Annotated in this window: 57 protein-coding genes (1 of these 57 only partly in view); 43 read left to right on the top strand and 14 right to left on the bottom strand. The window is 68.6% G+C overall.

The window, feature by feature from the left end:
* Positions 1-478, top strand: the 3' portion of a protein-coding gene (gene ccsB / locus UK23_RS02465) for a c-type cytochrome biogenesis protein CcsB (protein WP_045309688.1). It extends 458 nt beyond the left edge of the window; the window shows 478 of its 936 coding nt (coding positions 459-936); its start codon lies off the left edge, out of view; its stop codon occupies positions 476-478.
* A 103-nt stretch (positions 479-581) separates the two neighbouring features.
* Positions 582-1928, top strand: a complete 1347-nt coding sequence (locus tag UK23_RS02470; protein ID WP_156212682.1) for a MinD/ParA family ATP-binding protein — start codon at positions 582-584, stop codon at positions 1926-1928.
* Positions 1929-1984: 56 nt separating this feature from the next.
* On the opposite strand, the gene UK23_RS52475 is transcribed toward UK23_RS02470, so the two are convergent.
* Positions 1985-2152 carry a hypothetical protein gene (locus UK23_RS52475; protein WP_086667950.1) on the bottom strand — a complete coding sequence of 56 codons (168 nt, stop codon included), beginning with the start codon at positions 2150-2152 and terminating at the stop codon, positions 1985-1987.
* A 57-nt stretch (positions 2153-2209) separates the two neighbouring features.
* The gene (locus UK23_RS02480; protein WP_030473853.1) at positions 2210-2416 is read right to left on the bottom strand and encodes a BldC family transcriptional regulator; all 207 of its coding nucleotides are present in this window, start codon (positions 2414-2416) and stop codon (positions 2210-2212) included.
* A gap of 198 nt (positions 2417-2614) precedes the next feature.
* On the opposite strand from UK23_RS02480, the gene UK23_RS02485 reads away from it, so the two are divergent.
* The 9 genes from UK23_RS02485 to UK23_RS02525 are packed head-to-tail and all read left to right on the top strand — an operon-like array spanning position 2615 to position 10632.
* The gene (locus UK23_RS02485; protein ID WP_045309690.1) at positions 2615-3079 is read left to right on the top strand and encodes an Lrp/AsnC family transcriptional regulator; all 465 of its coding nucleotides are present in this window, start codon (positions 2615-2617) and stop codon (positions 3077-3079) included.
* Positions 3080-3083: 4 nt separating this feature from the next.
* Positions 3084-3353 carry a DUF4229 domain-containing protein gene (locus UK23_RS02490; RefSeq protein WP_045309691.1) on the top strand — a complete coding sequence of 90 codons (270 nt, stop codon included), beginning with the start codon at positions 3084-3086 and terminating at the stop codon, positions 3351-3353.
* A gap of 26 nt (positions 3354-3379) precedes the next feature.
* Positions 3380-4468 (top strand): PLP-dependent cysteine synthase family protein, encoded by a 1089-nt coding sequence (locus UK23_RS02495; protein WP_045309692.1) that lies wholly within the window; start codon positions 3380-3382, stop codon positions 4466-4468.
* A 55-nt stretch (positions 4469-4523) separates the two neighbouring features.
* Complete coding sequence (locus UK23_RS02500) at positions 4524-4829, top strand: hypothetical protein (protein ID WP_045309693.1); 306 nt, start codon at positions 4524-4526, stop codon at positions 4827-4829.
* Complete coding sequence (locus UK23_RS51210) at positions 4826-8419, top strand: hypothetical protein (protein WP_045309694.1); 3594 nt, start codon at positions 4826-4828, stop codon at positions 8417-8419. The genes UK23_RS02500 and UK23_RS51210 overlap by 4 nt, the downstream gene beginning before the upstream one ends.
* Positions 8395-8814, top strand: a complete 420-nt coding sequence (locus tag UK23_RS51215) for a hypothetical protein (protein ID WP_156212684.1) — start codon at positions 8395-8397, stop codon at positions 8812-8814. Before UK23_RS51210 ends, UK23_RS51215 begins: the two co-directional genes overlap by 25 nt.
* Positions 8811-9782: a hypothetical protein gene (locus tag UK23_RS02515; protein WP_045309696.1), complete on the top strand. Its 972-nt coding sequence runs from the start codon at positions 8811-8813 to the stop codon at positions 9780-9782. Before UK23_RS51215 ends, UK23_RS02515 begins: the two co-directional genes overlap by 4 nt.
* On the top strand, positions 9782-10231 hold the full coding sequence (locus UK23_RS02520; RefSeq protein ID WP_052684308.1) for a hypothetical protein: 450 nt from the start codon (positions 9782-9784) through the stop codon (positions 10229-10231). Before UK23_RS02515 ends, UK23_RS02520 begins: the two co-directional genes overlap by 1 nt.
* Positions 10231-10632, top strand: coding sequence for a hypothetical protein (locus UK23_RS02525; protein ID WP_045309784.1), 402 nt, complete (start codon positions 10231-10233; stop codon positions 10630-10632). The genes UK23_RS02520 and UK23_RS02525 overlap by 1 nt, the downstream gene beginning before the upstream one ends.
* A gap of 7 nt (positions 10633-10639) precedes the next feature.
* Here UK23_RS02525 and UK23_RS02530 read toward each other — a convergent pair whose 3' ends face one another.
* Both UK23_RS02530 and UK23_RS02535 read right to left on the bottom strand, forming a co-directional pair.
* Complete coding sequence (locus UK23_RS02530) at positions 10640-11512, bottom strand: 1,4-dihydroxy-2-naphthoate polyprenyltransferase (protein WP_045309697.1); 873 nt, start codon at positions 11510-11512, stop codon at positions 10640-10642.
* A gap of 46 nt (positions 11513-11558) precedes the next feature.
* Positions 11559-12647: a hypothetical protein gene (locus UK23_RS02535; protein WP_045309698.1), complete on the bottom strand. Its 1089-nt coding sequence runs from the start codon at positions 12645-12647 to the stop codon at positions 11559-11561.
* 120 nt (positions 12648-12767) lie between these two features.
* Here UK23_RS02535 and UK23_RS02540 point away from each other — a divergent pair, with 120 nt between their 5' ends.
* Positions 12768-13952, top strand: coding sequence for an RNA-guided endonuclease InsQ/TnpB family protein (locus tag UK23_RS02540; protein ID WP_045309699.1), 1185 nt, complete (start codon positions 12768-12770; stop codon positions 13950-13952).
* A gap of 63 nt (positions 13953-14015) precedes the next feature.
* Here the strand turns inward: UK23_RS02540 and menE are convergent, their stop codons facing one another.
* From menE to UK23_RS02555, 3 genes are read right to left on the bottom strand one after another with little or no spacing between them, the layout of a single operon-like run.
* Positions 14016-15062 carry an o-succinylbenzoate--CoA ligase gene (gene menE / locus UK23_RS02545; RefSeq protein WP_045309700.1) on the bottom strand — a complete coding sequence of 349 codons (1047 nt, stop codon included), beginning with the start codon at positions 15060-15062 and terminating at the stop codon, positions 14016-14018.
* Between the two features lie 10 nt (positions 15063-15072).
* A complete protein-coding gene (locus UK23_RS02550) occupies positions 15073-15975 on the bottom strand; it encodes a 1,4-dihydroxy-2-naphthoyl-CoA synthase (RefSeq protein ID WP_045309701.1) in 903 nt (300 codons plus the stop codon).
* Positions 15976-15986: 11 nt separating this feature from the next.
* The gene (locus UK23_RS02555; RefSeq protein WP_045309702.1) at positions 15987-16892 is read right to left on the bottom strand and encodes a hypothetical protein; all 906 of its coding nucleotides are present in this window, start codon (positions 16890-16892) and stop codon (positions 15987-15989) included.
* 54 nt (positions 16893-16946) lie between these two features.
* Here UK23_RS02555 and menD point away from each other — a divergent pair, with 54 nt between their 5' ends.
* The 3 genes from menD (at position 16947) to UK23_RS02570 (ending at position 21012) form a co-directional block, all read left to right on the top strand.
* Positions 16947-18518 (top strand): 2-succinyl-5-enolpyruvyl-6-hydroxy-3-cyclohexene-1-carboxylic-acid synthase, encoded by a 1572-nt coding sequence (menD, locus tag UK23_RS02560; RefSeq protein ID WP_045309703.1) that lies wholly within the window; start codon positions 16947-16949, stop codon positions 18516-18518.
* A gap of 54 nt (positions 18519-18572) precedes the next feature.
* The gene (locus UK23_RS02565) at positions 18573-20093 is read left to right on the top strand and encodes a M1 family metallopeptidase (protein ID WP_045309704.1); all 1521 of its coding nucleotides are present in this window, start codon (positions 18573-18575) and stop codon (positions 20091-20093) included.
* Positions 20094-20475: 382 nt separating this feature from the next.
* Complete coding sequence (locus tag UK23_RS02570) at positions 20476-21012, top strand: GrpB family protein (RefSeq protein WP_045309785.1); 537 nt, start codon at positions 20476-20478, stop codon at positions 21010-21012.
* Here the strand turns inward: UK23_RS02570 and UK23_RS02575 are convergent.
* Complete coding sequence (locus UK23_RS02575) at positions 20998-22230, bottom strand: isochorismate synthase (RefSeq protein WP_052684309.1); 1233 nt, start codon at positions 22228-22230, stop codon at positions 20998-21000. The genes UK23_RS02570 and UK23_RS02575 overlap by 15 nt on opposite strands.
* 126 nt (positions 22231-22356) lie before the next feature.
* On the opposite strand from UK23_RS02575, the gene UK23_RS02580 reads away from it, so the two are divergent.
* Genes UK23_RS02580 through UK23_RS02610 form a run of 7 tightly spaced genes read left to right on the top strand, consistent with a single transcriptional unit; the run spans position 22357 to position 27045 of the window.
* Positions 22357-22740 carry a DUF3592 domain-containing protein gene (locus tag UK23_RS02580; protein WP_330769813.1) on the top strand — a complete coding sequence of 128 codons (384 nt, stop codon included), beginning with the start codon at positions 22357-22359 and terminating at the stop codon, positions 22738-22740.
* Between the two features lie 9 nt (positions 22741-22749).
* A complete protein-coding gene (paaA, locus tag UK23_RS02585; RefSeq protein ID WP_045309705.1) occupies positions 22750-23691 on the top strand; it encodes a 1,2-phenylacetyl-CoA epoxidase subunit PaaA in 942 nt (313 codons plus the stop codon).
* Positions 23688-23972, top strand: coding sequence for a 1,2-phenylacetyl-CoA epoxidase subunit PaaB (gene paaB, locus UK23_RS02590; protein ID WP_045309706.1), 285 nt, complete (start codon positions 23688-23690; stop codon positions 23970-23972). The genes paaA and paaB overlap by 4 nt, the downstream gene beginning before the upstream one ends.
* Positions 23969-24853: a 1,2-phenylacetyl-CoA epoxidase subunit PaaC gene (gene paaC, locus UK23_RS02595; protein ID WP_045309707.1), complete on the top strand. Its 885-nt coding sequence runs from the start codon at positions 23969-23971 to the stop codon at positions 24851-24853. Before paaB ends, paaC begins: the two co-directional genes overlap by 4 nt.
* Positions 24850-25341 carry a 1,2-phenylacetyl-CoA epoxidase subunit PaaD gene (gene paaD, locus UK23_RS02600; protein ID WP_045309708.1) on the top strand — a complete coding sequence of 164 codons (492 nt, stop codon included), beginning with the start codon at positions 24850-24852 and terminating at the stop codon, positions 25339-25341. Before paaC ends, paaD begins: the two co-directional genes overlap by 4 nt.
* Positions 25342-26385 (top strand): 1,2-phenylacetyl-CoA epoxidase subunit PaaE, encoded by a 1044-nt coding sequence (paaE, locus tag UK23_RS02605; protein ID WP_045309709.1) that lies wholly within the window; start codon positions 25342-25344, stop codon positions 26383-26385.
* 42 nt (positions 26386-26427) lie between these two features.
* A complete protein-coding gene (locus UK23_RS02610; protein ID WP_045309710.1) occupies positions 26428-27045 on the top strand; it encodes a hypothetical protein in 618 nt (205 codons plus the stop codon).
* Here the strand turns inward: UK23_RS02610 and UK23_RS02615 are convergent.
* Positions 27030-27863: an inositol monophosphatase family protein gene (locus UK23_RS02615; RefSeq protein ID WP_045309711.1), complete on the bottom strand. Its 834-nt coding sequence runs from the start codon at positions 27861-27863 to the stop codon at positions 27030-27032. The two genes, UK23_RS02610 and UK23_RS02615, sit on opposite strands and share 16 nt — an antisense overlap.
* A gap of 145 nt (positions 27864-28008) precedes the next feature.
* On the opposite strand from UK23_RS02615, the gene UK23_RS02620 reads away from it, so the two are divergent.
* From UK23_RS02620 to UK23_RS02710, 19 genes are all read left to right on the top strand, one after another.
* Positions 28009-29082: a glycosyltransferase family 4 protein gene (locus tag UK23_RS02620; RefSeq protein WP_196777587.1), complete on the top strand. Its 1074-nt coding sequence runs from the start codon at positions 28009-28011 to the stop codon at positions 29080-29082.
* Entirely contained in the window at positions 29079-30176 is a 1098-nt protein-coding gene (locus UK23_RS02625; protein WP_045309713.1) for a glycosyltransferase, read from the top strand. Before UK23_RS02620 ends, UK23_RS02625 begins: the two co-directional genes overlap by 4 nt.
* A gap of 36 nt (positions 30177-30212) precedes the next feature.
* On the top strand, positions 30213-30932 hold the full coding sequence (locus tag UK23_RS02630) for a demethylmenaquinone methyltransferase (protein ID WP_045309714.1): 720 nt from the start codon (positions 30213-30215) through the stop codon (positions 30930-30932).
* Between the two features lie 64 nt (positions 30933-30996).
* Positions 30997-32262, top strand: coding sequence for a geranylgeranyl reductase family protein (locus UK23_RS02635; protein WP_045309715.1), 1266 nt, complete (start codon positions 30997-30999; stop codon positions 32260-32262).
* A gap of 267 nt (positions 32263-32529) precedes the next feature.
* On the top strand, positions 32530-32895 hold the full coding sequence (locus UK23_RS02640; protein ID WP_045309716.1) for an NADH-quinone oxidoreductase subunit A: 366 nt from the start codon (positions 32530-32532) through the stop codon (positions 32893-32895).
* Positions 32896-32902: 7 nt separating this feature from the next.
* Positions 32903-33454: a NuoB/complex I 20 kDa subunit family protein gene (locus UK23_RS02645; protein WP_045309717.1), complete on the top strand. Its 552-nt coding sequence runs from the start codon at positions 32903-32905 to the stop codon at positions 33452-33454.
* On the top strand, positions 33451-34191 hold the full coding sequence (locus tag UK23_RS02650; RefSeq protein ID WP_045309718.1) for an NADH-quinone oxidoreductase subunit C: 741 nt from the start codon (positions 33451-33453) through the stop codon (positions 34189-34191). Before UK23_RS02645 ends, UK23_RS02650 begins: the two co-directional genes overlap by 4 nt.
* Positions 34188-35585 (top strand): NADH-quinone oxidoreductase subunit D, encoded by a 1398-nt coding sequence (locus UK23_RS02655; RefSeq protein WP_045309719.1) that lies wholly within the window; start codon positions 34188-34190, stop codon positions 35583-35585. Before UK23_RS02650 ends, UK23_RS02655 begins: the two co-directional genes overlap by 4 nt.
* Complete coding sequence (gene nuoE, locus UK23_RS02660; protein ID WP_045309720.1) at positions 35582-36298, top strand: NADH-quinone oxidoreductase subunit NuoE; 717 nt, start codon at positions 35582-35584, stop codon at positions 36296-36298. Before UK23_RS02655 ends, nuoE begins: the two co-directional genes overlap by 4 nt.
* 9 nt (positions 36299-36307) lie before the next feature.
* Complete coding sequence (gene nuoF, locus UK23_RS02665; protein ID WP_045309721.1) at positions 36308-37588, top strand: NADH-quinone oxidoreductase subunit NuoF; 1281 nt, start codon at positions 36308-36310, stop codon at positions 37586-37588.
* Positions 37585-40035 carry an NADH-quinone oxidoreductase subunit G gene (locus tag UK23_RS02670; protein WP_045309722.1) on the top strand — a complete coding sequence of 817 codons (2451 nt, stop codon included), beginning with the start codon at positions 37585-37587 and terminating at the stop codon, positions 40033-40035. The genes nuoF and UK23_RS02670 overlap by 4 nt, the downstream gene beginning before the upstream one ends.
* The gene (nuoH, locus tag UK23_RS02675; protein WP_045309723.1) at positions 40032-41357 is read left to right on the top strand and encodes an NADH-quinone oxidoreductase subunit NuoH; all 1326 of its coding nucleotides are present in this window, start codon (positions 40032-40034) and stop codon (positions 41355-41357) included. The genes UK23_RS02670 and nuoH overlap by 4 nt, the downstream gene beginning before the upstream one ends.
* Positions 41358-41359: 2 nt before the next feature.
* Positions 41360-41875, top strand: coding sequence for an NADH-quinone oxidoreductase subunit NuoI (nuoI, locus tag UK23_RS02680; RefSeq protein ID WP_045309724.1), 516 nt, complete (start codon positions 41360-41362; stop codon positions 41873-41875).
* A complete protein-coding gene (locus UK23_RS02685) occupies positions 41872-42723 on the top strand; it encodes an NADH-quinone oxidoreductase subunit J (protein ID WP_082114361.1) in 852 nt (283 codons plus the stop codon). The genes nuoI and UK23_RS02685 overlap by 4 nt, the downstream gene beginning before the upstream one ends.
* Positions 42720-43019, top strand: a complete 300-nt coding sequence (gene nuoK / locus UK23_RS02690) for an NADH-quinone oxidoreductase subunit NuoK (protein ID WP_030473209.1) — start codon at positions 42720-42722, stop codon at positions 43017-43019. The genes UK23_RS02685 and nuoK overlap by 4 nt, the downstream gene beginning before the upstream one ends.
* A gap of 37 nt (positions 43020-43056) precedes the next feature.
* Positions 43057-44967, top strand: a complete 1911-nt coding sequence (gene nuoL, locus UK23_RS02695; protein WP_045309789.1) for an NADH-quinone oxidoreductase subunit L — start codon at positions 43057-43059, stop codon at positions 44965-44967.
* Complete coding sequence (locus tag UK23_RS02700) at positions 44964-46532, top strand: NADH-quinone oxidoreductase subunit M (RefSeq protein ID WP_045309725.1); 1569 nt, start codon at positions 44964-44966, stop codon at positions 46530-46532. Before nuoL ends, UK23_RS02700 begins: the two co-directional genes overlap by 4 nt.
* Before the next feature lies 1 nt (position 46533).
* The gene (gene nuoN, locus UK23_RS02705) at positions 46534-48111 is read left to right on the top strand and encodes an NADH-quinone oxidoreductase subunit NuoN (protein WP_045309726.1); all 1578 of its coding nucleotides are present in this window, start codon (positions 46534-46536) and stop codon (positions 48109-48111) included.
* 55 nt (positions 48112-48166) lie between these two features.
* Positions 48167-49132 carry a polyprenyl synthetase family protein gene (locus tag UK23_RS02710; RefSeq protein WP_045309727.1) on the top strand — a complete coding sequence of 322 codons (966 nt, stop codon included), beginning with the start codon at positions 48167-48169 and terminating at the stop codon, positions 49130-49132.
* A gap of 5 nt (positions 49133-49137) precedes the next feature.
* Here the strand turns inward: UK23_RS02710 and rarD are convergent, their stop codons facing one another.
* Positions 49138-50061 (bottom strand): EamA family transporter RarD, encoded by a 924-nt coding sequence (rarD, locus tag UK23_RS02715; protein WP_052684310.1) that lies wholly within the window; start codon positions 50059-50061, stop codon positions 49138-49140.
* Between the two features lie 145 nt (positions 50062-50206).
* On the opposite strand from rarD, the gene UK23_RS02720 reads away from it, so the two are divergent.
* Together UK23_RS02720 and UK23_RS02725 are read left to right on the top strand one after the other, a co-directional pair.
* Positions 50207-52315 (top strand): hypothetical protein, encoded by a 2109-nt coding sequence (locus UK23_RS02720; protein WP_045309728.1) that lies wholly within the window; start codon positions 50207-50209, stop codon positions 52313-52315.
* Positions 52316-52390: 75 nt separating this feature from the next.
* On the top strand, positions 52391-53314 hold the full coding sequence (locus UK23_RS02725; RefSeq protein ID WP_045309729.1) for a catalase family peroxidase: 924 nt from the start codon (positions 52391-52393) through the stop codon (positions 53312-53314).
* 52 nt (positions 53315-53366) lie between these two features.
* On the opposite strand, the gene UK23_RS02730 is transcribed toward UK23_RS02725, so the two are convergent.
* The 4 genes from UK23_RS02730 to UK23_RS02745 all read right to left on the bottom strand — a co-directional run bounded on the left by UK23_RS02730 (position 53367) and on the right by UK23_RS02745 (position 57654).
* Positions 53367-54416, bottom strand: a complete 1050-nt coding sequence (locus UK23_RS02730; RefSeq protein ID WP_045309730.1) for a 2-oxoacid:ferredoxin oxidoreductase subunit beta — start codon at positions 54414-54416, stop codon at positions 53367-53369.
* Entirely contained in the window at positions 54413-56251 is a 1839-nt protein-coding gene (locus tag UK23_RS02735) for a 2-oxoacid:acceptor oxidoreductase subunit alpha (RefSeq protein WP_045309731.1), read from the bottom strand. Before UK23_RS02735 ends, UK23_RS02730 begins: the two co-directional genes overlap by 4 nt.
* 211 nt (positions 56252-56462) lie before the next feature.
* Complete coding sequence (locus UK23_RS02740; protein WP_045309732.1) at positions 56463-57203, bottom strand: enoyl-CoA hydratase; 741 nt, start codon at positions 57201-57203, stop codon at positions 56463-56465.
* A gap of 10 nt (positions 57204-57213) precedes the next feature.
* A complete protein-coding gene (locus UK23_RS02745) occupies positions 57214-57654 on the bottom strand; it encodes an Lrp/AsnC family transcriptional regulator (protein ID WP_035913697.1) in 441 nt (146 codons plus the stop codon).
* Between the last annotated feature and the right edge of the window lie 17 nt (positions 57655-57671).

Genomic DNA, 57671 nt, shown 5'->3' on the forward strand with positions numbered 1-57671 from the left:
CCTCTACGCCGAGTCGGCGCCGGTCCAGCCGGCGCTGCGGTCGTACTGGCTGGTGATCCACGTCTCGGTGATCTCGATCTCGTCCGGCGTGCTGCTCGTGCCCGGCGTGACGTCGATCCTCTACCTGCTCAAGGACACCAACGGCGAGCGCTTCCCCAAGCTGCCGTCCGCCGACGTGCTGGACCGGATGTCGTACCGGACGACGGTGCTGGCGTTCCCGCTGTTCACCGCGGGCATCATCTGCGGCGCGATCTGGGCTGAGGCCGCGTGGGGCCGGTTCTGGGGCTGGGACCCCAAGGAGACCGTGGCGTTCGTCTGCTGGGTGGTCTACGCGGCGTACTTGCACGCGCGCGCGACGGCCGGCTGGCGTGGCCGTGGGGCCGCCTGGATCAACATCGCGGGTTTCGCGCTGAACGTGTTCAACCTGTTCTTCATCAACTTGGTCACCAGCGGGTTGCATTCTTACGCGGGTCTCTAACGAGTTAAGCCCCCAGGTCGATGGAACCGGCGTTGGTTGCGTACCGTCGCAACCTGGGGGTCGGGGAAGTCCTGGTCCCTCTTGCTCAGGGAGGGCCACAGCGGTGAATTGGCAACCACCGGGTGAGGAACAGGGCTCCGGCCCGCAGTACGTCGACCCGCAGACGGCCTACCTCGACCCGCAGCAGTCCGGTCCGCAGCACGTCAGCGGCGGTCAATCAGGCCCGTACAACGTGGGTGGTCCCCAGGCGGACCAGTACCAGCCCGATCTGTACCAGGTGCCCGGCCACGCGTCCGGCTCCTACCAGGTTCCCGGCAACGCGAGCGGCCCGTACCCGGTGCCGGGCACGCAGTCCGGCGCGTACTCGGTGGACGGCTCCGGGGCGTACCAGGTGGGCGGCGGCCAGTCGGGTGCTCATTCGGTCAGCGGCGGTCCGTCGGGACCTCACAACATGCCCCCGAACACGGCCCAGTACGGGCAGTTCGCCGGCTCGCAGTACCCGAACAACTTCCCGAACCAGCAGTACCGCTCGCAGGCGCAGGAAGTGTCGTCGCAGCAGCTGATCAAGCAGGAGAAGCGGCCGCCGGCCTCCGGCTGGCGCAAGTCCCTGCACTCGATGACCGGTGGCGCGGTCAACCTCGGTGAGAGCGCTGCCGACATCCGCCGCCGCGAGCTGATCGCGCGGATCAACCAGCCGCTGCGCGGGTGCTACAAGATCGCGATGCTGTCGCTCAAGGGCGGCGTCGGCAAGACCACGACGACCACGACGCTGGGCTCGACGTTCTCGTCGCTGCGCGGGGACAGGGTGATCGCGGTCGACGCGAACCCGGACCGCGGCACGCTCGCGTTGAAGATCCCGCGGGAGACCACGGCGACCGTGCGGCACCTGCTGCGCGACGCCCCGCGGATCACGAAGTACAGCGACGTGCGTGCGTACACCTCGCAGTCGCCCGCCCGCCTCGAGGTGCTGGCGTCCGAGCAGGACCCTGCCGTGTCGGAGGCGTTCAGCGAGGACGACTACCGCCGCACCGTGGCGTTGCTGGAGCACTTCTACAACATCGTGCTCACGGACTGCGGCACCGGCTTGATGCACTCCGCGATGAAGGGCGTGCTCGACGAGGCGGACCAGCTGGTGCTGGTGTCGTCCGGCTCGGTCGACGGCGCGCAGACGTCCGCGGCGACGCTCGACTGGCTGGAGGCGCACGGCTACCGCGACCTGGTCGCGAAGTCCGTCTGCGTGATCAACTCGGTGCGCCCGAAGTCCGGCAAGGTCGACCTCGACAAGCTCGCCGCGCACTTCCAGCAGCGGTGCCGCGCGGTCGTCCGGCTGCCGTTCGACGAGCACCTCGAAGAAGGCGCGGAGATCGCGCTGGACCGGCTCGCACCGGAGACCCGCCTGGCGTTGCTGGAGCTCGGCGCCGTCGTGGCGGACGACTTCCCGAACACCTGATCAGGCGGTTTCACGACGCGGCGAAAGGGGCCCTGAGCACAGGGCCCCTTTTCCGGTCACTCGTCGCGTTTGCGCTGCTCGTCGAGCTTGCGCAGGAACTCCGGGTCGTCGTCAGGCGCGATCACCTTGCGGCCCGGGGTGTACTCCGAATGCTGTGGGGCGAAGGCTCGCCACACCAGCACAGCCACGGTGAGCGCACCGATCACCGCCAGCAGGTAGATCATCTGGTCGCCACCTCCCTTTGCCACGAGATTACCCGCGGCCCAGGGATAACTACGGTTTCAGTGGCGGACGGGTTCAGTCGCCTCGGTGGTGAGCTCCGAAAGCAGAGCCTTCACCTCGGTCTCACGGAACCTGCGATGTCCTCCAGGCGTGCGAATCGAGCCGATGCGACCAGCGGTGGCCCATCGGGTCACGGTCTTCGGGTCGACCCGGAACAGATTGGCGACTTCCCCAGGCGTCAAGAGCCGCTCGGTGGCTGCAGTCACTCGTCCTCCTCAGATCAGACGTTCCGGTCTGATCGTGGCATCTGACCCATCAGGTACTCGAACGCTTGTTTTTTGGTAAAGAGGTAGTAAGGGACGACCGGGCCAAACCGGACATGCTTCGTGCCACGCGGGGCGCTTTCGTTTGGCAGGAGCGCACGGGAGGCCCCCGCGTGACGGACAGGGCATAGGGTTACGCGGGTGGATGCTCTTGATCGACAGATCATCGCCGCACTGCGCGCCAACGGGCGGGCCACGTACGCCGAGCTCGGCAGGCAGGTCGGCCTGTCCGCCTCCGCCGTGCACGAGCGGGTCGGGAAGCTCGAGTCCAGCGGCGTGATCGTCGGGTATCACGCGGTCGTCGACCCCAGCGCGGTCGGCCTGGGCGTGACCGCGCTGATCGGCATCCACCCCACCGACATCGCGGACGACAACGAGGTCGCGGTCGCGTTGGGCGAGCTCATCGAGGTCGAGTCCTGCTACCGGGTGGCGGGCGACGAGTCGTTCATCGTGAAGGTCCGGGTGGCCACGGTGGACGACCTGGAGCGCGCTCTCGGGCGGCTGCGGCGCATCCCCGGCGTTGCCCGCACGCGCACGACCGTCGTGCTGTCCACGCGGTTCGAGGGCCGGCCGAACACCGGCGACGAAGAGGCCGACGTAACCTGAACGGGTGCTCGTTCGAGATGTGACGCTCTACGTCCTCGCTCGCCTCGGCGTCGTCGCGGTGGTGACGGGCGCACTCCTGCTGTTCAAGGTTCCTTTGCTCCCCGCGCTGGCCGTCGGCGTGGTCGTGGCGTTGCCGGCGTCGCTGTTCCTGTTCAAGGGGCTGCGGCAGCGGGTGGCCGTGGGGCTGAACGAGCGCCAGGCGGTGCGGCAGGCCGAGCGCGACAAGCTGCGCGCCGAGCTGCGTGGTGACGAAGGTCCTCTTACTCAGGGGTAGGTGTCACCTGCGGTTATCGTGCCTGCGTGAGTACCTCTGTTGACCGTGTTTGCAGCAGGACCAGGCACTGGGTGCGCGAAGCCGTCTCGATCATCGAGGCCGACGCGAACCGCAGCGCGGACACCCACCTGCTGCGCTACCCGCTGCCGCTCGACTGGGGCATCGACCTCTACCTGAAGGACGAGTCGACGCACCCGACCGGTTCGTTGAAGCACCGGCTCGCGCGGTCGTTGTTCCTCTACGCGATCTGCAACGGCTGGATCACCGGTGGCACGCCCGTGATCGAGGCGTCGTCCGGGTCGACGGCGGTCTCCGAGGCGTACTTCGCGCGGTTGCTGGGGCTGCCGTTCATCGCGGTGATGCCCCGTTCGACCTCCGCCGAGAAGGTCGTGCTGATCGAGCGGCAGGGCGGCAGGTGCCACTTCGTCGACGAGCCGTCGGCGATCTACGACGAGTCGCGGCGGCTGGCGTCCGAGCTGGGCGGCCACTTCATGGACCAGTTCACGCACGCCGAGCGCGCGACGGACTGGCGCGGCAACAACAACATCGCCGAGTCGATCTTCGAGCAGATGAGGCTCGAGCCCTCGCCGGAGCCGGACTGGATCGTCGTCGGGGCGGGCACTGGCGGTACGTCGGCCACGATCGGCCGGTACATCCACTACCAGAAGCTGAACACGCGGCTGGCTGTCGTCGACCCCGAGTTCTCGGTGTTCTTCGACGCGTGGCGGGACGGACAGCCCGAGCTCGTGGGCACGCGCGGCTCGCGGATCGAGGGGATCGGGCGGCCGCGGGTGGAGCCGTCGTTCATCAGCCAGGTGATCGACCGGATGATCAAGGTGCCGGACGTGGGGTCCGTGGCGACGGCTCGGTACGTGGAGGACCTGCTCGGGCGGCGCGTGGGCGGGTCGACCGGAACAAATCTCTGGGGTGCGTTCCAGATCGTGGCCGAGATGCGGCAGTCTCGCACGCGCGGAAGCGTGGTGACTTTGTTGTGCGACGGTGGCGAGCGTTACGCGAACACCTACTACGACGACTCATGGGTATCCGCACAGGACATGGATCTCGACCCGTGTCTTGAACGCCTGAACAACTTCCACCGCACGGGGAACTGGTGACGGGAGTCCTGCGTCACAGCGTGACCTGAGCACTTGAGTCCGCAGGGGGGACCCCGTGTCGTCGCTGTTCACCGACGCCGCCGAGTTGCGCGCGTACGCCGAGTATCTGCGCACCGAAGCGCAGGAGTTCGAGACGATCCGCAAGTACGTCCACGCCACGGCGTGCGACAAGGCGGGCTTCACCGGCCTGCTGACGTTGCTGCAGCCGGGCGTGGACGTCGTGCGCGCGCTGTTCGACGAGACGCTCGACTTCGGCAAGTCCAAGCTGGAGGGCACGGCGTCCGCGATGGAGGCGACGGCCTCGTCCTACGAGGCGGTCGAGCGGGCCCAGCTCGCGATCTTCAACGGAATCCTGAAGTGACCGCCACCTACCACGACCCACGCCCGGTCGTCGCGTCCCTGAAGCAGCCCGAGATCGACCGGGCCTCCCTGAACGACGTCCTCGCCGATCAGGGCTGGGGTGTGCAGGCGGTCAACTGGGTGTTCGAGGCCGTGACCGGCGAGTCGCTGGTCGCCACGATCATCACGCCGATCACCGGTGACTGGACGAAGATCCGGGCCGACGGCGACGCGTGGCGCATGGTCGGCAACGCGATGAACGACGTCTCGTACAACCTGACCGACGCGGTCGGCAAGGTTCGTTCTCACTGGGACGGCGACGCTGCTCGCGCCCACGAGAAGTACATCGCGCTCGGCTGGAAGGCCGCGCTGTTCGCGGAGATGGGCGTCACGCAGCTCATCGCGAAGGGCTTCGACACGGTCGCTTCCGGCGCCGAGGCCCTGGGCAAGCAGGCCGCGCGTCTGCTCGACTACTTGGTGAACAAGCTTTTGGAGGCGGCCGCCACCGTCTGGATCCCGCTGGCCGGTTGGATCAAGGCCGCGGAGATGGTCTGGAACGCCTACCAGATCTACCGCCGTGTCATGGACATCATCGACACGGTCCAGAAGCTCATCGCCGACGTGAAGTCCTTGTTCGACGCCGTGGGCCGCGTCTTCTCGGCGATCGGCAAGCTGAAGGACGCCGACTCGCTGGCCGAGGCCATGAACGCCACCCAGGAGGTGGCGGAGGCGGGCCGCGACGTGCGCAACGCGGTCAACGACATCCGCGACGACATGACGTCGATCAAGGACTCGGCCACCGAGATCGCGGACCGGGGCCACGACATCGGCTCGAAGGTGCGTGAGGTCACCGCGCCGCCGGGTTCTGATGGCACAAAGCCCGCAGCCGTGACATCCGTTGCTCCCGGTGGTGCCCCGGTCTCGGCGGCGCCGACCGTGCACGGCGGTCCGGACGCGCCCACCACACACGCTGCAGCCGCGGGCCCGTCGGTGTCCGCGCCGCCCACGTTGGGCTCGGGTGGTGCGGGTTCTGGCGGGCCTACAGGTGGCGGTTCTGGCGGCGTGCCCACGGGTGGCGGCTCGGGTGGCGGCCACGCCGGCGCTGGTGGTGTTCCTGCGGGCAGCCATGGTGGCTCCGGCGGCTCGCCGACCGGCAGCCACGGCGGTCCAGCAGCACCTCCGCGCCTCGACACGACCCACGCGGCCGGCGCAGCCCCCGCGGCCGCCCCACCGTCGCACCAGCAGACCCCGGTCGGCGGCGCCATGCCCATGGGCGCACCCCCGATGGGCGGCGCAGGTGGCGGTGGCGACTCGTCCCGCAGCTCGGGTTCGCGCCCAGGCTCCTCCGCGGGCTCGGCCTGGCCCACCACTCCTTCTGGCGCGCCTTCTGGCCAGCCCAAGCCGGCGGCCGGCCTGCCGACGCCTCCCGGCCACGGCTCAGGCCTCCCGACGGCGCCCGGCCAAGCGAACTCCGGCCCTCCGACTGCTCCCGGCTCGCGCCCAGGCGGCTCGGGCTCGGGTTCGGGTTCGGGTTCGCACCCGACGCCAGGTTCGGCGGGCACGCACCCGGCCCCGAACTCAGGCGGCCTGCCCACGGCCCCGAACTCGGGCACCCACCAGCCAGGCACAGGCGGCACCCACCCGACGCCGGGCGGTTCCGGCGGCCTGCCCAGCCACCCGACCGCCAGCAGCGGCACGGCAACGGCCCCAGCCCCCTCAGGCACCGGCAACGGCCACCCGACCCCGAACTCAGGCGGCGGCCTGCCCACACCTCCCGGCCACACAACGCCAAGCTCAGGCGGCGGCCTGCCGTCGCCCCCGAGTTCAGGTGGCGGCCTCCCGTCCCCTCCCGGACACGACAGCCCGAGCAGCGGCGGCGGCCTGCCCTCGCCTCCCGGACACCCGTCGCCGAGTGCTGGTGGCGGCTTGCCGTCCCCGCCCGGACACCCGTCTCCCAGCACGGGTGGCGGCCTTCCGTCGCCCCCTGGACACGACAGCCCGAGCAGCGGCGGCGGCCTGCCCTCGCCCCCTGGACACGCGTCGCCGAGTTCTGGTGGCGGTCTGCCTTCGCCTCCCGGACACCCGTCTCCCAGCACGGGCACGGACCACCCCACGCCCAACGGATCAGGCGGCACGACGCCGCACGACCCGTCCACGCCGCGTCCCCACGACACGACGCCCAGTGGCTCGGCAGACACCAAGCCCCACGACACGACCCCGCACGAGTCCGGCAGCAAGCCCCACGACTCGGACGGCAAGCCGCACGACAGCGAGCCGAAGCCCCACGACGCCGACAGCAAACCGCACGACGCCGACGGCAAGCCTCACGATGGCCAGCCCAAGCCGCATGACGCCGACGGCAAGCCTCACGATGGCCAGCCCAAGCCGCATGACGCCGACGGCAAGCCTCACGATGGCCAGCCCAAGCCGCATGACGCCGACGGCAAGCCTCACGATGGCCAGCCCAAGCCGCATGACGCCGACGGCAAACCGCACGACGGCCAGGACAAGCCCCACGACACCGACGGCAAGCCTCACGACGGCGAGCCCAAGCCGCACGACGACAAGGGCCACGACACCGGCACCAGCGACGCCGACGGCGCCAAGACCCACGACGACCACCACCCGGACGCCACCCCCGCCGACCACGACGCCGACCCAAAGCACGACACCGACGCGTCCAACGGTCACGGCAGCCACGACGGCCAGGACGGGACCGGGAGCGGCGACGGCGGGTCTGGCGACGACACGCCGCGGTCGCCGAAGGGGCACGACCTCACGCCCGCCTTCGACCACGCGGCCATGGCGGCGTCCGGTGACGGGTACAAGCACCAGCTCGAGCAGATCTACCCGGATCCGGCGGACCGCGAGCGCTACATCGACCTCAGCAAGAAGCTGTCCGCGGACCTGACCCCGGCCGAGGCCCACGAGGTCGCCAACGTCCGCAACCAGATCAAGGTCGAGTCCGGTGACCTCGTCACCAAGGTGCTGCACCCGAACGCGGTCGACGGGTACCTGAAGCACCACGACAACCCGTTGTCCACGGACGCGCAGCGGCAGGGCACGGTCGCCGGCAGCATCGCCAGGGCCGAGGACGTGCACGACATCAACAAGCCCATGGGGTTGCGCGAGGGTCTGGCCCTCGACGACAAGGGCGAGGGCTGGACGCCGATCAAGGACAAGGCCGAGTCCGCGATGCAGCTCCGCTACCACATGACGGACGACCAGGCGAAGACCGCGACCATTCCCTACGGTGGCCCCGAGAAGACCGATCGCGACTTCGGCGAGGAGGCGGAGGGCAGGCCGGGCCAGGAGCACCGGTACTACCAGGAGCCGGGCGAGAAGGAGCGCTGGGACAAGGCCGCCCAGACGATGGCCGACGCGGGTGGTGCCAGCGAGGTGAAGCGCGGGCGGGACCCGTTCACCGGTACCGGGTCGACCGGCGGCGGTGTGCCGGAGTGGGTTGCCAAGCCTGCCGCTCTGCCTGACCGGGCGGAGATCTGGGAGGTCAAGGACGGCCAGGAACGTCTGCACGCCGTGTACGAGCGAGGCCGCGGCTGGTACCAGCTCGGGGAGAGCGAGGCGTCGTGGTCCAGCACACCCGTGAAGTAGTCGAGTACAAGAGCGAGACCTACTTCGCCGGCGTCGAGTCGGGGGGCACGATCGAGATCGTCAAGATCCCCGGCGAGTCGTACGCGACGGACGAGGGTTTCGAGCACTACGAGGACCTGCGCGTCAAACGGGTGCCGGTCCGGGAGGTCGACGCCTGGTACCGCGACGAGTTCACCGGGAAGTGGCGTGGCCAGCCGTTCGTGCTGTACCCCAACCAGGACGGCACGATGGGCGCGGACTACGTCGGGCCGTCGCAGATCTGGGCGGAGGAGAACGGCCTCGAGGGCGACCAGTACAACGGCTTCCGCAAGACTTTCAACCAGGACGAGCTCGAGGACGTGCAGGTCAACCGCATCGACTACCTGGCGCGGTGGAAGGAGAAGAACCCCGCATGAGCACCCCACAGGCCGTGCAGAAGGCGGCCGGCATCGGGCCGGAGACGATCCTGCAGAAGATCGTGCACCCCGCGGTCGCGCAGCTCCACCTGGGCAACGTCGTGGTGCCCGGCCGGTTCGAGCCGCACCGCACCGCGGGGTTCGTGACGCGCGGTCAGGACTTCCCGCAGGGCACCGCGGACCAGTTCGCGGAGACGTTCGGCGTGGACAAGGTCGAGGGCTGGCCGCAGGGCAGCCAGTACGTGCTGCGGTTCCTCGCCCACACCACGCAGATCTTCGACACCAGCTTCGGCGGCCCCACGCTCGAAGGCGCGCAGAAGATGGGCACCACCCGCGTCTACCCCGTGCCGTTCACCGGCACCGGTTACACGCCCAGCGCGCAGCCGATCCCCGAGTACGTCATGGAGCTCACCGAACTGCCCGCGGGCACCGAGCTCTGGCGGTTCGAGCCCAACGGTGACGGCAAGGCGGTGGGCAAGTACATCAACCGCCAGATCGGCTGGTATCCGATCGGCGACGTCGGCTTCGGTCCCGGAAGGTATTGGCAGGCACCGGTTCCGCTGCGGCCGACCGTCCGTCGTGGACTGGTCGCGACCTTCCGCGGCCAGGGCTTCGACGTCGACTTCGGGCCGCGGCCCGGCATCCTGACGCTGCACCCGCTCGCCGGTCAGCCAGCACCGCCGGACTTCACCGAGGGCGTGCTGGAGATCCCGGACGCCGCGGTGGAGGAACTCGCCTACCTGCGCAAGCTCTGCACCTACAAGAACGCGGAGTTCGAGATCATCGGCATCCAGGCCGACCAGGCGGTGCTGCACTTCCTCGGCGAGAACTACGAAACCGCGCACCAGCTCGGACTGACCGAAGTGGACTTCCGGCAGTGGCGTGCGGTCGCCGGACGCGCCGAGCTGAGCGACGTCCGCGACGAGGTCCGGCCGATCCGGCGTGGTCTTTTCGGGAGCGAGAACTGATGACGACCCCCAACGACGGCTGGAAGTCCGCGGAGCTGCGGGCGGCAGAGGCCCAGGTCGACGCGCGCTTCAAGGAGGCGCAGGACCTCGCGGCCCGGCTCAAGGACACGCCGCTGCCGCCGGTCCCGCCGGTCGATTTCAAGGCGATCGCCCAGCAGGTCGAGCGCGCGGCGCAGGAGAAGGACGCGCCGCCGCAGCTGAAAGCGTTGAAGCGCAAGGTGGACGCGGGCGAGTTCAGCTGGGAGGACGTGGTCTCCGGCAAGGCCGCGCAGGATCCCGATGTGCAGGCCATGCAGCAGGAGAACGTCAAGAAGATGAAGCAGGCGTTCCAGATGCTGCAGGAGGGCATGACCGCCGACGAGATCATGAACGCGCAGGGCCCGCGCAGAGGCAGGGGTGACGACGGCGACGAGAACGACCCCGACATCTTCGCGGAGGACAAGTGGTGATGACGGCCTGGCGGACACCGGACATCGCCGCGGCGGAGGACTTCCTGACGGGTGCGGTCGCCGACGTGGACCGCGCCATGAGGACTGCGCAGCAGGGGCTCAAGGGCAAGGAACCGTCCACTGAGGACGTCCGCAGGGTGATGCAGTTCGCCAAGTCGAGCGAAGCGTCACCGGCGATGCGGCAGCTGGCCGACCGCATCGCCCGCGGCGCCGGGCTCAGCTGGCGTCAGGTCCTCACCGGCGAGGCGGGCCACGATCCCCTTGTGCGGGAAGCACTCGAGGCCGACCGGGCCACGCTCGACACGCTGATCAAGGGCGAGATGGTCCCGCCGCCGCAGCCGCGCAAGCCCGCGCGGGGAGACGACGACGAGCCGACCCAGTTCACCGAGGACGCCTGGTAGGGCGAAGTCAGTCGAGGAACAACCCGACGCTGACCAGCACGGCCCAGGCGAGCATCGCGATCCCGGTGAACTGCAGCACCGGGATCAGGTCGCGCCCACCACGCCCGGCCGCCACCCGGCGCACCGCGGGCAGCAGGATCGGCGCCGCGAGGAACCCGAGCAACGCGTACGGCACCCGCACGGTCATCCCGAGCGCGATCAGGAACGGCACCGCCACCAGCGCGAGGTAGAGCCTGCGGGTGTCCTTGTCGCCCAGCACCACGGCCAGGGTTCGCTTGCCCGACACGGCATCCGTCGGGATGTCACGCAGGTTGTTCGCCACCAGCACGGCCGCCGAGATCGACCCCATCGCGATGGACGCCCCGATGCCGATCCCGGTGATCTCGCCGGTCTGCACGTACAGCGTGCCCAGCACCGCGGCCGGCCCGAAGAACAGGAACACGGCGATCTCGCCGAGCCCCGCGTAGCCGTAGGGACGCTTGCCGCCGGTGTAGAACCACGCGCCGGCAACGCACACAGCGCCGAACGCGATCATCCACCAGTACCCGGACAGGGCCACCAAGGCGATTCCCGCGAGCGCGCCCACCCCGAGCGAGATGAACGCCGCCAGCCGCACCTTGGCCGGCTCGGCGGCACCGGAACCGGTGAGGCGGAACGGCCCCACCCGGTTGTCGTCGGTGCCGCGGATGCCGTCGGAGTAGTCGTTGGCGTAGTTCACGCCGATCTGCAGCGCGATCGAGACCACCAGCGCCAGCACCGTGTAGAGCGCGTTGAACTCGTCGATGTGGTGTGCCGCCGCCGCTCCCACGATCACGGGCGCGATCGAGTTCGGCAGGGTGCGCGGGCGGGTCCCCTGGATCCACTGGACGACTGAGGCCATGCCTCCATCCTCCGCTATGGCTACTGAGGACCCGCCAACGGGCCTATCAGCAGCTAGTCGCGCCGGACACGCCCGCCACGTACGCCTTGGCGACGTGCTTGCCGGAAGCGATGCGGTACCAGATGTTGGACGTGCCCTGCGTGCCGGTCACGGACTCGCCGGTCAGCTGGCAGGTGACCCGCACCTGGGCGTAGTTCGCGGCCAGACCGACCTGCGACGTCGAGGAGTTCGCGCCGCTGCGGACGTTCACCGTGCCGTTCGCCGCGGAGGTGCGGACCGTCCCGACAGGACCGGAGCCGGTCCACAGGTACGTCACCGTCACCCACGAGTTGGTGGTCAGCTTGAGGCCGTCCCAGAACACGCCGTCCGCCAGGTCGATGCCGGCCGGGTTCGCGACCTCACGGCCGTACTGGTCCTTGCCTCCGTTGTAGTTGTCCTCGTACGCGGCCTGCGCCTCGGGCTTGCCCTGCGGCAGGTTCTTCCACATCTCGCGCGTGGTGGACGGGTTCCAGTAGTCGTCCTTGGTGTTCCACGGGCCGACGTCCCACACCGGAGCCCATTCGCAACGGCCGTTCGAGGCGCACACCTGCACGCTGTAACTGCCGGAGTTGTTGGGCGCCAAGCCACGGCGTGACGGCAGCGCGACGAAGTGGTCGCGTGAACGGATCGTGTGACCGTTCGCCGTGTTGCCGCCGACGAGGCCCTCACGCGTCGCGTACACGCGGTACGCACGTCCAGCAGCGGCAATGGAAACGTCTTCCGCAGGAGCGGGCTTGTCCGAAGCCGTCAGCTGCACGCGTTCTGCCTTGCCACTGCTCAGAACCACGCGGGTCTGGACGGTGTTCGTGGCCACCGGCAACGTGGCCGGCGCCTCCAGCCACTCGGTCCACTGGCCGTCCGGCCGCAGACCGCGCACGTCGACCACGCCGTCGCCGGTCACCGCCGCCGTGACCGTGTTGGCTGGCTGGGCGAGTCTGTGCGGTTCCAGCTCGATCAGGCCCGTCCGCGGAGAACCGCCCCACGACACGAGCTTGTAGTTCAGGTCGGCGGACCACTCGTTGCCGGACGCCTGGGCAGGGGACGCCAGTCCGACGACCATGCAGGCGCCGACGACCAGCGGTAACAGGTAGCGCATGAGAAACCCCCATCGCTAGCGCACGCGGCTGGGTCCGCGCGCTTCGCGGGGGAGAGTTGTCCTCAGCGGTAAAGGTTCACCTAAATCTCCGGCGATGCGGAGCAATGCCATGCTGATCGCGTGAAGCAGGTGGTGCAGGTGCGTCTGTTGCCGACGCCTGAACAGTCGGCGGCACTGTTGACGACTCTGCATGTCTGCAATGCGGCCGGCTCATGGCTGTCCGAGCAAATGCACGCTGCCGGCGAGTTCCGGAAGTTCGACGTGCAGAAGCGCTTCTACGTCCAGTTGCGGGAACGGTTCGGTCTGGCGGCGCAGCCGACCATCCGAGTGATCAGCAAGACCGTGGACGCGTACACGACGTTGCGTGCCAACCTCACGGCTGGGAACTACGGGCGTCCGGAGTCGGACCGGCGTCGCAAGGTCGAGTCCCGCCCGATCGTGTTCCGCCCGGAGGCTGGGCAGCCCTTCGACGCGCGCTGCCTGTCATGGCGGCTGGCTGAGGCTGGTCGTGAAGGCACCGTGTCGATCTGGAGCACCGCAGGCCGGCTGCGTGGTGTGCGGATTATGGGGCACCCCGGCCATCTCGCCCTGCTCCGTTCCAGGTCGATTGGGGAAACCGATCTGGTCAACCGCGACGGGGTGTGGACGTTGCACGCTGTTGTCGATGGTTCGCAGGCACCCCATCGGGAGCCGGTGCACGGATTTCTCGGAATCGATATGGGGATCGTGAACCTCGCGACCACCTCCGACGGCGATCGAATGTCCGGGGCTCGCCTGAACCGCCATCGCAAGCGACAGCAGCGCCTCCGCAGGCGGTTGCAAGCCAAGAAGACGTCTTCTTCGCGACGGTTGCTGAAGAAGCGCCGCCGTAAGGAGAGGCGGTTCGCCGCCGATGTGAACCATCAGATCAGCAAGCGCATCGTGGCCGAGGCTGAACGCACCGGACGCGGCATCGCTGTCGAGCAGTTGACAGGGATCCGCGACCGGGTACGGCTTCGCAAGCCCCAACGGGCCACGCTGCACTCCTGGTCGTTTGCCCAACTCGGCCAGTTTCTCGCCTACAAGGCTGAGCGAGCAGGCATCGCTTTTGTACGGGTCGATCCCGCGTACACCTCGCAGCAATGCAGCAGCTGCGGTGAGATCGACAAGAAGAACCGGCGCTCGCAAGCGTCGTATGTCTGTGGCCGGTGCGGCTTCGTTGGGCACGCCGACCACAACGCGGCACGCAACATCGCAACACGTGGTGTGGCGTGCTGGGGCGAAGTCATGCGTCCACACGCAGCGCCCACCCTGGCAGCCAGCTAGGGCGGCAGCAGCAAGCCTATTGGCATCCCCGAACCGGAGAACCAGGCGACGAACGTCTGCACCTCAGGGACGAGGCCATGACCTAAAAGAGTCGAGAACTGCTGTTCTGTCGACTTTGCCCGGTCCGCGCAACGGCAGCTCGGACACGAACCGCACCAGCTTGGGCACGGCAGCGCGGCCCGCGCCGTCCAAGACAGCAGCCTTCAAGGCATCCAGCGACGGTTCGTCACCGCGCACGACCACAGCCGCCGCGACGACCATGCCCCACTCGTCGTCCGGCACCCCGACGACACACGCCTCCAGCACGCCCTCGACGGTCGCCAGAGCCCGCTCGACCAGGATCGGCGGCACCTTCTCGCCACCCGTGACGATCACGTCGTCCGCGCGGCCCAGCACCTCCAGCCGCCCGTCGCGCAGCCGGCCGAGATCCCCGGTGCGGAACCACTCGCCGAACGGTTCCGCGCTGCCCCGGTATCCCAGCGCCAGCACGGGTCCGCTGATCTCGATCACGTCGTCGGTGCGCACCGAGACGTCCCGCAGCGGCTCACCGTCGTACACACACCCACCGGCCGTCTCGCTCATGCCGTACGTGGTGACGACCTGCACTCCCAAAGCGCGCGCCTGCTGCAACAGCTTCGGAGGGGTGGCGGCCCCGCCGATCAGCACGCCGTCGAACTGCCGCAGCGCCTCGAGCCCCGGCCCCTCGGTCACGACCAGCCGGGACAGCTGCGTCGGCACCAGCGCGGTGTAGTGGCGGCCGGGCTGGGCCAGCACCGGCCGCGCGGCCTGCGCGAAACCCATGGCGCGGAAGCCCTTCGACATGTCCAGCACGCCGGGTGTGCTGCCCGCGACGATCGACCGCACGAGCACCTGGACCCCGGCGATGTGGCTGGTGGGCAACGCCAGCAGCCACGTCCCGGGCCCGCCGAGCCGCTCGTGCGTGGCTTCGGCCGAGGTCGTGAGGGCCGAGGCGTCGAGCAGCACGGTCTTCGGCTCGCCCGTCGACCCGGAGGTGGGCACGCCGAGCGCGGCCCGCTTCTCCCAGCCGTCGAGCGGGCCGTCCACCAGCGGCTCGCCACCGTCGAGCGCCGCGCGCAGTTCGTCGAGCATCAGATCCCGCTCAGAAGTAGTACGGGTAGTTCGACCAGTCGGGGTCGCGCTTCTCCAGGAACGCGTCGCGGCCTTCGACGGCCTCGTCGGTCATGTACGCGAGCCGGGTCGTCTCGCCGGCGAAGATCTGCTGTCCCACCAGACCGTCATCGATCAGGTTGAACGCGTACTTGAGCATCCGCTGGGCGGTCGGCGACTTGCCGTTGATCTCGCGGGCCCACTCCAGCGCCCTGGTCTCCAGTTCGGCGTGCGGCACGACCTCGTTGACGGCGCCCATCTTGTACATGTCCTCGGCGGAGTACGTGCGGCCGAGGAAGAAGATCTCGCGCGCGAACTTCTGGCCGACCTGCCGCGCCAGGTACGCCGAGCCGTAGCCGCCGTCGAACGAGCCGACGTCCGCGTCGGTCTGCTTGAACTTGGCGTGCTCCTCGCTCGCGAGAGTGAGGTCGCACACGACGTGCAGGCTGTGGCCACCGCCCGCGGCCCAGCCGGGCACGACCGCGATGACGACCTTCGGCATGAACCTGATCAGCCGCTGGCACTCCAGGATGTGCAGCCGCCCGGCCCGCGCCGGGTCCACCGTTTCGGCGGTCTCACCGGACGCGTACTGGTACCCGCTGCGCCCGCGAATCCGCTGGTCACCACCACTGCAGAAAGCCCAGACGCCGTCTTTCGGCGCCGGCCCGTTGCCGGTCAGCAGCACGCAGCCCACGTCGGACGACATCCGCGCGTGGTCGAGTGCCCGGTACAGCTCGTCCACGGTGTGCGGCCGGAACGCGTTGCGGACCTCCGGCCGGTTGAACGCGATGCGGACCGTGCCCTGGTCGAGCGCGCGGTGGTAGGTGATGTCGGTGAAGTCGAAGCCCTCAATCGGCTTCCACAGCGACGGGTCGAAGAGCTCCTGATCTGCCACGGTCCGAGACTCTAGGCGCCCGGCGCCCAGACCCGCTCCCGGATGCTCGACGACGCGAGCAGCATCGCGACGACTCCGATGGTCGGCAGGAACGACGAGAACACGTTGGACCCGGCCGGGAGGTGCACGTGCCACTGCGACATGACCACCCACGTGGTCGCGAGCTTCAGGAGCAGGCAGATCGACCAGCTGCGCAACGTGCGACCGGCGTTCACGGCGGAAGCGGTCAGCACCGCGTGCACCGGCACCACGATGATCACGAGTAGCAGCAGGGTGCCCGCTAGTGCGCCCAGCACCGAGGCGTCGACCTCGCTGCTCCAGAGCCCACGTACTTCTGGCAGAAACCACGTGACGAACGCGATGACTCCGACCACCGCGGCGATCACTCGTCGGCCGGTACGTGGCGCTTGCGGACGGCGCAACAGACAGATCAGCGCGGCGGCGGCCGAGATGAGGCAGAACCAGATCCACGGTGCCGGCGTGCCGAGCGCGAGGAAGATCGGGACGTACGACAGCCACAGGGCGATCTGGGCCGGGTGCCGATCGCGCCGGCGCACCTGCTTCCCGCGGGAGAACAGGTCCGACGCCGTCCACACCTGCCAGACCCCGAGCCAGCAGGCCGCGCCCCTGGCCGGTCCGGTCAGGCCGTCGCCGTCGAGGACGATGCCCACGCCGACCAGCCGAGGCGTCAACTCCCCGTTGGCGAGAGCGCTGCCGATCATGGCCAGGCCGCTGACGACGGCGAGCACACCCGCGAGCACGAGCCAGATGTCCAGCTCCAGCTCTTCGGGCTGAGCCGGCGCGTGTTCGGTGTTGTTCACCGTGTGGTTGAGGTCACCGTGCACGTGACCTATCTGCCACGCGTTTCCTGAGACCGGGCCGCTGACCTCGTTGCGCGGTTCAGGCTGTTCAGTCATGCCCCACCCCCTGGTTCTCAGCAGCGTAGCGACGGCCACTGAGACAATCGACGGATGAACGGGTCAAGTGCGCACGCGAGGGTGATCGTCGACGAGCTGGTGCGCAACGGCGTCCGGCACGTCGTGCTGTGCCCCGGTTCGCGCAACGCCCCGCTGTCGTTCGCGCTGCACCAGGCCGAGCAGAAGGGCCTGCTCACGGTGCACGTGCGGATCGACGAACGCAGCGGCGGGTTCCTGGCGCTGGGCCTCGCGAAGACTGGTCGGCCCGCGGTCGTGACCTGCACCAGCGGCACGGCGGTCGCGAACCTGCACCCCGCGGTCGTCGAGGCGCAGCTGACGAACGTCCCGTTGATCGCGCTGACCGCCGACCGCCCGGTCGACCTGTACCGCACCGGCGCCAGCCAGACGATCAACCAGCACGACCTGCTCGGCATCCCGACGCTGCACATGCCGGAGGGTGCGGACGAGCCGACTACGCGCTCGCTGGTCTGCCGCGCGATCGCGACTCCCGGTCCTGTGCACGTCAACGTGCCGTTCCGGCCGCCGCTGACCCCGGACGACTCCTCGTGGCCGTCGTCTGACCGGACTCCGTGGACCGCGACGGACCGCACGTTCACCGTCGAGACGAGGCCGTCGCAGTTGCCGCCCCGCACGCTGGTGCTGCTCGGCGACGACCGCCAGGAGCGGTTGCTCGCCGCTTCTCAGCTCGGCTGGCCGGTGATCGCCGAGCCGACCGCTCCCGGTGGCCTGCGGCACGGCTCGTTGCTGCTCAACGCGGGCCTGCCGGAGCACCTCCGGCCGGACGCGGTGCTCGTCGTGGGCCGGGTGACGTTGTCGCGCGGCCAGCAGGCGGTGCTGAAGCAGACGGCGGTTGTGCACGCCGTCGGTGACCAGGCGCAGTGGCCGGACACGCAGTTCACCGCATCGCGTGCCTCGACCTGGCTGCCCGAACCGGCGGAACACGACGGGGAGTGGCTGCAGGCGTGGCAGAGCGCGGTGAAGAGCGTCAGCGAGGCCGTTGATGATCTTTTGGACGATGTTGCGTGGCCGACCGGTCTGCACGTCGCGCGTGACCTCACCCAGGCGGTGCCTTCTGGCGCGTTGGTGTTCGTCGGCTCGTCGAACCCGATCCGCGACGTCGACCACGCGGGCGAACGCCGTTCGGACATCACGATCCACGCGAACCGGGGTGCGGCGGGCATCGACGGCAGCGTGTCCACGGCCATCGGGCTCGCCGTCGTTCACGACGGTCCGGCATATGCGCTGATGGGCGACCTGACGTTCCTGCACGACAGCAACGGCCTGCTGGCCGACCACCGGCCGGACCTCACGATCGTCGTGCTCAACGACGACGGCGGCGGGATCTTTTCATTGCTGGAACAAGGAGCCCCTGAACACAGCCGAAGTTTCGAAAGGATATTCGGCACCCCACATGGGACGGATTTGGCCGCTTTGTGCGCGGGCTACCGAATTCCGCACTCCACAGTGGACGGCCCGGAGGAGTTCCGTAGCGCACTTGCGCGGCCAAAAGGCCTCCAAGTGGTGGAAGTGCAGGCAAAAAGAGACGAACTGCGTGCGCTGCACCAACGTCTCAAGTCGACTGTGTCAAACATTTTCAGCAGGTAGGAAACCTACGTAAGTCGGTGGTTCGCACCTCGAGCTGTGGATAGCGTCCCGCGCATGTCGATCAGATCCAAGGCGACGGCCGCGGTGGCGTCCGCGGCCGCGATGACGCTCTTCGCGGGGACGGCGCTGGCGGCGTCTCCGGGTGCACCCGGTGCCGGCGACCCGTACTACCCGACGTACGGCAACGGCGGATACGACGTCTCCCACTACGACATCAGGCTCAACTACAACCCGACCGGCGACCAGCTGTCGGGCACCACGACGATCCTCGCCAAGGCCACCGAGGACCTCACGCAGTTCAACCTCGACTTCCTGCTCAAGGTCAAGTCGGTCCGCGTGAACAACCGGCCGACCTCGTTCGTGTCCGACGACGGCGAGCTGACCCTCACCCCGCCCGGCGGCGTGCGCAAGGGCCAGGACCTGACGATCGTCGTCACCTACGCGGACTCACCGTCCACGGTGAAGGACCGCAACGGCTTCACCGCGTGGACCAAGACTCCCGACGGCGCCCTGGCCATCGGTGAGCCGGAGATCGCCTCCTGGTGGTTCCCGTCCAACGACCACCCGACCGACAAGGCCACCTTCGACGTCAACGTCGCCGTGCCGAACGGCGTCGAGGCGATCTCGAACGGCACCTTCGTCGGCCAGACGCGCCAGATCAACGGCTACACGCGCTGGAACTGGCGCAGCACCAAGCCGCAGGCGACCTACCTGACGTTCCTGACGATCGGCCAGTTCGAGATCCGCCAGTCCACGGCACCGAACGGCCAGCCGGTGTACAACGCGTACTCCGAGCGCCTCGGCGAGAACGCCGACGCGGCCAAGGCGAGCATCGAGCGCACGCCAGAGGTCATCGAGTTCCTGGCGGAGAACGTCGGCCCGTACCCGTTCGAGGCACAGGGCGGCGTCGCCACCCCTGGCCTGGGCTACGCGCTGGAGAACCAGACGCGCCCGAACTACGACACGGCCTTCTTCCGCCGCGGCGCCAACACCTACGTCATCGCCCACGAGCTCGGCCACCAGTGGTTCGGCGACTCGACGTCGGTCCACCACTGGCGCGACATCTGGCTGAACGAGGGCTTCGCGTCCTACATGGAGTTCCTCTGGTCCGAGCACATCGGTGAGGGCACGGCCCAGGAGAACGCCGACTTCACCTACGACCTGTACCCGGCCGACGACCCGTTCTGGCAGGTCCTGCCCGGCGACCCCGGCGCCGACAAGGTGTTCGACGGCGCCGTGTACGACCGCGGTGCCCTGGCCGTGCACGCCCTGCGCGTGGCCGTGGGTGACGAGAAGTTCTTCGAGATCCTCAAGACGTGGACCGCGGAGAAGAAGTACTCCGACGCCACCATCGAGGAGTTCATCGCGCTGTCCGAGCGGGTGTCGGGCCAGCAGCTGGACCAGGTGTTCCAGACGTGGCTGTTCACCAAGGGCAAGCCGGCCCAGGCGCCCGGTCGCACCGCCGACGCGGCGACCCGGTCGCTGTCCGTGGCGTCTGCTCCGGCCAAGGCGGCTGAGCCCAAGTCGCGCGCCAAGATCCAGCTGACGCACGAGCTGCTGGACGCGCACAAGTAAGCCGCGCACAAGTAAGCCGAAACTGTCAGACCGGCTGAGTACGTTGAGTTCTACCGATCAGGTGACCTGGTCGTGACCGGGGCGGACGTGCGCAACACGTCCGCCCCGGTTGCTGATGGCGTCTGCAAGTACCACCAACTCATGATCGAATCGCTCGTAACCACGCCCAACCTGTTCGGTACACGTCGAACAGGTTGGGCGTAGTTACGAGCCTGTTGATGTTGGGTTGGTAGTACTTGCAGACGCCATAGTGGGCACCGGCGCGTGAGGCCTGGCCGAACGCCCGTGAGACTCGGAACCGGCTGAGTACGTTGTGACGCACGGTTCCCAGCAAGGGGGACCCCTGCGTCAGCGCGTTCCGGCCCGAAATCGGGTGGCTTCCATGAGCGAGCAAGCGCCCGCCTGGGCGTACGAACGAGCAGAAGTCCGCCCACACGACCCGAGCTGGACGGTTCGCGCGGAGGCGGAGCGCGAACAGCTGAAGAAGCTCCTCGCACCGTGGCTGGTCGACGGCATCGAGCACGTCGGCTCGACCGCGGTCCCAGGTCTCGCCGCGAAGCCGATCGTCGACCTCCAGGCCTCCGTGACCGACCTCGACACGATCGAGGCGACCGAACGCCTGACCGCCGCCGGCTGGGCCTACGTGCCACCGGAGCTGGACCAACGACCGTGGCGCCGCTTCTTCGTCAAGCCGGACGCGTCAGGACAGCGCAGAGAAGCCCACCTGCACCTCATCCAGGCCGGACACCACAGGTGGACCGACCAGATCCGCTTCCGCGACGCCCTCAGACAAGACGCGAAGCTCGTGCGGGCCTACGAAGACCTGAAGCGCCAACTCGCCCAAGAAAGCGGACACGACCGTGAGGCGTACACGGAAGGCAAGGCAGCCTTCGTCGCCAGCGTCCTAAAGCCCCTCTAGGGCTTCGCGCATCGGCCGCATCTTGGCGTGCGCCTCCTGCACCTCGATGTCCGGATCCGAGTCCGCCACCAGCCCGCACCCCGCGAACAACCGCGCCGTCGACCCGCTGATCTGCGCACACCGCAACGCGATCCCGAGCTCGCCGTCCCCGTTCCCGTCGATCCACCCGACGGGTCCCGCGTACCGGCCGCGGTCCATGCCCTCGAGCTGACCGATGAGAGTCGTCGCGTCCAGCCGAGGCGTCCCACCCACCGCGGCCGTCGGATGCACAGCCTCCCCGAGGTGCAGCAACGACACCGACGACTCGAGGGTGCCGATCACGTCAGAAGACAGGTGCGACACGTTGGGCAGCCGCAGAACCGAAGGTCCCTCGACTGACATCGTGGTGCAAAAGGGCCGCAACGTGTCCGCCAGCGACGTGATCGCGTAGTCGTGCTCCTCGAGGTTCTTCTCCGACGACATCAACGCGGCGGCGAGCTCCTCGTCCGAAACCCCGTCGTGCGGCCAGGTCGTCCCGGCCAGCACCCTCGAGTCCACGACCGAGCCGGTGCGGCGCAGCAACAGCTCGGGCGTCGCGCCCACCAGGCCGTCCACCGCGTACGCCCAGCACTCCGGATACCGCCGGGCCAGCCCCTGCAGCACGAACCGCTGGTCCAGGCGCCGATCGGTGGAAGCCACCAGGTCGTGTGCGAGCACCACCTTGTCCAGCTCACCGCCGCGCATCCGGGCAACGGCGGAACGCACGGCCTCGCGGTACTGCGTGACCGGCAGCTGACCGTTCGAGTAGCGGATGCCGGACGGGCGGGACAGCGGCGCGACGTCGGGCGTGGTGTCCGCGGCGCCGATCGTGGTGATCCACTGCTCGCCGTTGCGGCGGCCGACCACGACCTCGGGGACGATCAGCACCGAGTCGCCGGGTGAGTCCGCGAAGGCCATCGAGATGAAGGCGACGGGGCCGCTGCCGGGTACGCCCAGCGTGTCGTCCACGTCGAGGTGCGCGCAGAACTCGCGCCACCACTTGTCCGCCTGCGCGAAGCGGTCTGGGCCGCTGACCTCGAGCCGCGCGGCCTCGCCCCAGCCGACCAGTCCGGACCCGTCGCGCACCCAGGCGAGCGCGTGCTCCGGGTCTGGCAGCAATCCGAGCAGGTCACCGGAGGTGGCCCGGCTCGACCGGACGCGGATCCGCTGCCGTGCTCGCGATGTCGGTGCTGAGGTCACGCTCCGACTGTATGGACCTCAACCTGAAAGCGCGGCACCCGCCCGGCTCTAGACTTCTCAGTTGTGGTGGACGACGCAGTGACCAGGCCGGCGCTAGGTGTGCGTGTCCGCCGTGTGGTGAGTCGCGTGTTGCTCGTGGTCGGCGGGGTGGTGACGCTGATGTGCGTGCTGCTGCCGCTCGCCTGCTGGCGTGACGACATGGCCATCGAGCGGCGCCTCGGGCAGGCGGTCGCGCAGGTCGACTCCGTGGCCTTCAACCGGACCGTTGTGCGCTATGCCACACCGGACGGCCGCGTGATCATCCCGTCGCAGGGCGTGCTGTACCCGGCGGGGCTCAACGTCGGCGACAACGTGCGGGTCGAGTACGACCAGGCGAACCCAGAGCTGACGCGCGTCGCCGGCCGATCGGCGGTGCTCAGCTTGCTGCCCGTCGGAACGTTCCTGGTGGCCGTCTGGGTCGTCATAGGCTTGGTTGTGACAGTTCTACGCAGATTCGGCACTCAGGTGTAACATCGGGGCATGGCGGATGACCTGGAGCTGCGCTTCGAGCGCACGGTGCAGGCCGACTCGCGCATCGAGCCGCGCGACTGGATGCCCGACGGCTACCGCAAGACCCTGATCAGGCAGATCGCCCAGCACGCGCACTCCGAGATCATCGGGATGCAGCCGGAGGGCAACTGGATCTCGCGCGCGCCCTCGCTGCGGCGCAAGGCGATCCTGCTGGCGAAGGTGCAGGACGAGGCCGGGCACGGCCTGTATCTGTACTCGGCGACCGAGACGCTCGGCGCCGACCGCGAGGACCTGACGACCAAGCTCATCGAGGGCCGCCAGAAGTACTCCTCGATCTTCAACTACCCGACGCTGACGTTCGCCGACGTCGGTGTGATCGGCTGGCTCGTCGACGGCGCCGCGATCTGCAACCAGGTGCCGTTGTGCCGCACGTCCTACGGGCCGTACGCGCGCGCCATGATCCGCATCTGCAAGGAGGAGTCGTTCCACCAGCGTCAGGGCTACGAGTTGCTCATGACGATGATGCGCGGCACCCAGCAGCAGCGCGACATGGTGCAGGACTCGGTGAACCGCTGGTGGTGGCCGGCGCTGATGATGTTCGGCCCGCCGGACTCCGAGTCGACGAACACCGAGCAGTCGATGGCGTGGCGGATCAAACGCGACACCAACGACGAGCTGCGGCAGAAGTTCGTGAACATGAGCATGCCGCAGGCCGAGGCCCTCGGCGTGACGTTCCCGGACCCGCTGCTCAAGTGGAACGAAGAGCGCGGGCAGTACGACTTCGGCACGCCGGACTGGGACGAGTTCTGGCAGGTCGTCAAGGGTGGCGGCGTCTGCAACGAGCAGCGCATCGCCCACCGCCGCAAGGCGCACGAGGACGGTTCCTGGGTGCGTGAAGCAGCCGCGGCACATGCCCAGAAGCAGGCTGTTGCGAAGGAAGGTGCCGCGTGAGCACGTCTTGGCCGCTGTGGGAAGTGTTCGTGCGGGGCAAGCGCGGCCTGAACCACGTGCACGTCGGTTCGCTGCACGCGCCGGACGCGGAGATGGCGCTGCGCAACGCCCGTGACGTCTACACGCGCCGCAACGAGGGCGTGTCGATCTGGGTGGTGCCCGCGGCCGCGATCACGGCCTCCTCGCCGGACGAGAAGGACCCGTTCTTCGCGCCGGCCGGGGACAAGGTCTACCGGCACCCGACGTTCTACTCGATTCCCGAGGACGTGCCGCACCTATGAGCTTCGACAATGCTTACGAGTCGTTGCTGGGCCACGAGGACTCGCACTGGGCTTTCGGCACCGGCTTCTCCGACGCCCTGGTCGGCGTGAACCGCGAGTTCCCGGCCGGGGTCGACAAGGCAGATCTGGCGAAGTACTGCCTGATGCTCGGCGACGACGCGTTGATCTTCTCGCAGCGGCTGTCGGAGTGGTGCTCGCGCGCTCCTGAGCTCGAAGAAGACATCGCGTTGGCCAACATCGCCCTGGACCTGCTGGGCCAGGCGCGCATGCTGCTGACGCGTGCCGGCGAGGTGCTCGACCGCGACGAGGACGCGCTGGCGTACCTGCGCGACGAACGAGAGTTCCGCAACGTGCACCTGGCCGAGATCGACTGCGGTCCCGGTCCCGGCGGTGACTTCGGCACGACCATCGCGCGCCTGCTGGTGTTCTCGTCGTGGCGGCTGGCTCTCTTTTCTCGTTTGAGGGGTTCCGCGGACCCGGTGCTCGCCGCCGTGGCCGCGAAGGGCCTGAAGGAGCTGGCGTACCACCGCGACCACGCCGCGCAGTGGACCGTCCGGCTCGGTGACGGCACCGACGAGTCGCATCGCCGCATGCAGGCGGGTCTGGAGCGCGTCTGGCCGTTCGTGGACGAGCTGTTCGCCACGCACGCGGTCGAAGCCCGCCTGGCCGGCGTCGCCGTTGATCCGGCCTCACTGCGGTCCGAAGTGGACGGTGTGCTGGAGGCGGTGCTGTCCGCTGCCGGTCTGACGCGTCCCGCCGACACTCGCGCGGCTCGAGTCGCGGGCATGGCCGGCCGCGACGGCGTGCACACCGAGGCCATGGGCTACCTGCTCGCCGAGATGCAGCACCTGCACCGCTCGCTGCCGGGAGCGGTCTGGTGACGACGGCACTGGAGGTCGCGTCGGCCGTGCGGGACCCGGAGCTCCCGGTCCTCACGCTGGCCGACCTCGGCGTGCTGCGCGAGGTGTCCGAGGAGGACGGTCGCGTCGTCGTCACCATCACCCCGACCTACTCGGGCTGCCCCGCGATCGACGAGATGGGCGCGGATTTGCGCCGGTCTCTCGTCGGCGCGGGATATGCCGAGGTCGAGGTGCGCCTGTCGCTCTCCCCGGCCTGGACCACGGACTGGATCAGCGCGGAGGGCCGCGAGAAGCTGGCCGCCGCGGGCATCGCGCCGCCGTCCCGCATCGGGCCGTCCGTCGCAGGTCCGGTGCCGCTGAACCTCGTGCCTCCCTCTCGTCAGGTGGCGTGCCCGCAGTGCGGTTCGCTCAACACAACGGAGATCTCGCGGTTCGGCTCGACCGCCTGCAAGGCCCTGCGCCGCTGCAACGCCTGCTCCGAACCCTTCGAGCACGTCAAGGAGATCTGAGTGGCTCGCCGCGCTGCTGCCTTCCACAAGCTGACGGTCGCCAGCGTCGACCGCCTTTGCGACGACGCCGTGGCTGTCACGTTCGACGTGCCCGCGGACCTCTCCGAGGACTTCGCCTTCGCCGCCGGCCAGTACCTGACCCTGCGCCAGGGAGACGAACGCCGCTCGTACTCGATCTGCGCCCCGGCCGGTGCCGCCCCGCGCATCGGCGTGCGCCGCGTCGACGAAGGCCTGTTCTCCACCTGGCTGGTAGACCGCGTTTCCCCTGGCGACGTCGTGGAAGTCCTGCCGCCCCTGGGCAAGTTCTCGCCGTCGGGCGTCGGCACCCACCACGGCTTCGTCGTCGCGGGTTCCGGCATCACCCCGGCCCTGTCGATCGCCGCGACGGTGCTGGCGACCGGTGCCCGAGTGACGCTGATGTACGGCAACCGCAGCACCAACACGGTGATGTTCGCCGACGAGCTGGCCGACCTGAAGGACCGCTACCCGGCCACGTTCCAGCTGATCCACGTCCTGTCCCGCGAACCGCGAGACGTCGAGCTCTTCTCTGGCCGCCTGAACGCCGAGAAGCTCACGGCCCTGTTCGACACCGTGGTCCCGTTCGACGGCATCGACGAGTGGTGGCTGTGCGGCCCGTACGAGATGGTCCAGGACGCGACCTCGGTACTGCGTGATCGCGGCGTACCTACCGACCGCGTGCACCACGAGCTCTTCTACGTCGACGAGCCCCCGCCCCCGCCGCGCAGGGTCGAGGCCGTGGTGGACTCCGCCGCCTCCGTGACGGTGATCCTGGACGGCAAGTCGACCACCCTGCCGCTGCCCGCCGACGAGCCGATCCTGGACGCCGCGCAACGAGTCCGCGCCGATCTGCCCTTCGCCTGCAAGGGCGGGGTGTGCGGCACGTGCCGGGCGCTGGTGACCGAGGGCAGCGTCGAGATGCGCCGCAACTACGCGCTCGACGAGTCCGAGGTGGCGGCGGGGTTCGTGCTGACCTGCCAGGCACTGCCGACCAGCGAGTGCGTGACGGTCGACTTCGACGCCTGAGTTTCCCGACGAACACCCGGTGAACATGGCACGATCACCGGCATGGGGGTCGTGATCCGCTCAGCGCTCTGGGGAGCCGCAGTAGGCACCGTCCTCGTCGGTGGTCTCGCGGCCCTGGTCGACGCGGCGTACCCGAGCGACCGCCCGTCGTCAGCGTTCGTGACCGTGCTGGCGATCATGGTCTTCGGCGTGACCTTCGGCGGCCTGCCAGGTGGGCTGGTCGGCATGGGCATCGGATTCATCCGCCGCTCGCTGCAACGCCCGGCCATGCCCAGAATCGCCTACCCACCGATCCCGCAGCAGCCCTACGACATGTGGTCCGAGCTGGTGGAACGTTGCGCCGAGTCCACAAGACGAGTCGCCGCGGCCGTCCAGACAGTCCCGAAGTCACCGGCCAAGGACTGGCTGCAAAGGATCAGCGAGCAGCTGACGAAAGAGCTCGACGACGTCAGGGGCATCGCGCAGCTCGGCAGGGCACTGGGAGCGGTCGACCGGCAGCACCCGGTCTACCAGCGGCTGCTCAAGGCCGCGCACGACTTCAAGGCCTTTGAGAACGAGGTCGGCAGGGTCGCGTTGCAGATGTTCGACCACCCGGAGCTGGACGCGGCGCGCACCCACCTCGAAGTGCTCGAGAAGCAGCTGCCTCAGCTGTCGACCTGAAGCGCGGACTGCCACCAGCCCAGCACCTCGTCGGCGGCGTCCGGAGCGGCCACGAGCAACCCGTCCGCAGGCAGCTGAGCCCCAGCACCACGTCTGTCCAGCACCACGGCCCCGGACTCCACGGCCAGAGACACCGCTCCGGCCACGTCCCACTCGTGATAGCCGTGCAACACCGCGGCAGCGACGTGACCAAGGGCCACCTGCGCCACGGCCAGGCACTTGGAGCCGAGAACGCGGACTCCGGTGCCCGCGATGGCCGCCGTCGAGATGAATTCACCCATTCCAGGCCACGGACCCGTTCGGGTCATCTCGGTGCACACCACCAGCGAGTCGCCCTGACGCTCGGTGAGCCGCACCGGCGTGCCGTTCGCCCGCATGCCGCGGCCTCGCGCTGCGGCGTAGATCTGGGAGCGGTAAGGGTCCGCGACGACCCCGACAACGGGTCCCCAGCGGTCCACCAACGCCAGGCTGTACGCGCACCACGGCATGCCCGCGGTGTAGTTGGCGGTGCCGTCGACCGGGTCGACCACCCAGCGGAACTCGGAGTCGCCGGGAACGTCGACGTCAGAATTCTCACAAAAGACCGGAATCGAGGGGAACTCCGCAGTCAGGACACGCCTGGTGTGACGTTCGAGGGTGCGGTCGGTGTCGGTCACCCAGTCGAACGGTGACTCGTCGGAGTCGGGGCGCACGCCGCGACCGGCGGTGGCCATGATGACGTCCGAGGCGTCGTTCGCCAGACGACCAGCCACTTCCAGCGCTATTGACACCAGTCCCGGGTCCACCGGGTGCGCGGGACGGGACGACAAGACGGTCATGCTGGCCTAGTTTCACCGCGTCGGGTGACCGGCAACCGAATCGTAGATGACCAGTCGACGATCACCTGGCCACGACGTGAGGTGTTCTGACCGCGTCAAATTTCGCGTCACGCGGACTTCACACCCGCACTACAAGGTGTGTTCTGTGCGCGTAGCGATCGTGACCGAGAGCTTCCTGCCCCAGGTGAACGGGGTGACCAACTCCGTTCTCCGTGTGCTGGAACACCTGCGGCGAAACGGCCACCAGGCGATGGTGGTCGCACCCGGTGCCGGCGCCGACGAACACCACGGCACGCCCGTCGTCAGAGTTTCCGCCGTCGACGTGCCCATGGTGACGAGCCTGCCGATCGGGGTGCCGACCCCGAAGGTGCTGCACGCGTTGGCTGACTTCCAGCCCGACGTCGTGCACCTCGCCTCGCCGTTCGTGCTGGGCGCGTACGGGCTGAGAGCCGCGCGCAAGATCGACGTCCCGACCGTCGCGGTCTACCAGACCGACGTCGCCGGGTTCGCCGGGAGCTACGGCCTCGGGCTGACCAAACGGGCGGCGTGGCGGTGGACGAAGCGGCTGCACACGCTGGCCGACCGCACGCTGGCGCCGTCCAGCTCGGCGGTCGAGGCGCTGGAGCAGCACGGGGTGCCGCGCGTGCACCGGTGGGGACGTGGCGTGGACATCGACCTCTTCCGCCCCCGCACCAAGCACAACGACGAGCTGACCGTGGGCTACATCGGCCGCCTCGCACCCGAGAAGCAGGTGCACCGGCTCAAAGAGCTGCACGACCTCCCCGGCGTGAAGCTCAGGATCGTCGGTGATGGACCCGACCGCGACCAGCTCGAACGCGACCTGCCGAACGCGGAGTTCCTCGGGTTCCGCACGGGCGAGGCGCTCGCGGAGGCCTACGCGTCGCTCGACGTCTTCATCCACACCGGACCGCACGAGACGTTCTGCCAGGCCGTCCAGGAGGCGCTCGCGACCGGTCTGCCGGTGCTCGCGCCGAACGCCGGCGGCCCGCGCGACCTCGTTTCGCACGGCCGTACCGGATACCTGTTCCAGGACGACATCGCGCGGTACGTCGAACTGCTGCGCGACCCACTGCGGCGCAAGCGCTTCGGTCTCGCCGCCCGCAAGTCGGTGCTGTCCCGCACCTGGCCTGCGATCTGCGACGAGCTGATGGGCCACTACGCTGCGGTGATCGGACTAACTCACCAGGCGGCCGCTTGAGAATCGTTCAGCTAGCCAACTTCTACGGACCGAAGTCGGGCGGCCTCCGCACGGCACTGCACCACCTCGGCACCGGCTACGTGCAGTCGGGCCACGAGGTGGTGCTCGTCGTGCCGGGAGACCGCCGCGCCGACGAGGTCCTGCCGGGTGGTGTCCGGCGCATCACGCTGCCGGCCGTGAAGATCCCGTACACCGGCGGCTACCGCGTCGTGGACCCGTGGCGGGTCAAGGCGCTGATGAAGCACCTCAAGCCGGATCGGCTGGAGGTCTCGGACCGGCTGACGTTGCGCGGCATGGGCGCGTGGGCGAGCGAGCGCGGCATCCCGAACGTCGTGATCTCCCACGAACGCCTCGACCGCCTCCTGCAGTTCGTGCTGCCGGAAGGTCCCGCCGTGCGCGGTGCCGACTGGGCCAACGGCCGCATGGCCGCGTCCTACGACACGGTGGTGTGCACGACGGCGTTCGCGCGCGAGGAGTTCGACCGCATCGGCGCCCGCAACGTGCTGCAGGTGCCGCTGGGCGTCGACCTGGCCACGTTCACCCCGAGCCGCCACTCCGCCGACCTGCGCAAGGATCTCCTGCAGGGCGAGGAGAACCTGCTCATCCACTGTGGACGGCTCTCACCCGAGAAGCACGTCGAACGCTCCGTCGACACGTTGGCCGAGTTGCACGAGCAGGGCCACTCCGCCCGGCTGGTGATCGCCGGCGACGGTCCGCGCCGCACGTTCCTGGAGAAGCGCGCGCACGGCCTGCCGGTGACGTTCCTGGGCTTCGTGAAGTCGCGTTTGGACGTCGCCTCGCTGCTCGCCTCGGCCGACCTGTCGCTCGCGCCGGGCCCGCACGAGACGTTCGGGCTCGCGGCACTGGAGGCCCTCGCCAGCGGCACCCCGGTCGTCGTGAGCCAGAGCAGCGCTTTGAAGGAGATCGTCCAGCCGTCGTGTGGCGCGGCCGTGGACGACCATGCTTCCGCGTTCGCCGTGGCAGCCCGGCGACTGCTGGCCAGCGGCTCACGAGAGGCCGCTCGTGCCCGTGCGGAGGAGTACCCGTGGCAGGCCGCGGTCGACGGCATGCTGACCGCGCTGAAGGTGCCCTGAAGATGATCTCAGGGATGCTGACCTAGGCTCTGGACCATGTCGCGAGCCGGCTTGGACAAGAACCCCCGCGAGGTCGCCGAGATGTTCGACGGCGTGGCCAAGGGCTACGACCGCACGAACTCGGTCATGACGCTGGGCTTCGACCGCCGTTGGCGGGAGTGGAGCCGCCGCGTGCTCGACGCGCGCCCCGGCGAGAAGATCCTCGACCTCGCCGCCGGCACCGCGGTCTCCACGGTCCAGTACGCCGAGTCGGGCGCCTGGTGCGTCGCCGCCGACTTCTCCGTCGGCATGCTCGTGGGCGGCGCCCACCGCCGCGTCCCGAAGGTCGCCGCGGACGCCCTGCGGCTGCCGTTCAAGGACAACTCCTTCGACGCCGTCACGGTGTCCTTCGGCATCCGCAACTTCAACGACACGGTGCTGGCGCTGAAGGAGATGGCCCGCGTCACCAAGCCCGGCGGCCGCATGGTGATCTGCGAGGTCTCCACCCCGGTGTGGCGGCCGTTCCGCGTCGTCTACATGCGCTACCTGCTGAAACTGCTGCCGCTGATCGCGAAGTTCGTCTCCAGCAACCCGGTCGCCTACTCCTACCTGGCCGAGTCCATGGCCACGTGGCCGAACCAGCGCGCGCTCGCCGAGCTGATCTCCAAGGCCGGCTGGGAGGACGTCGCCTGGTTCAACCTGACCGGCGGCATGGTGGCCCTGCACCGCGCGACCAAGCCCAAACCGAAGCCGAAGGCTGAAGAGCCGACGCCCTGACCCTCAGCGAACGCCGGTTAGAGTCGCGAGCAGAAGCTGTGACCGGTACACGCAGGGAGTCTGGATGAGCAGGCGCGGGATCAACGAGGACGCCGACGTCATCGTGGTGGGGGCGGGACCGGCGGGCTCGACCGCGGCGACCTACCTCGCCAGGGCGGGCCTCGACGTCCTCCTCCTCGAGAAGAGCTCGTTCCCGAGGGAGAAGGTCTGCGGCGACGGCCTGACCCCGCGCGGCGTCAAGCAGCTGATCGACCTCGGCATCGACACCCGCGAGGAGAACGGCTGGCTCCACAACAAGGGGCTGCGGGTCGTCGGCGGCGGCGTCACGATGGAGCTCGACTGGCCCGAGTTGGCCACGTTCCCGAACTACGGTGTGGTCCGGCCGCGCATGGACTTCGACGAGATGCTCGCGAACGCCGCCAAACAAGCAGGCGCGCGCATGCACGAGAACACCACGGTCACCAAGGCCATCATCGAGAACGGCCGGGTCGTCGGCGTCGAGGCCAAGCAGGGACCGGAGAAGAACCCGGTCACGTACCGGGCGCCGATCACGGTCGCGTGCGACGGCGTCTCAGCGAGGCTCGCCATCAGTGCCGGCCTGCAGAAGGACGACAGCAAGCCGATGGGCGTCGCGGTCCGCCGCTACTACGCGAGCCCGCGCACCAAGGACGACTACCTCGAGTCGCACCTGGAGCTGTGGGCGCCGGACGGCCAGCTGCTGCCCGGCTACGGCTGGATCTTCGGCATGGGCGACGGCTCCGTGAACGTCGGCCTCGGCATCCTCAGCACGTCGAAGGCCTACGGCACCACGGACTACCACCAACTCCTGCGCAGCTGGCTCGACGGCACCCCGGAGGAGTGGGGTTTCCGCGAGGAGAACGCGACGAGCCGCATCGGCGGCGCAGCGCTTCCGATGGGCCTCAACCGCAAGCCCCACTACAAGAACGGCCTCGTGCTCGTCGGCGACGCCGGCGGCATGGTCAACCCGTTCAACGGCGAGGGCATCGGCTACGCCATGGAGTCGGCCAAGATCGCGTCCGAAAGTGTCGTCCAGGCCCTCGCGCGGACCGGCGTCAACCGTGAACGAGCGCTGCACGGCTACCCGGTGCGGATCGAACAGGCGCTCGGCAGTTACTACCGGCTCGGCAACGTCTTCTCGAAGCTCATCGGGAACCCGGCGGTCATGCGGACCGCAACGAAGTACGGAATGCCGCGAAAGCGCCTGATGAAACTCGTGCTCAAGCTACTTGCGGGCCTCTACGACCCCAAGGACGGCGACGCAATGGACCGCCTCATCGTGGCCGCCACGAAGCTCGCGCCGACGGCGTAAATTACTCCGAATAGGTGACGGCACCGGCTCAATACGAGCCGGTGCCGTTTCGTATGTTCCAACGAAGTTAAACCCCCAGGTCAGACCCTGTGATCCAGGTCATTTACAGGCGTTCTACACTGGCGGGCGACCTTGTGAATCAGTTCACAACAGTGTGAACAAGCTTGTGAACTGTTTCACAAGCAGTTTGTTAGGTCCGCCTAACAAACCGGGCGAAGAACTACACCCATAGGGTGCGCCTCGACCGCGAGGAAAGGACGACGGAGCGTGCTTGACCCTTACCTCCCCCTCGTATTGATGTTCGCGCTCGCCGGGGCGTTCGCACTGTTCTCGGTGACCGCAGCGCCCTACATCGGACCCCGCCGCTACAACAGGGCGAAGCTCGACGCCTACGAGTGCGGCATCGAGCCGAGCCCGCAGCCGGTCGTGGGTGGTGGGCGCATGCCCGTCGCCTACTACCTGACGGCGATGCTCTTCATCTTGTTCGACATCGAAATGGTCTTCCTCTACCCGTTCGCCGTCGCTGCCGACAAGCTCGGGCTGTTCGGGCTGGTGGAGATCGTCCTGTTCGTCGCCACGCTCGGCTTCGCGTACGTCTACGTGTGGCGTCGCGGCGGCCTCGACTGGAACTGAGGAAGTCATGGGTCTCGAGGAGAAGCTCCCGAACGGCATCCTGCTGGTCAGCGTCGAGAAGCTGGTCAACTGGACCCGCAAGTCCTCGCTGTGGCCTGCCACCTTCGGCCTGGCCTGCTGCGCCATCGAGATGATGACGACCGGTGGTCCGCGCTACGACCTCGCCCGCTTCGGCATGGAGGTCTTCCGCGCGTCACCGCGCCAGGCGGACCTGATGATCGTCGCGGGCCGCGTCACCAACAAGATGGCGCCGGTGCTGCGGCAGATCTACGACCAGATGCCCGAGCCCCGCTGGGTGCTGGCGATGGGCGTCTGCGCGTCGACCGGTGGCATGTTCAACAACTACGCGGTGGTGCAGGGCGTCGACCACGTCGTGCCCGTCGACATGTACCTGCCGGGCTGCCCGCCGCGGCCGGAGATGCTGATGGACGCGATCCTCAAGATCCACGCCAAGATCATGGACGAGCCGCTGGGCGCCGTGCGCGCCAAGGCACTCGCCGACTCGGGCCACCGCACCGATCTCATCCCGTCCTCCGAGCGTTTTGCGAGGAAGAAGTGACCGAGCCAGGGGGAGAGCACTCCAGCGCCCAGCGCGCTGTCGAGGGCCTCGAGACCAACGGCGCCGAAGCCAAGGCACCGATCGTCGCGGGCAAGGAGCGCAAGGGCCTCTTCGGCGTCTCCGGTTCCGGTGACACGTCGGGCTTCGGCGGCCTGCGCCTGCCCGCCCACGTCGCCGCGCCCGCCGAGCGCCCGTTCGGCGGCTGGTTCGACGAGGTCGCCGACGAGCTGTTCGCCGCGATCAGCGACAAGGGCCTGCCCGCCGACACCGTGCAGCAGGTGACCGTCGACCGCGGCGAGATCACCTTCTACCTTCGGCCGGAGACGTTGCTGGAGGTCGCGCGCATCTGCCGCGACACCCCGTCGCTGCGCTTCGAGCTCTGCAGCTCGGTGTCCGGGGTGGACTACGGCGCCGACGTGCCGCAGCGCCTGCACTCGGTCACGCACCTGACGTCGATGACGTACCGCCGCCGCATCCGGCTGGAGGTCGCGGTCGACGTCGAGAACCCGCACGTGCCGAGCCTCGTCGAGGTCTACCCGACGGCGGACTGGCAGGAGCGCGAGACCTGGGACATGTTCGGGATCATCTACGACGGTCACCCCGGACTGACCCGCATCCTCATGCCGGACGACTGGGACGGCCACCCGCAGCGCAAGGACTACCCGCTGGGCGGCATTCCGGTCGAGTACAAGGGCGCGGAGATTCCTCCGCCGGACCAGAGGCGGTCCTACTCATGACCGAGCGGCTTTCCGACGTCACCACCGGGACGAACACCAGCGCGACCGGTAGCGACAGCACGGACGACGTCAACACCCGCACCGAGACTCCGGAAATCGCGGACTCCCGGAAGACCACCGAGGGCACCGTCTACACGGTCACCGGCGGCGACTGGGACGAGGTGCTCGCGGACGCCGTCCACGACGAGCGCATCGTCATGAACCTCGGCCCGCAGCACCCGTCGACGCACGGCGTGCTCCGCCTGGTCCTGGAGCTCGAGGGCGAGACCGTCACGCACGCCCGCAGCGTCATCGGCTACCTGCACACCGGCATCGAGAAGAACCTCGAGTACCGCAACTGGGTGCAGGGCGTCACCTTCATCACGCGCACCGACTACCTGGCGCCGCTGCACCACGAGGCCGCGTACTGCATGTCGGTCGAGAAGCTGCTCGGCATCACGGTGCCGGACAAGGCGCAGGCCATCCGCGTGCTGCTGATGGAGATCAACCGGATCAGCTCGCACCTCGTCGCGCTCGCCACCGGCGGCATGGAGCTCGGTGCCCTCACCGGCATGACCTCCGGCTTCCGCGAGCGGGAGGAGGCGCTGCACCTGCTGGAGCACCTCACCGGTCTGCGCATGAACCACGCGTTCATCCGCCCCGGTGGCCTCGCGCAGGACCTGCCGGCGGACGGGATCGAGAAGATCAACGCGTTCGTCAAGATCATGGAGAAGCGGCTCCCGGACTACGACAAGCTGCTCACCGGCCAGCCGATCTGGCGCAACCGCCTCGCGGACGTGGGCTACCTGCCCGTCGACGCGTGCCTCGCGCTCGGCATCACCGGCCCGATCCTGCGTTCCGCGGGCCTCGCCTGGGACCTGCGCAAGATCGAGCCGTACAGCGGCTACGAGAACTACGCCTTCGACGTGCCGACCTCGAACGCGGCGGACTGCTTCGCGCGGTACCTGCTGCGGCTCGAGGAGATGCACCAGTCGCTGAAGATCATCAAGCAGGTCGTGAAGACCCTGCCGACCGGTCCGGTGATGGTCTCCGACGCCAAGATCGCGTGGCCCGCGCAGCTCACGATCGGCAGCGACGGCATGGGCAACTCGCTCGAGCACGTCCGCAAGATCATGGGCCAGTCCATGGAGTCCCTGATCCACCACTTCAAGCTGGTGACCGAGGGCTTCAAGGTGCCGTCCGGCCAGGTGTACGTGCCGGTCGAGTCGCCGCGCGGCGAGCTGGGCTACCACGTCGTCTCCGACGGCGGCACCCGCCCGATGCGCGTGCACCTGCGCGAGCCCAGCTTCATCAACCTCCAGTCGATGCCCGCGATGTGCGAGGGCGGCATGGTCGCCGACGTCATCGCGTCCGTCGCCTCGATCGACCCGGTGATGGGTGGTTGCGACCGATGACTCAGGCACAAGAAACCGCTTTCGACCAGTCCACTGTGGACCGCGCGCAGGCGATCATCGCCCGCTACCCGCAGGCCCGCAGCGCGCTGCTGCCGATGCTGCACCTGGTGCAGTCGGTCGAGGGCTACGTCTCGCAGGACGGCATCCGGTTCTGCGCCGGACAGCTCGACCTGAGCGAGGCCGAGGTCAGCGCGGTCGCGACGTTCTACACGATGTACAAGCGCCGCCCGTGCGGTGAGCACCTGGTCAGCGTGTGCACGAACACGCTGTGCGCGGCTCTCGGCGGCGACGACATCTACAAGACCCTCAAGGACCACCTCGGTGTGGGCCACGAGGAGACCGCGGGCGAGCCGGGCACGCCGGGCTCGATCACCCTGGAGCACGCCGAGTGCCTCGCCGCGTGCGACCTCGGCCCGGTTCTCCAGGTGAACTACGAGTTCTACGACAACCAGACGCCCGACAAGGCGCTGGGACTCGTGAAGGCGTTGCAGTCGGGGGAGAAGCCCGCCCCCACGCGCGGCGCCCCGCTCACCGATTTCAAGCAGGCGGAACTGCAGCTCGCCGGGTTCTTCGAGGGTCGCGACGCGGACCTCGACGGACCGTCGGCGGCACCGGAAACCCTGCGGGGCGCCCAGATCGCGAAGGACCGCGGCTGGGACGCGCCGAAGATGCCGGCCAACGCCGAGTTCCCCGCCCTGCCGGAAAAGAAGTAGGGGGACACCATGGTTGACCCGCTGACTCCCGTTCTCACCACGCGCTGGACCGAGCCCAGGTCCTGGACGATCGAGACCTACGAGCGCACCGGCGGCTACACCGCCCTGCCGAAGGCGCTCAAGGCCCACCCGGACCAGCTCATCCAGCAGTGCAAGGACTCCGGGCTGCGCGGCCGCGGCGGCGCTGGCTTCCCCACCGGCATGAAGTGGGGCTTCATCCCGCAGGGCGACGGCAAGCCGCACTACCTCGTCATCAACGCCGACGAGGGCGAGCCGGGCACCTGCAAGGACATCCCGCTGATGATGGCGGACCCGCACTCGCTGATCGAGGGCGTGATCATCACGTCGTACGCGATCCGCGCGAACTTCGCGGCGATCTACGTCCGCGGCGAGGTCCTGCACTGCATCCGCCGCCTCAACGCGGCCGTGCGCGAGGCGTACGCCAAGGGCTACCTGGGCAAGGACATCCTCGGCAGCGGCTTCGACCTCGACGTGGTGATCCACGCGGGTGCCGGCGCGTACATCTGCGGTGAGGAGACGGCACTGCTCGACTCGCTGGAGGGCCGTCGTGGCCAGCCGCGACTCAAGCCGCCGTTCCCCGCGACCTCGGGCCTGTACGCCTCGCCGACCGTGGTGAACAACGTCGAGACGATCGCGTCCGTGCCGTTCATCGTCAACGGCGGGTCGGACTGGTTCCGCGAGATGGGTCGCGACCGCTCACCCGGTCCGAAGATCTACTCGCTGTCGGGCCACGTCACGAACCCCGGCCAGTACGAGGCGCCGATGGGCACCACGTTGCGCGAGCTGCTGGACATGGCCGGTGGCATGAAGGACGGCATCCCGCTGAAGTTCTGGACGCCGGGTGGTTCGTCCACGCCGCTGTTCACCGCGGAGCACCTCGACGTGCCGCTGGACTTCGAGGGTGCCGCCGAGGCCGGTTCGATGCTCGGCACGACGGCTCTGCAGATCTTCAACGAGACCGTGTCCGTGCCGTGGGCCGTCATGAAGTGGACGGAGTTCTACAAGCACGAGTCGTGCGGCAAGTGCACGCCGTGCCGCGAGGGCACGTACTGGCTCGTGCAGATCCTGCAGCGGATGGTTGCGGGCAACGGCACGGCGAGCGACATCGACACGTTGCTCGACGTCTGCGACAACATCCTCGGTCGTTCCTTCTGCGCGCTCGGTGACGGTGCCGTCAGCCCGATCACCAGTGGCATCAAGTACTTCAAGGACGAGTTCCTCGCCTTGTGCGACAAGAACTCCAAGGTTCTGGCTGGAGCGAACGCATGACCATCGCCCCTGACAAGCCCACCGCAGCCGAGGTCGTCGTACCCGAGGGCCACGTCAAGCTGATCATCGACGGCGTCGAGGTCATCGCGCCCAAGGGTGAGCTGCTGATCCGCACGGCCGAGCGCCTCGGCACGGTCATCCCGCGCTTCTGCGACCACCCGCTGCTGGAGCCCGCGGGCGCCTGCCGCCAGTGCCTCGTCGAGGTCGAGATGGGCGGCCGGCCGATGCCGAAGCCGCAGGCCTCCTGCACGATGACGGTCGCGGACGGCATGGTCGTGAAGACCCAGCTGACCTCGCCGGTCGCGGACAAGGCCCAGCAGGGTGTGATGGAGCTGCTGCTCATCAACCACCCGCTGGACTGCCCGGTCTGCGACAAGGGCGGTGAGTGCCCGCTGCAGAACCAGGCGATCGCCCACGGCCGCAGCGACTCCCGCTTCCACGAGCACAAGCGGACGTTCCCGAAGCCGATCAACATCTCCACGCAGGTGTTGCTCGACCGCGAACGCTGCGTGCTCTGCCAGCGCTGCACCCGGTTCTCCGCGCAGATCGCCGGCGACCCGTTCATCGAGCTGCTGGAGCGGGGTGCGCACCAGCAGATCGGCATCGCGCAGGAGAAGCCGTTCCAGAGCTACTTCTCCGGCAACACCATCCAGATCTGCCCGGTCGGTGCTTTGACGAGCGCCGCCTACCGCTTCCGCGCCCGGCCGTTCGACCTCGTGTCGACGCCGAGCGTGTGCGAGCACTGCTCCTCCGGTTGTGCCGAGCGCACGGACTGGCGGCGCGGCAAGGTGCAGCGCAAGCTCGCCGGCGACGACCCGCAGGTCAACGAGGAGTGGATCTGCGACAAGGGCCGGTTCGCCTTCCGCTACGCCACGGCCGGCGACCGCATCACGCGGCCTTTGGTGCGTGACGAGGAGACCGGTGAGCTGCGCGAGTCGTCGTGGACCGAGGCGCTGCAGGTCGCGGCGGCCGGTCTGACGGCGGCGCGGGACGCGAACGGCGTCGGCGTGCTGACCGGTGGCCGGCTGACCGTCGAGGACGCCTACGCGTACTCGAAGTTCGCCCGGATCGCGTTGCACACCAACGACATCGACTTCCGCGCCCGGCCGCACAGCGCCGAGGAGCTGGAGTTCCTGTCCGGCACGACGGTGTTCACCAACCCGGACAACGGCGTCACCTTCCAGGGCATCGAGAAGGCGCCGGCCGCGCTGCTGGTCGCTTTCGAGCCCGAGGAGGAAGCGCCGATCGTCTTCCTGCGCCTGCGCAAGGCCGCTCGCACCGGCAAGACCAAGGTCTTCCACCTCGGCCAGTTCACCACCCCGGCCGTCGAGAAGACCCTCGGCACGCTGCTCGCCTGCGTGCCCGGTGCCGAGGCGAACGCGTTGAACGCGTTGGCGGAGCACGCTTCCGATGTCGTGGAGCTGCTGAGCAAGCCCGGTGCGGTGATCCTGGTCGGCGAGCGCGCCGCCGAGATCCCCGGCGCGTTCACCGCGGTCACCCGGCTCGCCGAGCGCACCGGGGCCAAGATCGCGTGGATCCCGCGTCGTGCCGGTGAGCGCGGTGCGCTCGCGGTCGGTGCCACGCCGAACCTGCTGCCCGGTGGCCGCCACGTCGCGAACGCGTCGGCGCGCATCGAGGTCGAACGGACCTGGGGCGTCGAGGAGGGCTCGCTGCCCGCGACGCCCGGCCGCGACACCACCGGCATCCTCGAGGCCGCCGCGAACGGTCAGCTGTCCGGCCTGGTGGTCGGCGGCGTCGACCCGTTCGACCTGCCGGACCCGGCGCTGGCCGAGAAGGCGTTGGCACAGGCCGGTTTCATCGTGAGCCTGGAGCTGCGGCCGAGCGCGGTCACCGCGCACGCGGACGTCGTGTTCCCGATCGCCCCCGCGGTCGAGAAGTCCGGCAGCTACCTCAACTGGGAGGGCCGCCGCCGCGAGTTCGGCCTGACGCTGGAAGGCACCGGCGCGCTGCCGGACTGCCGCGTGCTCGACACCCTCGCGGTGGAGATGGACGCGGACCTGTTCACGCAGACGCCCGCCGCCTCGGCAGCCGACCTGGCCCGCCTCGGCGAGGGCGCTCCGAGCGGTTCCTCGCTCAACGTCGCCGCGCCGCTGCAGAGCCCGGCCGGTGCCGGCAAGGCGGTCCTCGCCACGTGGCACCGCCTGATCGGCAACGGCTCGCTGCAGGTGGACGAACCGCACCTCGCAGGCACGGCCCGCCCGGTCGTGGCGAAGGTCGCGGAGGTCACCGCACAGCAGTTCGGTCTGGAGACCGGCGGCTACGTGACGGTCTCCACCGAACGCGGCGCGATCACGCTCCCGGTCGAGACCGACGACCTGCCCGAGGGCGTCATCTGGCTGCCCACCAACTCGGGTGACGTGACCGTCCGGGCCACGCTCGGCGCGGGCCACGGCTCGATCGTCTCCGTCAGCGGAGGGAAGTCATGATCCAGCACGTCCTCGCAGCGGACAACGGCGAGACCGCCAAGCTCCTCGCGGACGACCCGATCTGGCTGGTGCTGATCAAGGTCGTCGGGATCTTCGCGTTCCTCGTGGTCATGACCCTGTTCATGATCAACTGGGAGCGCAAGGTCGTCGCGCGCATGCAGCACCGCCCCGGCCCCAACCGGGTCGGCCCGAACGGCTGGCTGCAGTCGCTCGCGGACGGTCTGAAGCTCGCGTTCAAGGAGGACATCCGCCCGGTCCTCGCGGACAAGTGGGTGTTCTTCCTCGCGCCGGTGATCTCCTGCATCCCCGCGTTCCTCGCGTTCTCGGTGATCCCGCTCGCGGGCGAGGTCAACCTGTTCGGCCAGCAGACCGCGCTGCAGCTCGTCGACCTCCCGGTCGGCGTGCTGGTGGTGCTGGCCTGCTCGTCGCTCGGCGTCTACGGCATCGTGCTGTCCGGCTGGGCTTCCGGCTCGCCGTACCCGCTGCTCGGCGCGCTGCGGTCGGCCGCGCAGGTGATCTCCTACGAGATCGCGATGGGCCTGTCGATCGTCGCGGTGATCATGTTCACCGGCTCGATGTCGACCGGTGACATCGTCAACGCCCAGGCGGGCATGGTGCTCGGCGGCGCGATCCCCGGCTGGTTCGGCATCCTGCTGTTCCCCAGCTTCGTGATCTACGTGGTGTCGATGGTCGGCGAGACCAACCGCGCGCCGTTCGACCTCCCCGAGGCCGAGTCGGAGCTGGTCGGTGGTTTCCACACGGAGTACAGCTCGCTGAAGTTCGCGCTGTTCTTCCTCGCCGAGTACGTCAACATGGTCACCGTCTCGGCGCTCGCGACCACGCTCTTCCTCGGCGGCTACCGCGCCCCGTGGAGCGGCGAGTTCATGAACACCGGCTGGTGGGGCCTGCTCTGGTTCATCGGCAAGACGCTGTTCTTCCTGTTCATCTTCATCTGGCTGCGCGGCACGCTTCCTCGCCTGCGCTACGACCAGTTCATGAAGCTCGGCTGGAAGGTGCTGGTCCCGACCAGCCTCGTCTGGATCATGGCCGTCGCGGTCATCCGCACCGGTGCCATCCAGCAGCTCTCCACGGCGCAGCGGCTCATCGCGCTCGGCGTGGTCGTCGGCCTCGTGCTGCTGGTCTCGTTCCTGCTGCCGGACAAGAAGGTCCAGGACACCAAGGGCGTTCCGCTCGCCGGCTCCGGCTTCCCGGTGCCGCCGCTCGATCTCGTTGTCCCCAAGGCCGCGCCCAAGCGCAAGGTCAAGGTCGCCAACATCCCCAAGGACAAGGCAGCCGTCACCACCGGTAAGGAGGCTGAGTAGGGATGTTCGAGTCCCTGAAAGGCTTCGGCGTCACCTTCGGCACCATGTTCAAGAAGGTGGTGACGGAGGAGTACCCCGAGGTCAAGAAGGTGACCGCGCCGCGGTTCCACGGCCGTCACCAGCTGAACCGGCACCCGGACGGGCTGGAGAAGTGCGTCGGCTGCGAGCTGTGCGCGTGGGCCTGCCCGGCGGACGCGATCTTCGTCGAAGGTGGCGACAACACCGAGGAAGCGCGCTTCTCGCCCGGTGAGCGGTACGGCGCCGACTACCAGATCAACTACCTGCGCTGCATCGGCTGCGGCCTGTGCATCGAGGCGTGCCCGACCCGTTCGCTCACGATGACGAACGAGTACGAGCTCGCCGACGACAACCGCCAGGACCTGATCTTCACGAAGGAGGACCTGCTCGCTCCGCTGCTGCCCGGCATGGAGCAGCCGCCGCACCCGATGCGGTTGGGCGACAACGAGCAGGACTACTACGTGAACGGCCCGCAGCTGGCCAAGGAGGCTCAGCAGTGAGCCTCCTCGTCAGCTTCCTGGCCCAGCAGCCGGAACCCGTGCAGAAGGTGGTCGACACCGTCACCACGGGCGAGGCCATCGCGTTCTGGGTGCTCGGCCCGCTCGCACTGGCCGGCGCGCTCGGCATGCTCTTCGCGCGCAACGCCGTGCACTCCGCGCTCTGGCTCGTCGTGACGATGCTCAGCCTCGGTGTGCTGTACATGATCCAGCAGGCGCCGTTCCTCGGCTTCGTGCAGATCATCGTCTACACCGGCGCGATCATGATGCTGTTCCTGTTCGTGCTCATGATGGTCGGCCGCGACAGTTCGGACTCCGTGGTCGAAGTCATTCGCGGGCAACGGCTCGCGGCCGCGTTGCTCGGCATCGGGTTCGCCGTCCTGATGGTCGGCTCCGTCGGCCGCGCGCTCACCTCGGTCGAGCCCAGGGGTCTGGCCGAGGCGAACACCACGAACGGCGGCAACGTCGGCAACATCGGCCAGAAGCTCTTCACGGACTACCTGTTCGCGTTCGAGCTCACCTCGGCCCTGCTGATCACCGCCGCCCTCGGCGCGATGATCCTGGCCTTCGTGGGTCGCGACGGCCGGCCGTCCAAGAAGACGCAGAAGGAACTCGTCGAGGAGCGCTTCCAGGACGGCAAGCGGGTCGGGTCCATCCCCGGTCCCGGCGTCTTCGCCACCGCGAACTCGGTGGCCACCCCGGCGCTGCTGCCCGACGGCAGCGTGTCGGAGGAGTCGCTGTTCGAGGTCATCGAGGCGACCGACAAGTCCGTGCTCTCGGACGACGTCGCCGAGGTCGCGGGCACCGGGCACCAGCCGGACTCGCACGCGCTCAAGGGAAGTGAGTCGTGACTCCCACGTACTACCTGCTGCTGTCGGCACTGCTGTTCAGCATCGGCGCCGTCGGCGTCCTGGTGCGGCGCAACGCGATCGTGGTCTTCATGTGCGTCGAGCTCATGCTCAACGCGGTAAACCTGAGCCTCGTGACGTTCGCGCGGATCAACGGCTCGCTCGACGGTCAGGTGATGGCGTTCTTCGTGATGGTCGTCGCCGCGGCCGAGGTCGTCGTCGGCCTCGCGATCATCATGTCCATCTTCCGCACGCGTCGCTCGGCCTCGGTCGACGACTCGAACCTGCTGAAGTACTGAGGGGTCACCGGTGACGGAACCTGTTGCCGCCAGCGGGCTGGCTAGTCTCGCCTGGCTTTTGTTGGCGCTGCCCGCGTTCGGCGCGGCAGTGCTGCTGGTCGGTGGCAAGCGCACCGACAAGTGGGGTCATCTGCTCGGCTGCGCCACCATCATCGGCGCGTTCGGCTACGGACTCGCGCTGTTCTTCTCGACGCTCGGCATCTCGAACCCGGAGGAGCGGGTGCAGAACGTGCACCTGTTCAACTGGGTCGACGTCAACGCGCTGACCGTCGAGTTCGGACTGCGCATCGACCCGCTGTCGCTGACGTTCGTGCTGCTGATCACCGGTGTGGGCTCGCTGATCCACATCTACTCGATCGGCTACATGGCGCACGAGGAAGGCAGGCGGAAGTTCTTCGCCTACCTCAACCTCTTCGTGGCGGCCATGCTCCTGCTGGTGCTGGGCAACGGTTTCGTGACCCTGTACTTCGGCTGGGAGGGCGTCGGTCTCGCCTCGTACCTGCTGATCGGCTGGTACCAGTACAAGCCGGAAGCGGCGTCGGCGGCCAAGAAGGCCTTCCTGATGAACCGCGTCGGCGACCTCGGTCTCGCGATCGCGATCTTCCTGATGTTCAACCGTCTCGGGACCACGCAGTACACCGAGGTCTTCAGCCGGGTGAAGGAGTTCTCCAGCGCGGAGATCCTCGCGATCACGCTGCTGCTGCTCCTGGGCGCCTGCGGCAAGTCGGGTCAGTTCCCGCTGCAGGCCTGGTTGCCGGACGCCATGGCCGGTCCGACCCCGGTGTCCGCCCTGATCCACGCGGCGACGATGGTCACCGCCGGCGTGTACCTGATCGCCCGCTCCAACCCGATCTACGACCTGAGCGCCGACGGCCGCCTGGTCGTGATGATCATCGGTGGCGTCACGCTGCTGATCGGTTGCATCATCGGTTGCGCCTACGACGACTTCAAGAAAGTCCTGGCGTACTCGACGGTCTCGCAGATCGGTTACATGATCCTCGCGGTGGGCCTCGGCCCGGTCGGTTACGCGCTGGGCATCATGCACCTGCTGACGCACGGCTTCTTCAAGGCCGGGCTCTTCCTCGGTGCCGGTTCGGTCATGCACGGCATGAACGACGAGGGCAACATCCGGCGGATGGGCGGCCTGGCCAAGTACCTGCCGGTCACCTTCGTCACCTGGACGCTCGGCTACCTCGCGCTGATCGGCATCCCGCCGTTCGCGGGCTACTTCTCGAAGGACGCCATCATCGCGGCGGCGTTCACCGGGGAGGGCTGGCGGCCGTACGTCTTCGGTGGCGTCGCACTGCTCGGTGCCGCGCTGACCGCGTTCTACATGACGCGCCTGCTCATCCTCGTCTTCCTGGGCCAGCCCCGCTGGAAGGACCTGAAGTCCGAGGACGGCAAGGAATACCACCCGCACGAGTCCCCGCTGTCGATGACCATCCCGATGATCATCCTGGCGGTCGGCTCGATCGGTGGCGGCTGGTTCCTCTCCTCCGGCGGGCGTCTGGCCGGGTGGCTGGAGCCCTCGCTGGGCGAGCTCAAGGAAGAGCACGGCGTGGTCTCGCACGGCATGGTCGGGATCCTGACCGTCGTGCTCGCGCTGGTCGGCGCCGGTCTCGCGTTCCTGCTCTTCGCTCGCGGCAAGCAGCCGGTCGAGCGGCCGGTGCGGGTGTCGTTCCCGGTGCGCGCCGCTCGTGCGGACCTCTACGGCAACGCACTCAACGAGGCCCTCTTCGCGCGGCCGGGCACCTGGCTCACCCGCGCGCTGGTGTTCCTCGACCTGAAGGGCGTCGACGGTGCCGTCAACGGCATGGCGGCGCTGCTCGGCGGTAGCTCCGGCCGGTTGCGCAGGCTGCAGACCGGGTTCGTCCGCTCCTACGCACTGTCCATGCTGCTGGGCTCGATCTTCGTGCTCGGGGCGCTCCTGGTGGTGAGGTTCTCGTGACCTGGGTTCTGATCGCACTGCTGGTGGTGCCGCTGGTCGGCGCCCTGGTGGTGGCGTTCCTGCGCAAGGACGACAAGAAGGCCAAGCTCGTCGCACTGGCGTTCTCGCTCGTCGAGCTGGTGCTCGCCGTGCTGCTGTGGACCGCGTACAAGCCGGACGGCGACCGCATCCAGCTCGCCGCGGGCGTGGACTGGATCCCGGCGTTCGGCGTGCGGCTGTCGTTCGGCATCGACGGCATCGCGCTGGTGATGATCGCGGTGATCGCGCTGCTGATCCCGCTGGTGATCGGGGCCGGCTGGACGGAGAAGCTGCCGGCCGGTCGTTCGCAGGGCGGGTACCTCGCGCTGATCCTGGTGCAGGAGGCCGTGACGGTCGCGGTGTTCGCCGCCACCGACGTCTTCCTGTTCTACGTGCTGTTCGAGGTCATGCTGATCCCGATGTACTTCCTGATCGGCGGCTACGGCGGCGCGCGCAGGCAGTACGCGGCGGTCAAGTTCTTCCTGTACTCGTTCCTCGGCGGCCTGATCATGCTGGCCTCCGCGATCGGCGCCTACGCGATGGCGTCGGACGAGCTGGGCAAGGGCACGTTCGACTGGGCCACGCTGGTGAAGGTGGTCAGCGACGCCGACGCGACGACGCAGACCTGGCTGTTCCTCGGCTTCTTCCTGGCGTTCGCGATCAAGGCACCGCTCGTGCCGTTCCACACCTGGCTGCCCGACGCGGCCGCCGAGGCGCCCATCGGCGTCACGGTGATCGTCGTCGGCATCCTGGACAAGGTCGGCACGTTCGGCATGCTGCGCTACCTGCTGCCGATGTTCCCGACGGCGTCGAAGAACCTGGCGCCGCTCGTGCTCGTGCTCGCGGTGGCCGGCGTCCTCTATGGATCGTTGCTCGCCACGGGCCAGCGGGACATGAAGCGGTTCCTCGCTTACGTCTCGATCGCCCACTTCGGCTTCATCGCGCTCGGCATCTTCTCGTTCACGTCGCAGGCCGGTGTGGGCTCGGTGTCGTACATGCTCAACCACTCGATCTCGACCGGCATGCTGATCCTGGTGATCGGCATGGTGATCGCGCGCGGTGGTTCGTCGCTGATCTCCGACTACGGCGGCATGTCGAAGGTGGCACCGGTGCTCGCCGGCATGCTGCTGCTGTCGGGTCTGACCACGCTGTCGCTGCCGGGCACGAACTCGTTCGTCTCCGAGTTCCTGGTGCTGATCGGCTCGTTCCCGACGCAGCCGGTCTACACGATCCTCGCGACGGTCGGCATGGTGCTCGCGGCACTCTACGTGCTGTGGCTCTACCAGCGGATCATGACCGGCCCGCTGCGCGGTGACGCGCTGCTGGGTGCGGCCGCCGGTCCGGGCGCCGTCGGCGACCCGGAGAAGAAGACCACCATCGGCGACCTCAGCAAGCGCGAGATCGCGGTCCTCGCACCGCTCGTTGTCATCGTGCTGGCCCTCGGGTTCTTCCCGCAGCCGGTGCTCGACGTCATCACCCCGACTGTCGGGGCGACGCTGACCGAGGTCGGCGTGACCGACCCGGTCTCCGTGCAGGAAGGCAAGTGACGTGAACCTTCTCGTCGCTCAGGCGCAGCAGTTCGAGGCGCCGGAGATCCTCTACGGTGCGATCGCGCCGGTGCTGATCGTGCTCGGCGCGGCCTGCGTCAGCGTGCTGCTGGAGGCGTTGCTGCCCAAGCACCAGCGGTGGGCGGTGCAGCTCGTGCTGTCGCTCGTCACGCTGGTCGCGGCGACCGGAGCATTGATCTTCTACGCGACCTCCGACCGGCCGGAGCAGGGGGTGGCGACGCTGGCGGGCGCGATCGCGGTCGACACGCCGTCGTTGTTCCTGTGGGGCACGTTGCTGGTGCTGGCGTTCGGGTCGATCCTGCTGATCGCCGACCGCTCGGTGGAGCCCGGTGGGGTGTTCGTGGCCCAGGCCGCGATCCGTCCCGGCACCGTCCAGGACCGCGCCCAGGCGACGAAGACCGGCATGCAGACCGAGGTCTTCCCGCTCACGCTGTTCGCGCTCGGCGGCATGATGACGTTCGTCGCGTCGAACGACCTGCTGACCATGTTCATCGCGCTGGAAGTCCTGTCGCTGCCGCTGTACCTGCTGTGCGGCCTGGCTCGCCGCCGTCGCCTGCTCTCGCAGGAAGCGGCCGTGAAGTACTTCCTGCTGGGTGCGTTCGCCTCCGCGTTCTTCCTGTACGGCGTGGCTCTGCTGTACGGCTACGCGGGTTCGGTGAAGCTCTCGGCGATCGCGTCCGCGGCCGCCGGCACGGACCGTTCCGACACGCTGCTGTTCGCGGGCTTCGGCCTGCTGGTGGTGGGTCTGCTGTTCAAGGCCGCGGTCGGCCCGTTCCACGCCTGGACCCCGGACGTGTACCAGGGCGCGCCGACGCCGGTGACGGCGTTCATGGCCGCGTGCACCAAGGTGGCCGCGTTCGGCGGCATCCTGCGCGTGCTCACGGTCGCGTTCGAGAACACGCAGTGGGAGTGGCGCGGCGTCCTGTGGGGCGTGGCGGTCGTGTCGATGGTGATCGGCGCGGTGCTGGGTCTCACGCAGACCGACGTGAAGCGCATGATCGCGTACTCGTCGGTGGCGCACGCGGGCTTCCTGCTGATCGGCACGATCGCACTGACGCCGGAGGGCAAGACGCCCGGTGTGAGCGCGACCATGTTCTACCTGCTGGCGTACGGCTTCACCACGATCGCCGCGTTCGGCATCGTGTCGCTGGTCCGCAACTCGGACGGCGAGGCGACGCACCTGTCGCAGTGGGCGGGTCTCGCGAAGCGGTCGCCGATCGTGGCCGGCGTCTTCACGTTCCTGCTGCTGGCGCTGGCCGGCATTCCGCTGACGTCCGGCTTCATCGGCAAGTTCGTCGTGTTCAGCGCGGCGATCGAGTCCGGCCTGACGCCGCTCGTGGTGATCGCCCTGGTGGCCTCGGCCGTCGCGGCGTTCTTCTACCTGCGGGTGATCGTGCTGATGTACTTCAGCGACCCGGCTCCGGACGGCCCGACCGTCAGCGTGCCCGGTGCGTTCACCACGATCGCGATCACGTTGGGTGCCGTAGTGACCCTGGTGCTGGGGTTGTGGCCCACGTTCGTGCTCGATTGGGCGGGTACCGGCACCTTCCTCAGCTAGGTGTACGTAGTCTGCTGGTGTGACCAGTAGCGAGCATGAGGGACCGGGGTTCGCGTTGGTGGACCCCGTGCTCACCGAGGTAGTCCAGGTCGGCCTGGCCGAGGTGGAGCGCATCCTGCACGACGTCGTGCAGAGCGAGTTCCACCCGGTGACGGAAACCTCGCTTCACCTTGTGGAGGCGGGCGGAAAGCGGATCCGCCCGCTCTTCACACTGCTCGCCTCCCAGTTCGGAGCGGACTGGGACCGCGAGAAGGTCATCAAGGCCGCCGCTGTGGTCGAGCTCACACACCTCGCCACGCTCTACCACGACGACGTCATGGACGAGGCGACCATGCGGCGCGGCGCGGTCTCCGCGAACGCCAAGTGGGACAACAGCATCGCGATCCTGACGGGCGACTTCCTCTTCGCCCACGCCTCCCGCCTGACGGCCGACCTGGGCACGGACGCGGCGCGGATCATCGCGGAGACCTTCTCGGTCCTGGTGACCGGTCAGATGCGCGAGACCGTCGGCCCACAGCCCGGCGAGGACCCGATCTCCCACTACCTCAAGGTGATCGAGGAGAAGACGGGCGTGCTGATCGCCACCGCGGCGCGGTTCGGCGGCATGTTCTCCGACGCCACCGAGGAGCAGACCGACGCACTGCGCCGGTACGCCGAGGTGATCGGTGCGGCGTTCCAGATCTCGGACGACGTGATCGACATCGCCTCGCCGTCGGTCGAGTCCGGTAAGACGCCGGGCACCGACCTGCGCGAGGGCGTGAAGACGCTGCCGATGCTCTACGCGCTCGCGGACCCGTCCGAGGCGCGGCTCGCCGAACTGCTGGCCGGTCCGATCAGCGATGATGCCCTGGTCGACGAAGCGCTCGCGTTGCTGCGCAAGTCATCGGGCATGGACCGCGCACGCGAGACGCTCGACGACTACGCCGACCGGGCCCGCACGGAGCTGAACAAGCTGCCGCCGTGCGCCGCCCGTGACGCTCTCGAAGAGCTCGCCACCTACGTGGTGGCCCGCTCCCACTGACGGTTCTACTCGACCGGCGCGAGCAGTTGCTTGCGTCGGTTCTTCACCGCGTCGAACGTGAAGATCGCCAACGCCACCCAGACGAGTCCGAACCCGATCCACCGGCTGCGCGGCATGGGTTCGTGCACGACGAAGACGCCCCACGCGAACTGCAGCACCGGCGCCAGGTACTGCAGCATCCCCATGGTGGTCAGCGGGACCAGCCGCGCTCCCGCACCGAACAGCACCAGCGGGATCGCGGTGACGATGCCGGTGCTGAGGAGCAGCAGCGCGTGGCCACTGCCTTCGGTGGTGAAGGTGTTCGCGCTGCCGAGCACGAGCAGGTAGACGAACGCGATCGGCGCGATGACGGCGCTCTCCGCGGCGAGGCTGGAGATGGCGTCGAGCGGGACTTTCTTCTTCAGCAGCCCGTAGGTGCCGAACGAGAACGCCAGGATGAGCGAGATCACCGGCAGCCGTCCGTAGTCGACGGTGAGCACGATCACAGCCACGACGACGACGGCGAACGCGACCGCCTGAACGAGACGCAATCGTTCCTTGAGGAAGATCATGCCGAGTGCCACGCTCACCAACGGGTTGATGAAGTAGCCGAGCGCGGCTTCGACGACGTGCTTGCTGTTGACCGCGTAGATGTAGGTGCCCCAGTTCACCGTGATCAACACGGCGGCTGCGGTAACGATGAGCCAGCCTTTTCCTGATAACTCAAGGAAAGGACGCCACCGCCGGAGGAGCACGACGGCGATGGCGAGCGTCACGAACGACCAGACGATCCGGTGCGCGAGCACCTCGACCGGCTGGGCGGGCACGAGGAGTGGCCAGTACGCCGGGAACAGGCCCCAGAGGACGTATGCGAGTACGCCGTAGGTGACGCCTCGCCCCTGGGTGTGAACTTCTGGCGAAGTGAGGGAAGAAGTCGTCAGCTGCGGCACAAAATGCCACTCTACGCTGGCGTTTCCTCCGGATATTTGCGCCGAACGGCGTAGTGACGGAGCATCATCAAAGGCACTGTAGTTTGGCCATGCTCACCCTTCCGAGTGAGTAGGGACCGAGTGTGGTCGTAGAAGGGGCTTACCCGTGAATGTCTTCGGGCAGGTCTGGCTGTGGAGTCTGCTGTCGTTCGTCGCGGGAGTAGCGCTCACGTGGCTGGTGATGGTCCGACCCGCACGCAAGCAGGTCGCCGACCTCGAAGATCAACTTCTCGACGCACGCCGCTCCGCACCGCCCATCGAGTCGGTGAGCCGCGACGACGACTTCGAGGTCGACGAGTGGGACGACGCCCCGCCGCGGTCGCTGAGCGCCGAGGTGCTGAGCCCGCCGACGCCCGCGCCGTTCCCCTCACCGGTGCCCGCACCCGCGCCTGCTCCCGGGCCGTACGTGGAGCCGCCTGCCTACTTCGGTGAGCCCGTTCCCGCCCCGGCGCCGTTCGTGGCCGAGGAACCGGAGCCCGAGCCCGAGCCGCTCGACGAAGAGCCCGTCGTCGTGCAGGAGCCGGTCACGCCGGTCCGCCAGTACATGGAGGCGGACGAGGCGCAGCGCCGGTTCGAGGAGCAGCTGGCCGAGCAGCGCGCACTGGCCGAGGACGACCGCCCGCGGTCCCTGTTCGAGCGGCTTTCCCCGGAGGACGAGCAGACCCCGGCCGAGATGACGACGGTCCTGTCGCAGTCCGGTCTGGAGGCCGCCGACTTCGACGACGAGCCCGAGCTCCCGGCCGAGCAGACGGGCGTTCTGCCCGCCGTGGTGGAGCCGGTCGCCGAGGTCGCGCCGCCCGTCCACGAGCCGACCGCGCCCGCCGAGGTCGACGAGCACGTCGACGACTTCATCTACCAGCCGCGTGAGGTGTGGGCACAGCAGGAGCAGGAGGCGTTCCTCGACGAGGCCGCCGAGCAGGAGGACGAGCCCGCTCACGCCGACTCCGAGCGCTCCGAGTTCACCCAGTCCGAGCAGACGACGTTCATCGCGGTCGAGCAGAGCTCCTGGCCAGCCAACGACCTCACCGGCGAGTACCCCGGCCTGCGCGACGAGATCTCCGGTCAGCTGGACGGGTTCGCCGAGCCGGAGTCGCCCGCCGAGCAGACCATGGTCGAGGCGATCGCACCGATCGAACCTGCCGACCTGGGCGCTCCGCACGTCCGCAACGGCGTGTTCGAGACGACACTGGCCGAGGAGCAGGGCTTCACCGAGCCGGAGCCCGAGTCCGAGCCGGCGCACGCCCGCCGTGAGCCGCTCGAGCCCGAGGCCTTCGAGCCTGAGGCGTACGAACCTGAGGTGTACGAGCCCGAGGTCGTCGAGCCTGAGGCCTTCGAGCCCGAGCCCGTCGCCCACGTCGAGCCCGAGGAACCCGCCGAGTACCGGCAGCCGGTCGGCTACGTCGCGCCCTTCAGCACACCCGGTGCCCCGGCGCCCGCGCCGTTCTCGGCGTTCGGTGCTCCGCCGGAGACGGAGCTGGAGACCACCGGTCGCCAGCCCCGTGCCGTCGCCGGCGCGTTCAACCACGCCGTGGAGGCGCCGGAGGTCCCGGCGAGGCCCGAGCCCGTCGCCGACCGCCCGCGCTCTCTCTTCGAGCCGCTGCTGGACGCCGACGAGCCGCTCCCCGCGCTGGGGCAGACCCGGCAGCTCCCCGAGCCGACGCACGACGAGCAGCCGTTCGTGCCGACGTTCGTGCCGAGCGACGAGCCCTTGCTCGCCGCGCCGCCGGAGCCCGAGCCGGAACCCGAACCGTTCGCCGTCGACCTGCCGCAGCGCACCACCGAGGCGGGGCTGCCGATCCGTGAGGCCCGCCGCACCACGCAGCAGCGTCAGCAGAGCTTCTCCGCGTTCGCGGCCTTCGAGCAGCCGAAGCCGGAACCTGTCCCGCAGCCCGCGCCGGCGGCAGCTCTGCCGTCCCGCCCGCGTCCGGTCGGATTTTCGCCCTCGACGGGTGGTCGTCCCAACGGCGCCGTTGCTCCGGGATCGTCGCGGTTCCAGCAACCTGAGGGCTTCAACCCGCGGTCCCCGTTCGGTCCCGGTTCGGTGCTGCCCAAGTCGGACGGTCACGCGCCCGCCGCGGACTTCTCGGTGAAGGCCACGCTGACCGGCCGTCGTTACTACACGGAGGGTTCGGCCAATTTCGGCGAAACCCGCGCCGATGTCTGGTTCCGCACCGAGGCCGACGCCGAGAAGGCCGGGTTCCGACCGGCACCGTGACCGGGAATACCGGGAACCGCGCCCAATTGGAACGCGTTTTTGGCCGGGTCTGACCTGCGTCGATAGCGTCGACGCATGTCCTCCGAACTGGCCAAATCGCAGATCTCATCGACCATTGTGGACTCGATCGAAGATCTGAAGGGCACCCATCACGGTTTCCGCCGCGCCCACGCCCGCGGCTTCGTCTACGAAGCCGTCTTCACGCCGAACGGTGCCGCGGCGCCGTTCACCACGGCCCCGCACCTGCAGGGCGAACCGGTGCGCGCCACCGTCCGGTTCTCGCACACCGACGCCAACCCGCACGCCGCCGACAGCGACCGGGCGGTGCGCGGCTTCGCGACCAAGTTCCACCTCACCGACGGCACCAACACCGACCTGGTGATGGTGAGCGTGGAGCGGTTCGTCGCGGCCACGCCCGAGGAGTTCGTGGAGTTCATCAAGGCCGCCAAGGCGGACACCGACGCCCAGGACCCGTCCGTGCCGCACATCAAGTCGTTCGTCGGTGCGCACCCGACCGTCGGCCCGGCGCTGGTGGCGGCCAAGACGATCGCGATCCCCGTTTCGTACGCCACGACGCAGTACTGGGCGATCCACGCGTTCCTGTGGCGCGACGCTGACGGTGTCGTGCGTCCCGTGCGCTACTCGTGGGTCCCGGAGGCGGGCATCGTCGATGCTTCCGACTCGGAGTCGTGGACCCCGCACCACCTGACCGAGGAACTGCGCGACCGGCTGCCGGTTTCCTTCGTGCTGCGAGTGCAGTTCGGCGAGCCGGGCGACCCGACGCACGACTCGACGGTGGCGTGGCCGGCTGACCGGCGCACGGTCGACGTCGGCCGGATCGAGATCACCAAGGAGTCGCCGGACCAGGAGCACTGGCAGTCGCAGGTGTTCGACCCGACCTCGCTGGTCGACGGCATCGAGCCTTCGGACGACCCGGTTCTCGCCGCTCGCAGCACGATCTACGCGGTCTCGTACGACCGCCGCTCGCACCAGCGTTGATGCGAAAGGCCCGCCAGCTTTGCGCTGGCGGGCCTCTCGGATGTTCTTGGTACTAGCCGACCACGGTCCAGGTGTCCTTGCCGTGCAACAGCTTGCCGAGGTCCGCGGCCTTGGAGGCCTTGGCCTCGTTGACCTGCGCCCGCGCGCTGTCGTCGTACGTCGGCCGGTCCGCACGCCGGAACACACCCGTGACGGTGTGCGAGAGGTCCTGCGTCGACAGCCGCGAGAGCGCGAACGACAGGTTCAGGTCCGACGCGTCGTGGATGACGATGTCGCTCGCGTCCACGTCCGCGGACTTCGCAACCGCGAGCCCGAAGCCCTCGCGGGTCACGCAGTACTCGCCCTCACGACCGAAGCGGATCGGCTCGCCGTCGACGACGTTGATGATCCGCCGCTGTGCCTCGTCCGCGTCCTTCAGCACGTCGAACGCGCCGTCGTTGAAGATCGGGCAGTTCTGGTAGATCTCGACGAGCGCCGAACCGCGGTGCTCGGCCGCCTGGCGCAGCACCGAGGTCAGACCCGCCTTGTCCGAGTCGAGCGCCCGGCCCACGAACGAGGCCTCCGCACCCAGCGCCAGCGACACCGGGTTGAACGGGTGGTCCAGCGAGCCGACGGGCGTTGACTTGGTGACCTTGCCTTCCTCGGAGGTCGGCGAGTACTGGCCCTTGGTGAGGCCGTAGATCCGGTTGTTGAACAGCAGGATCTTGAGGTTCACGTTGCGCCGCAACGTGTGGATCAGGTGGTTGCCGCCGATGGACAGCGCATCGCCGTCACCGGTCACCACCCACACGCTCAGGTCCGGCCGCGACACGGCGAGACCCGTGGCGATGGCCGGCGCACGGCCGTGGATGGAGTGCATGCCGTAGGTGTTCATGTAGTACGGGAAGCGGGACGAACACCCGATGCCCGAGACGAACACGATGTTCTCGCGCTTCAGGCCGAGCGACGGCAGGAACGACTGCATGGTGTTGAGCACGATGTAGTCGCCGCAGCCGGGGCACCAGCGGACCTCCTGGTCCGACTTGTAGTCCCTGGCCGTCTGCTTCTCGTCGGTGGTGGGAACTCCCGTCAATCCCGGGATTCCGAGGTCGATCGCAGTCACGCCGACACCCCCTTGATCACGTCAGCGAGCACGTCCTGCAGTTCTTCCGCCTTGAACGGAAGGCCCTGCACCTTGGTGTACGACATCGCGTCCACCAGATACTTCGCCCTCAACAGCAACGCCAGCTGACCCAGGTTCATTTCCGGCACGATCACCTTGTCGTACCTGCGCAGCACTTCACCCAGGTTCTTGGGGAACGGGTTGAGGTGCCGCAGGTGCGCGTGCGCGACCGGCAGGCCGAGCTTGCGGACGCGGCGAGCGGCCGCGCCGATCGGACCGTAGGACGAGCCCCAGCCCACGACCAGGACCTTCGCCTCGCCGCTCGGGTCGTCGACCTCGACGTCCGGGACCTCGATGCCGTCGATCTTCGCCTGGCGCAGGCGGACCATCCGGTCGTGGTTCTCCGGGTCGTAGGAGATGTTGCCGGTGATGTCCTGCTTCTCCAGACCGCCGATGCGGTGCTGCAGGCCAGGAGTACCGGGCACCGCCCACGGACGGGCCAGCGTCTCGGGGTCGCGCGAGTACGGCTGGAAGTTCTCCGGGTCCGTCGCGAACTCGACACCGAGATCCGGCAGCGAGTCGACGTCCGGGATCAGCCACGGCTCGGAACCGTTCGCGACCGCGCCGTCGGAGAGGAACAGCACGGGCGTGCGGTACTTGAGCGCGATCCGGCACGCGTCGAGCACGGCGTCGAAGCAGTCGGACGGCGACTGCGGCGCGACGATCGGCACCGGCGACTCGCCGTTGCGGCCGAACATCGCCTGCAGCAGGTCGGCCTGCTCGGTCTTCGTCGGCAGACCGGTGGACGGGCCACCGCGCTGCACGTCGATCACCAGCAGCGGCAGCTCGGTCATCACCGCGAGGCCGATGGTCTCGGACTTCAGCGCGATGCCTGGACCGGACGTCGACGTCACGCCGAGCGCGCCGCCGTAGGACGCACCGAGGGCGATGCCGATGCCCGCGATCTCGTCCTCGGCCTGCACCGTGGTGATGTCGAAGTTCTTGTGCTTGCTGAGCTCGTGCAGGATGTCCGACGCCGGCGTGATCGGGTACGTGCCGAGCACGACGGGCAGCTTCGAGCGCTGCGCGGCCGCGACGATGCCGTACGCCGTCGCCGTGTTGCCGGTGATCTGGCGGTAGGTGCCGACGTTCAGCTTCGCGGGCGCGACCTCGTACGTGACCGCGAAGGCTTCCGTGGTCTCGCCGTAGTAGTAGCCGGCGCGGAACGCCAGCACGTTGGCCTCGGCGATGTCGGGCTTCTTGGAGAACTTCTCGCGCAGGAACCGTTCCGTGCCCTCGGTCGGCCGGTGGTACATCCACGAGAGAAGACCCAGCGCGAACATGTTCTTCGCGCGCTCGGCGTCCTTCTTGCCGAGCCCGGTCTCCTCCAGCGCACCGATGGTCATCGTCGCCATGGCGACCTTGTGCACCTGGAACTTCTCGAGCGAGTCGTCCTCGAGCGGGTTCGAGTCGTACCCGACCTTCGTCAGGTTCCGCTTGGTGAACTCGTCGGTGTTGACGATGAGGATGCCGCCGTCAGGCAGGTCGACGACGTTCGCCTTGAGGGCGGCCGGGTTCATCGCCACGAGCACGTCCGGGCGGTCACCGGGCGTCAGGATGTCGTAGTCGGCGAAGTGGAGCTGGAACGACGAAACGCCCGGCAGGGTGCCCTGTGGTGCGCGGATCTCGGCGGGGAAGTTGGGCTGCGTGGCGAGGTCGTTGCCGAACGCCGCCGCTTCCGACGTGAACCGGTCTCCGGTGAGCTGCATGCCGTCACCGGAGTCGCCGGCGAAGCGGATCACAACGCGATCCAGCTTGCGGGTCTCAGTGCTCATTCCTACGCCGATACCTCTCTCCAAGGGTGGCTGTGCCCCACCACGAGGGTAGTCGCCACGACCGCCCGCCAGACGGGCCGCGTACCACTAGGCGAGACAAACTGTCCCATCTGCCGTACCGGGTTCTTAACTAGACGGTAAGCACAGCACTACCAGCGGATACCCGAATGCGGCACACGTCACCCTCGATACCTGTTACCCAAGGTAACACCTAACGTCCGCTGATCCGAGCCTTCATCGCGGCAAGCCTCGCAGCGAACTCTGGAGTGTCGATCGAAGCGACCTGTGGTCGCAGCTCGGTCTCAACGGCGTCCGCGTGGTCGTGCATTGCATCGGTCTTGCGCATGGTCGCCTTGATGGTCCGCACGAGTGCTCCTGGCGCCTCGGCAGCCGCTTTGGCCAGCTCTTTTGCTACTGCGAGTGGGTCTTCGGCCTTCGCGTAGGCCAGGTTGCAGGCGACTGCCTGGTCGGCGTCCAAGATCTGTCCGAAGAGCGTCATGGCCGTCGCGGTCTGGGCGTTGGTGATCTTCTGCAACATCCACGTCATGCCGCCGCCGGGGTGGATTCCGAGCTGGAGGAACCGCGCGTCGAACCGCGCTTTCGGCCCGGCGATCCGGACATCTGCGGCGAGCGCGAGGTTCAGCCCGGCGCCCACCGCGGCACCGTTGACGGCCGCGATGGTGGGAATGGTGGCGTTGGCCACGGCGAGGAACCCGCGGTAGATGTTCCTGAGGCCTTCGTCCTTGGAGCTGCCGAGCTGAGTGAGGTCCGCGCCCGCGCAGAACCCCGGCGGCGCACCCGTGATGATCAGCGCGTTGGCCTCTTGTTCTGCCTGCTTGACCTTGTCTTCGAGTTGCTGCGACAGGTCGATCGTCAGGGCGTTGCGCCTCTCCGGATCGTTGATCGTGATCACGGCGATGGAATCGTTGTGCTCCAGCAGAACCTCAGCCATGCAGCGGACTCTAGGGTGCGAGCGGCCGGTCCAGGAGCCGGGACAGCACCACGGTCGACACGGTCCGGTCGATGATCTCGACGGCCCGCAGCCGCTCCAGCGCGGTCTCCAGGTGGTGGATGTCCGCGGCCCGCAGATGCACGATCGCGTCCGCCGCCCCCGACACCGTGTAAGCCGCGCTGACCTCGGCCATCGGCTCCAGCCGGTGCTGGATGTCGTGCGGCGCCACGTTGCCCTTGCAGTGCACCTCCACGAACGCCTCGGTACCCCATCCGAGCGCCTCCGGATCCACCACCGCCGTGAACCCCCGCAGGACCCCGGTGTCCAGCAGTTTGTCCACCCGCCGCTTCACCGCGGGCGCGCTCAACCCGACCTCCTTGCCGATCTCCGCGTAGCTCGATCGGGCGTTGGCCATGAGGCACGAAATGATTCGCTGGTCGATGCTGTCCACACGCAACATTCTGCCCT

Source organism: Lentzea aerocolonigenes (genome assembly GCF_000955955.1).
Classification (GTDB): domain Bacteria; phylum Actinomycetota; class Actinomycetes; order Mycobacteriales; family Pseudonocardiaceae; genus Lentzea; species Lentzea aerocolonigenes_A.

What these genes read in the sequence shown, in the direction of transcription:
- menD (WP_045309703.1), top strand. Translation starts at nt 16,947, where the DNA reads ATGAACGGGTCAAGTGCGCACGCGAGGGTGATCGTCGACGAGCTGGTG.
- UK23_RS02520 (WP_052684308.1), top strand. Translation starts at nt 9,782, where the DNA reads ATGACGACCCCCAACGACGGCTGGAAGTCCGCGGAGCTGCGGGCGGCA.
- menE (WP_045309700.1), bottom strand. Translation starts at nt 15,062, where the DNA reads ATGCTCGACGAACTGCGCGCGGCGCTCGACGGTGGCGAGCCGCTGGTG.
- UK23_RS02555 (WP_045309702.1), bottom strand. Translation starts at nt 16,892, where the DNA reads ATGACTGAACAGCCTGAACCGCGCAACGAGGTCAGCGGCCCGGTCTCA.
- UK23_RS02655 (WP_045309719.1), top strand. Translation starts at nt 34,188, where the DNA reads ATGACCGAGCGGCTTTCCGACGTCACCACCGGGACGAACACCAGCGCG.
- UK23_RS52475 (WP_086667950.1), bottom strand. Translation starts at nt 2,152, where the DNA reads ATGATCTACCTGCTGGCGGTGATCGGTGCGCTCACCGTGGCTGTGCTG.
- UK23_RS02615 (WP_045309711.1), bottom strand. Translation starts at nt 27,863, where the DNA reads ATGACCGTCTTGTCGTCCCGTCCCGCGCACCCGGTGGACCCGGGACTG.
- nuoE (WP_045309720.1), top strand. Translation starts at nt 35,582, where the DNA reads ATGACTCAGGCACAAGAAACCGCTTTCGACCAGTCCACTGTGGACCGC.
- UK23_RS02735 (WP_045309731.1), bottom strand. Translation starts at nt 56,251, where the DNA reads ATGAGCACTGAGACCCGCAAGCTGGATCGCGTTGTGATCCGCTTCGCC.
- UK23_RS02740 (WP_045309732.1), bottom strand. Translation starts at nt 57,203, where the DNA reads ATGGCTGAGGTTCTGCTGGAGCACAACGATTCCATCGCCGTGATCACG.
- paaA (WP_045309705.1), top strand. Translation starts at nt 22,750, where the DNA reads ATGGCGGATGACCTGGAGCTGCGCTTCGAGCGCACGGTGCAGGCCGAC.
- UK23_RS02670 (WP_045309722.1), top strand. Translation starts at nt 37,585, where the DNA reads ATGACCATCGCCCCTGACAAGCCCACCGCAGCCGAGGTCGTCGTACCC.
- UK23_RS02610 (WP_045309710.1), top strand. Translation starts at nt 26,428, where the DNA reads ATGGGGGTCGTGATCCGCTCAGCGCTCTGGGGAGCCGCAGTAGGCACC.
- paaC (WP_045309707.1), top strand. Translation starts at nt 23,969, where the DNA reads ATGAGCTTCGACAATGCTTACGAGTCGTTGCTGGGCCACGAGGACTCG.
- UK23_RS02525 (WP_045309784.1), top strand. Translation starts at nt 10,231, where the DNA reads ATGACGGCCTGGCGGACACCGGACATCGCCGCGGCGGAGGACTTCCTG.
- UK23_RS02570 (WP_045309785.1), top strand. Translation starts at nt 20,476, where the DNA reads ATGAGCGAGCAAGCGCCCGCCTGGGCGTACGAACGAGCAGAAGTCCGC.
- UK23_RS02635 (WP_045309715.1), top strand. Translation starts at nt 30,997, where the DNA reads ATGAGCAGGCGCGGGATCAACGAGGACGCCGACGTCATCGTGGTGGGG.
- UK23_RS02535 (WP_045309698.1), bottom strand. Translation starts at nt 12,647, where the DNA reads ATGCGCTACCTGTTACCGCTGGTCGTCGGCGCCTGCATGGTCGTCGGA.
- UK23_RS02515 (WP_045309696.1), top strand. Translation starts at nt 8,811, where the DNA reads ATGAGCACCCCACAGGCCGTGCAGAAGGCGGCCGGCATCGGGCCGGAG.
- UK23_RS02530 (WP_045309697.1), bottom strand. Translation starts at nt 11,512, where the DNA reads ATGGCCTCAGTCGTCCAGTGGATCCAGGGGACCCGCCCGCGCACCCTG.
- nuoI (WP_045309724.1), top strand. Translation starts at nt 41,360, where the DNA reads ATGTTCGAGTCCCTGAAAGGCTTCGGCGTCACCTTCGGCACCATGTTC.
- UK23_RS02565 (WP_045309704.1), top strand. Translation starts at nt 18,573, where the DNA reads ATGTCGATCAGATCCAAGGCGACGGCCGCGGTGGCGTCCGCGGCCGCG.
- UK23_RS02645 (WP_045309717.1), top strand. Translation starts at nt 32,903, where the DNA reads ATGGGTCTCGAGGAGAAGCTCCCGAACGGCATCCTGCTGGTCAGCGTC.
- nuoH (WP_045309723.1), top strand. Translation starts at nt 40,032, where the DNA reads ATGATCCAGCACGTCCTCGCAGCGGACAACGGCGAGACCGCCAAGCTC.
- UK23_RS02630 (WP_045309714.1), top strand. Translation starts at nt 30,213, where the DNA reads ATGTCGCGAGCCGGCTTGGACAAGAACCCCCGCGAGGTCGCCGAGATG.
- nuoF (WP_045309721.1), top strand. Translation starts at nt 36,308, where the DNA reads ATGGTTGACCCGCTGACTCCCGTTCTCACCACGCGCTGGACCGAGCCC.
- UK23_RS02725 (WP_045309729.1), top strand. Translation starts at nt 52,391, where the DNA reads ATGTCCTCCGAACTGGCCAAATCGCAGATCTCATCGACCATTGTGGAC.